General features: G+C 58.1%; 48 protein-coding genes (2 of these 48 only partly in view). 27 read left to right on the top strand and 21 right to left on the bottom strand.

Features of this window, described 5'->3' with window-relative positions; genetic code table 11:
* The 3 genes in view from HY868_14600 to HY868_14590 are tightly spaced (at most 24 nt apart) and all read right to left on the bottom strand, a layout consistent with a single transcriptional unit that may run on beyond the window.
* A protein-coding gene (locus HY868_14600) for an ABC transporter ATP-binding protein (protein ID MBI5303362.1) crosses the window boundary here: on the bottom strand, positions 1 to 307 show its beginning. Its footprint begins 1,640 nt before the window's first position; 307 of the gene's 1,947 nt are visible here — the first part of the coding sequence; it begins with the start codon at positions 305 to 307; the stop codon falls past the left edge of the window.
* A 2-nt stretch (positions 308 to 309) separates the two neighbouring features.
* On the bottom strand, positions 310 to 2,235 hold the full coding sequence (locus tag HY868_14595) for an ABC transporter ATP-binding protein (protein MBI5303361.1): 1,926 nt from the start codon (positions 2,233 to 2,235) through the stop codon (positions 310 to 312).
* A 24-nt stretch (positions 2,236 to 2,259) separates the two neighbouring features.
* A complete protein-coding gene (locus HY868_14590) occupies positions 2,260 to 2,790 on the bottom strand; it encodes a MarR family transcriptional regulator (protein MBI5303360.1) in 531 nt (176 codons plus the stop codon).
* A gap of 280 nt (positions 2,791 to 3,070) precedes the next feature.
* Between HY868_14590 and HY868_14585 the strand changes: the two genes are divergently transcribed.
* Positions 3,071 to 3,373, top strand: a complete 303-nt coding sequence (locus tag HY868_14585) for a hypothetical protein (GenBank protein ID MBI5303359.1) — start codon at positions 3,071 to 3,073, stop codon at positions 3,371 to 3,373.
* A 38-nt stretch (positions 3,374 to 3,411) separates the two neighbouring features.
* Here HY868_14585 and HY868_14580 read toward each other — a convergent pair whose 3' ends face one another.
* From HY868_14580 to HY868_14555, 6 genes are all read right to left on the bottom strand, one after another.
* The gene (locus tag HY868_14580; GenBank protein MBI5303358.1) at positions 3,412 to 4,443 is read right to left on the bottom strand and encodes a protoheme IX farnesyltransferase; all 1,032 of its coding nucleotides are present in this window, start codon (positions 4,441 to 4,443) and stop codon (positions 3,412 to 3,414) included.
* Between the two features lie 207 nt (positions 4,444 to 4,650).
* Positions 4,651 to 5,277, bottom strand: coding sequence for a DUF47 family protein (locus tag HY868_14575; protein MBI5303357.1), 627 nt, complete (start codon positions 5,275 to 5,277; stop codon positions 4,651 to 4,653).
* 236 nt (positions 5,278 to 5,513) lie between these two features.
* On the bottom strand, positions 5,514 to 7,499 hold the full coding sequence (locus HY868_14570) for a GAF domain-containing protein (protein ID MBI5303356.1): 1,986 nt from the start codon (positions 7,497 to 7,499) through the stop codon (positions 5,514 to 5,516).
* Positions 7,500 to 7,571: 72 nt separating this feature from the next.
* Entirely contained in the window at positions 7,572 to 11,924 is a 4,353-nt protein-coding gene (locus HY868_14565; protein ID MBI5303355.1) for a GAF domain-containing protein, read from the bottom strand.
* A 76-nt stretch (positions 11,925 to 12,000) separates the two neighbouring features.
* Entirely contained in the window at positions 12,001 to 14,040 is a 2,040-nt protein-coding gene (locus HY868_14560; GenBank protein MBI5303354.1) for a PAS domain S-box protein, read from the bottom strand.
* Position 14,041: 1 nt separating this feature from the next.
* On the bottom strand, positions 14,042 to 15,145 hold the full coding sequence (locus HY868_14555) for a PAS domain S-box protein (GenBank protein ID MBI5303353.1): 1,104 nt from the start codon (positions 15,143 to 15,145) through the stop codon (positions 14,042 to 14,044).
* A 309-nt stretch (positions 15,146 to 15,454) separates the two neighbouring features.
* Here HY868_14555 and HY868_14550 point away from each other — a divergent pair, with 309 nt between their 5' ends.
* The 5 genes from HY868_14550 (at position 15,455) to HY868_14530 (ending at position 19,393) form a co-directional block, all read left to right on the top strand.
* Positions 15,455 to 16,606 (top strand): acetyl-CoA acetyltransferase, encoded by a 1,152-nt coding sequence (locus HY868_14550; GenBank protein MBI5303352.1) that lies wholly within the window; start codon positions 15,455 to 15,457, stop codon positions 16,604 to 16,606.
* 33 nt (positions 16,607 to 16,639) lie between these two features.
* Positions 16,640 to 17,032, top strand: coding sequence for a GxxExxY protein (locus HY868_14545; GenBank protein MBI5303351.1), 393 nt, complete (start codon positions 16,640 to 16,642; stop codon positions 17,030 to 17,032).
* A gap of 52 nt (positions 17,033 to 17,084) precedes the next feature.
* Positions 17,085 to 18,251 (top strand): thiolase domain-containing protein, encoded by a 1,167-nt coding sequence (locus tag HY868_14540; protein MBI5303350.1) that lies wholly within the window; start codon positions 17,085 to 17,087, stop codon positions 18,249 to 18,251.
* Positions 18,252 to 18,311: 60 nt separating this feature from the next.
* Complete coding sequence (locus HY868_14535) at positions 18,312 to 18,818, top strand: Zn-ribbon domain-containing OB-fold protein (protein ID MBI5303349.1); 507 nt, start codon at positions 18,312 to 18,314, stop codon at positions 18,816 to 18,818.
* 95 nt (positions 18,819 to 18,913) lie between these two features.
* Entirely contained in the window at positions 18,914 to 19,393 is a 480-nt protein-coding gene (locus HY868_14530) for a Zn-ribbon domain-containing OB-fold protein (protein MBI5303348.1), read from the top strand.
* A 263-nt stretch (positions 19,394 to 19,656) separates the two neighbouring features.
* Here HY868_14530 and HY868_14525 read toward each other — a convergent pair whose 3' ends face one another.
* Positions 19,657 to 20,160 (bottom strand): GNAT family N-acetyltransferase, encoded by a 504-nt coding sequence (locus HY868_14525; protein MBI5303347.1) that lies wholly within the window; start codon positions 20,158 to 20,160, stop codon positions 19,657 to 19,659.
* A 156-nt stretch (positions 20,161 to 20,316) separates the two neighbouring features.
* Between HY868_14525 and rbsK the strand changes: the two genes are divergently transcribed.
* The 4 genes from rbsK to HY868_14505 all read left to right on the top strand — a co-directional run bounded on the left by rbsK (position 20,317) and on the right by HY868_14505 (position 25,521).
* A complete protein-coding gene (rbsK, locus tag HY868_14520) occupies positions 20,317 to 21,228 on the top strand; it encodes a ribokinase (protein MBI5303346.1) in 912 nt (303 codons plus the stop codon).
* A complete protein-coding gene (locus tag HY868_14515; GenBank protein ID MBI5303345.1) occupies positions 21,225 to 22,484 on the top strand; it encodes an MFS transporter in 1,260 nt (419 codons plus the stop codon). The genes rbsK and HY868_14515 overlap by 4 nt, the downstream gene beginning before the upstream one ends.
* 79 nt (positions 22,485 to 22,563) lie before the next feature.
* Positions 22,564 to 25,146 carry a DEAD/DEAH box helicase gene (locus HY868_14510; protein MBI5303344.1) on the top strand — a complete coding sequence of 861 codons (2,583 nt, stop codon included), beginning with the start codon at positions 22,564 to 22,566 and terminating at the stop codon, positions 25,144 to 25,146.
* Between the two features lie 120 nt (positions 25,147 to 25,266).
* Positions 25,267 to 25,521, top strand: a complete 255-nt coding sequence (locus HY868_14505) for a DUF433 domain-containing protein (GenBank protein MBI5303343.1) — start codon at positions 25,267 to 25,269, stop codon at positions 25,519 to 25,521.
* Between the two features lie 269 nt (positions 25,522 to 25,790).
* On the opposite strand, the gene HY868_14500 is transcribed toward HY868_14505, so the two are convergent.
* The 6 genes from HY868_14500 to HY868_14475 all read right to left on the bottom strand — a co-directional run bounded on the left by HY868_14500 (position 25,791) and on the right by HY868_14475 (position 35,034).
* Positions 25,791 to 26,969 carry an acetyl-CoA C-acyltransferase gene (locus tag HY868_14500; protein ID MBI5303342.1) on the bottom strand — a complete coding sequence of 393 codons (1,179 nt, stop codon included), beginning with the start codon at positions 26,967 to 26,969 and terminating at the stop codon, positions 25,791 to 25,793.
* Between the two features lie 79 nt (positions 26,970 to 27,048).
* On the bottom strand, positions 27,049 to 27,471 hold the full coding sequence (locus HY868_14495; protein MBI5303341.1) for a four helix bundle protein: 423 nt from the start codon (positions 27,469 to 27,471) through the stop codon (positions 27,049 to 27,051).
* A gap of 60 nt (positions 27,472 to 27,531) precedes the next feature.
* The gene (locus HY868_14490) at positions 27,532 to 29,916 is read right to left on the bottom strand and encodes a 3-hydroxyacyl-CoA dehydrogenase/enoyl-CoA hydratase family protein (GenBank protein ID MBI5303340.1); all 2,385 of its coding nucleotides are present in this window, start codon (positions 29,914 to 29,916) and stop codon (positions 27,532 to 27,534) included.
* Between the two features lie 185 nt (positions 29,917 to 30,101).
* Positions 30,102 to 31,097, bottom strand: a complete 996-nt coding sequence (locus tag HY868_14485) for a LysM peptidoglycan-binding domain-containing protein (protein ID MBI5303339.1) — start codon at positions 31,095 to 31,097, stop codon at positions 30,102 to 30,104.
* A gap of 146 nt (positions 31,098 to 31,243) precedes the next feature.
* Complete coding sequence (locus tag HY868_14480) at positions 31,244 to 32,920, bottom strand: right-handed parallel beta-helix repeat-containing protein (GenBank protein ID MBI5303338.1); 1,677 nt, start codon at positions 32,918 to 32,920, stop codon at positions 31,244 to 31,246.
* A 137-nt stretch (positions 32,921 to 33,057) separates the two neighbouring features.
* Complete coding sequence (locus HY868_14475) at positions 33,058 to 35,034, bottom strand: diguanylate cyclase (protein MBI5303337.1); 1,977 nt, start codon at positions 35,032 to 35,034, stop codon at positions 33,058 to 33,060.
* A gap of 186 nt (positions 35,035 to 35,220) precedes the next feature.
* Between HY868_14475 and HY868_14470 the strand changes: the two genes are divergently transcribed.
* Both HY868_14470 and HY868_14465 read left to right on the top strand, forming a co-directional pair.
* Positions 35,221 to 35,799, top strand: coding sequence for a hypothetical protein (locus HY868_14470; GenBank protein ID MBI5303336.1), 579 nt, complete (start codon positions 35,221 to 35,223; stop codon positions 35,797 to 35,799).
* Positions 35,800 to 35,894: 95 nt separating this feature from the next.
* On the top strand, positions 35,895 to 36,332 hold the full coding sequence (locus tag HY868_14465) for a chromate resistance protein (protein ID MBI5303335.1): 438 nt from the start codon (positions 35,895 to 35,897) through the stop codon (positions 36,330 to 36,332).
* Positions 36,333 to 36,402: 70 nt separating this feature from the next.
* Here the strand turns inward: HY868_14465 and HY868_14460 are convergent, their stop codons facing one another.
* A complete protein-coding gene (locus HY868_14460; protein ID MBI5303334.1) occupies positions 36,403 to 38,130 on the bottom strand; it encodes a CapA family protein in 1,728 nt (575 codons plus the stop codon).
* A gap of 64 nt (positions 38,131 to 38,194) precedes the next feature.
* On the opposite strand from HY868_14460, the gene HY868_14455 reads away from it, so the two are divergent.
* The 13 genes from HY868_14455 to HY868_14395 all read left to right on the top strand — a co-directional run bounded on the left by HY868_14455 (position 38,195) and on the right by HY868_14395 (position 50,932).
* The gene (locus HY868_14455; protein ID MBI5303333.1) at positions 38,195 to 39,430 is read left to right on the top strand and encodes an MFS transporter; all 1,236 of its coding nucleotides are present in this window, start codon (positions 38,195 to 38,197) and stop codon (positions 39,428 to 39,430) included.
* A gap of 22 nt (positions 39,431 to 39,452) precedes the next feature.
* Complete coding sequence (locus tag HY868_14450; GenBank protein ID MBI5303332.1) at positions 39,453 to 40,751, top strand: alkaline phosphatase family protein; 1,299 nt, start codon at positions 39,453 to 39,455, stop codon at positions 40,749 to 40,751.
* A 138-nt stretch (positions 40,752 to 40,889) separates the two neighbouring features.
* A complete protein-coding gene (locus tag HY868_14445; GenBank protein ID MBI5303331.1) occupies positions 40,890 to 41,903 on the top strand; it encodes a hypothetical protein in 1,014 nt (337 codons plus the stop codon).
* Between the two features lie 10 nt (positions 41,904 to 41,913).
* Positions 41,914 to 42,714 carry a 5-oxoprolinase subunit PxpA gene (locus HY868_14440; GenBank protein MBI5303330.1) on the top strand — a complete coding sequence of 267 codons (801 nt, stop codon included), beginning with the start codon at positions 41,914 to 41,916 and terminating at the stop codon, positions 42,712 to 42,714.
* Entirely contained in the window at positions 42,711 to 43,370 is a 660-nt protein-coding gene (pxpB, locus tag HY868_14435; protein ID MBI5303329.1) for a 5-oxoprolinase subunit PxpB, read from the top strand. The genes HY868_14440 and pxpB overlap by 4 nt, the downstream gene beginning before the upstream one ends.
* Entirely contained in the window at positions 43,370 to 44,224 is an 855-nt protein-coding gene (locus HY868_14430; protein ID MBI5303328.1) for a hypothetical protein, read from the top strand. Before pxpB ends, HY868_14430 begins: the two co-directional genes overlap by 1 nt.
* Positions 44,225 to 44,435: 211 nt before the next feature.
* Positions 44,436 to 45,347, top strand: coding sequence for a biotin-dependent carboxyltransferase family protein (locus tag HY868_14425; GenBank protein MBI5303327.1), 912 nt, complete (start codon positions 44,436 to 44,438; stop codon positions 45,345 to 45,347).
* Positions 45,348 to 45,492: 145 nt separating this feature from the next.
* The gene (locus tag HY868_14420) at positions 45,493 to 46,044 is read left to right on the top strand and encodes an NUDIX hydrolase (GenBank protein MBI5303326.1); all 552 of its coding nucleotides are present in this window, start codon (positions 45,493 to 45,495) and stop codon (positions 46,042 to 46,044) included.
* A complete protein-coding gene (locus tag HY868_14415; protein ID MBI5303325.1) occupies positions 46,041 to 46,373 on the top strand; it encodes a hypothetical protein in 333 nt (110 codons plus the stop codon). The genes HY868_14420 and HY868_14415 overlap by 4 nt, the downstream gene beginning before the upstream one ends.
* Positions 46,366 to 47,472, top strand: coding sequence for a hypothetical protein (locus HY868_14410; GenBank protein MBI5303324.1), 1,107 nt, complete (start codon positions 46,366 to 46,368; stop codon positions 47,470 to 47,472). The genes HY868_14415 and HY868_14410 overlap by 8 nt, the downstream gene beginning before the upstream one ends.
* Positions 47,469 to 48,560 (top strand): NAD-dependent epimerase/dehydratase family protein, encoded by a 1,092-nt coding sequence (locus HY868_14405; protein ID MBI5303323.1) that lies wholly within the window; start codon positions 47,469 to 47,471, stop codon positions 48,558 to 48,560. Before HY868_14410 ends, HY868_14405 begins: the two co-directional genes overlap by 4 nt.
* A complete protein-coding gene (locus HY868_14400; GenBank protein MBI5303322.1) occupies positions 48,557 to 49,570 on the top strand; it encodes a metallophosphoesterase in 1,014 nt (337 codons plus the stop codon). Before HY868_14405 ends, HY868_14400 begins: the two co-directional genes overlap by 4 nt.
* Before the next feature lie 102 nt (positions 49,571 to 49,672).
* On the top strand, positions 49,673 to 50,932 hold the full coding sequence (locus HY868_14395; protein ID MBI5303321.1) for a molybdopterin molybdotransferase MoeA: 1,260 nt from the start codon (positions 49,673 to 49,675) through the stop codon (positions 50,930 to 50,932).
* A 105-nt stretch (positions 50,933 to 51,037) separates the two neighbouring features.
* Here the strand turns inward: HY868_14395 and HY868_14390 are convergent, their stop codons facing one another.
* From HY868_14390 to HY868_14375, 4 genes are all read right to left on the bottom strand, one after another.
* Complete coding sequence (locus tag HY868_14390; GenBank protein MBI5303320.1) at positions 51,038 to 51,679, bottom strand: hypothetical protein; 642 nt, start codon at positions 51,677 to 51,679, stop codon at positions 51,038 to 51,040.
* A 191-nt stretch (positions 51,680 to 51,870) separates the two neighbouring features.
* Positions 51,871 to 53,010: a hypothetical protein gene (locus HY868_14385; GenBank protein ID MBI5303319.1), complete on the bottom strand. Its 1,140-nt coding sequence runs from the start codon at positions 53,008 to 53,010 to the stop codon at positions 51,871 to 51,873.
* A gap of 184 nt (positions 53,011 to 53,194) precedes the next feature.
* Entirely contained in the window at positions 53,195 to 53,956 is a 762-nt protein-coding gene (locus HY868_14380; GenBank protein MBI5303318.1) for a hypothetical protein, read from the bottom strand.
* Between the two features lie 128 nt (positions 53,957 to 54,084).
* Positions 54,085 to 55,266 carry a tyrosine--tRNA ligase gene (locus HY868_14375; protein ID MBI5303317.1) on the bottom strand — a complete coding sequence of 394 codons (1,182 nt, stop codon included), beginning with the start codon at positions 55,264 to 55,266 and terminating at the stop codon, positions 54,085 to 54,087.
* A 372-nt stretch (positions 55,267 to 55,638) separates the two neighbouring features.
* Between HY868_14375 and HY868_14370 the strand changes: the two genes are divergently transcribed.
* Entirely contained in the window at positions 55,639 to 56,403 is a 765-nt protein-coding gene (locus HY868_14370; GenBank protein MBI5303316.1) for a 4Fe-4S dicluster domain-containing protein, read from the top strand.
* Positions 56,404 to 56,447: 44 nt separating this feature from the next.
* Positions 56,448 to 57,671 carry the 5' portion of an aldehyde ferredoxin oxidoreductase gene (locus HY868_14365; protein MBI5303315.1) on the top strand. The gene runs 867 nt beyond the window's last position, so 1,224 of the gene's 2,091 nt are visible here — the first part of the coding sequence; it begins with the start codon at positions 56,448 to 56,450; its stop codon lies beyond the right edge, outside the window.

The raw sequence follows: 57,671 nt of genomic DNA, 5'->3' as shown, positions 1-57,671 counted from the left end.
CCTCCATCGTGCGATTCGGGTTGACCGTGGTGTACCAGCAATTCGTCGGACGCGCGGCGGTTTGCCCCACGCCGGGAATTTGTTGAAAATTGTTCGCGCTGGCTGGCGTGAGAAAACAATCCACGACTTGCCCGATCAGGTCGGGCGCGATGACCTGGGTCCATGCGCCGACGATCATCAAGATCGCGACTGCGATCAACACGAGCCAGTAAGGTTTGAAATAATCGCTAAAACGCGCGAGGGTTGCAAACGGATTTTTCGGTTTGCACGTCTCGCGCTCTAAAATCATACGAGGATTGTGGAACATGGTTAACCGACCTCCGCCGCAACCTTCGCGAGAGGATTGTCCATCGCGATGTCGCCGACGAGTTGCGAGTTGTAAATCTCGGCGTAGATTTCGCTGTTCTCCATCAATTCTTCATGCTTGCCGCGCGCGACGATTTCGCCTTGATCGAGCACGAGAATCTGATCCGCGTTCAAGACCGTGCTGATGCGTTGCGCGATGACGAAACTCGTGCGACCTTTCATCAATTGATCGAGCGCCTTTTGAATGCGATATTCGGTCGCGAGGTCTACGCTACTCGTCGAATCGTCGAGAATGAGAATGCGCGGATCGAGCAAAAGCGCGCGCGCAATCGCGACGCGTTGCTTTTGTCCGCCGCTCAACGTCGCGCCGCGTTCGCCGACCATCGTGTCATAGCCATCGGGAAACTCGACGATGAAATCATGCGCCGCCGCGGCTTGCGCCGCCGCAATGACTTGGTCCATCGTCGCGTCGGGACGACCGAACGCGATGTTATCGCGAACCGTGCCGCTAAAGAGCGTGGTGTCTTGCAATACGATGCCGATCTGCGAACGGAGCGAATCAATTTTGACGTCGCGCACATCGTCGCCGTCAATCAACACGCGCCCTTCGCTCACGTCGTAAAAGCGCGGCAACAAGTTGATGATCGTCGTTTTGCCGCTGCCGGTCGCGCCGAGCAATGCGACCGTTTCGCCTGGCGCGGCTTCGAGATTGACCTTGGATAAAACGGGGTCGCTGTTGCCGAAATAACGAAAGGTCACGTTTTCGAATTTCACATTGCCTCGAATCGGCGGCAGCGCGCGCGCGTTTGGTTTGTCGGTCACGTCGTTCTGCGTGTCGAGAATTTCAAAAATGCGCGTGGCGGACGCGGACGCTTGCGACATTTGCGAGATGATGAAACCGAGTTGACCGAGCGGGAAAAATACGAAAATCAGGTAGAGCGAAAACTTTTGCCACTCGCCCAGCGTGAGCGTGCCGGCGAGCATTTGCTGACTGCCAAAGTACAGCACCGCGGCTTGTCCCAGGTTCGCGATGAGAAAGATGAACGGAAACAGGAATGAAAAGACGCGACCGACGACGAGCTGTTGTTGGATTAAATCGGCGGCGGCGGCGTTGAATTTCTTTTGTTCGCTCGCTTCGCGCACGAACGCTTTGACGACCTTGATGCCCGCGAGATTTTCTTGCAGGATCGTGTTCAGCCGCGACAGCCGAATCTGCACTTGAGTAAATAGCGGTTGACTGACCGCGCCGAACACCATGAACAAAATCATCGCGATGGGCAGCGTCGGCAGTACGGCGATGGTCAGTTGAACGTTCGTGAGCAAGAGAAAGACGAGTGTGCCGACCAAAAAGATGAGCGCCTGCATGCCCATCAGCAGACCTTGCCCGATGAACATGCGGACTTTGTCCACATCGTCGGTCGCGCGAATCATCAATTGTCCGGTTTGTGTTTGATCGTGATACGAAAATGAAAGCCGCTGAATTTTCGCGAACAGTTCGTTGCGGAGATCGTACGCGATGCTTTGCGATGTGCGCTCGGCGTTGAACGCCTGCGAGAACGCGAACAGTCCGCGCATGATCGCAAAGCCGAGCACGCCGACGCCCGCGGCGATGAGCCAGGTTTCCGCGTTGACTTGATTGAGACGCATTTGATCGAGCGAGGTTCCGAGGCGTTGCGCCGCGACGGTCTGGACGGACGCCGGCAGTTTCAAAAGCGTTTTCGCGAGAACGCCGTTCGTGATGACGTCAATCGTGCTTTGCACGAGTTGGGGAACCATCAGTTGCGCGAGTGTCGAGACGAAGAGACTGGCATACGCGATCGCGGTGAGCTTACGGTAGCGCAACAAATAGCGAATCGCGCGACCGAGCGCGGCGGTATTCATTTTAGCGCCGCGTTCGCGTTGGCGACCCGGTGTGGCTTGTGCTTGCATAAGGTGTGACTCCGAAGGAATAGATTATTTGTGGCTGACGACTTGCTCTGCCAGGGTTTGGCGAAGTTTGCGTAGCAACTTGAGCAACGCGGTTTGCTCTTCGTGTGTCAGTCCCGCAACGGCATGGGTCAGACATGCGCCGTGCGCCGGCAGAGTTTTACGCAACAACTCGCGTCCCGTGCGCGAGATCCGAATATTGAACTTGCGTTTGTCGTCGGGGTTCAACGCGCGTTCGACCAGCCCCTGTTTTTCCAACGAGTCGAGCAAGGAGCTGACCGTGTTTTTGCTGATGTGTTGAAATTCGCTGAGGCGACTTGGCGAGAGACCTTCCTTGTTGCCGTGGTGATCGGCGGCATACAACCAGAGCAACAAGCGCAAACGCGGCACGGACAAGTCGTGCTCCTGTAGGTAATGGTCGGCGATGACTTCGAACATGCGGGCGGACGCGTTCAGCAAACGCATCAACTCGATGCCGCGCGAGTCCAGCACGCCCCATTCGGCGTGAAGTTGGGCGAACGCTTTTTCGTGCGCGTGAAATGCCGCGTGTGTTTTCATCGGTCGCTCCAGAAAAATAGTAACAAATCGAATTATACGAAATCGAACTAATTTGTCAAACACGCGGATGCGCCCAGCCAGGTGCGGCAAGTCGCTGGTTGGGGATGGTTGCGTAGGTCGGTATTGGCATTGTCGCATTGAATTGTGAATCCAATGTGAAGTAGGATGGGAGGAATAATGACGGTCTCGCCATTTCCGTCCTAGCCCAAGTTCTTCGGGTCTTGCAGTATCCCGCGTGGCGCGCTATAATGCGGCTGAAAATAGTCGGGGAGAAAAACGGATGGGGCGTTCCACTTTACTGATGACCTACAACATCATTCCGCTGACGCAAGAGGACTATATGCGATTCATGGTCAATGTGTTCATGCCGATGTTGCAGAATATCGGCTTAACCAATGCGGGGGTGTGGCACACGGCGTATGGCAATTATCCGATGCGCTTGCTCGTGTTCGTCGCCGATGAGGACGCGCTCAAGCGCGCGTTGGCGAGCGAGACCTGGGGCGATATGGAAAGCAAATTGAAAACGTTCGTCGAAGATTACACGCTGCGCGTGGCGCCATTCCGTCCCGGTTTCCAGTTCTAAAAAAATAGGCGGCGACCTGTCAGGTCGCCTCGATTTTTTTACCAGCGCATCATACTGGCGAGCACTGCCGCGAGGAATAAGAGCGCGAGGTAGTAATTCGAATAGCGATACAAGCGGCGCGCAGTCGCTTTGGAGCGATCGCGTTGTAATTTTACCGCGAGGTACAACAACCATCCGCCGAGGACGAGCGCGGCGAGTAAATACCCCAACCCCAAAAGTTGCAACGCGAACGGCACGAGTGTGGTGATGACGAGACCGAGCGTGTAGAACACGATTTGCCGGCGCGTCGAATCTTCGCCTTGCGCGACCGGCATCATCGGCACCCCGGCGCGTTCGTAATCCTTTGTAACCATCAGCATCAACGCCCAGGTGTGTGGCGGCGTCCAGTGAAACACAATGAGGAACAGGAACATGGCGAGCACACTGATTTCGTTCGTCACTGCCGCCCAGCCGACGAGCGGTGGAATCGCGCCGGCAGCGCCGCCGATGACGATGTTTTGCGGCGTCGTACGTTTGAGCCACAAGGTATAAATGACGACGTAATAAAACAAACCGATGGAACTGAGCGCCGCGCTCAACCAGTTGACGAACAAACCCAGGACGAGCACGCCTGCCGCGCTCAACACCAGACCGAACACGAGCGCGTGCGTGGCGGCAATCGCGCCGCTGGGAATCGGACGACGCGCGGTGCGCCCCATCAACGGATCAATATCGCGGTCGGCGTACGCGTTGATCGCGCTCGCGCCGCTCGCGGTGAGCGCGCCGCCGAGTAACGCAAAGAACATGAGCGACCACGCGGGAATGCCGCGTTGCGCGATCAGCATCGCGCCCAGGGTCGTGCAGAGCAACAGAATGGTGACGAGCGGTTTGGTCAGCCAGAGATAATTACGCAGCGTATTCCCAATGCCGGGCGTGGTAGACGCCGGCGGTATCGGCGAATGAAATGTGGCGGGTTCAGGATCGGTCCGAATGTCGTTCACGCAGATAGACTCCCCTTGACGAATAAAGAAACCCTTCTGCCGCTGAACACAGGTATCGTGCCCGGTCGAGCGCAATGGGTCTAGCGGCATTATACTCTAACCGGCGCAGTTATTCAAAATGAGTATCGTATTCCTACGGAAGAACTATCACAACCGCGAAGATGCTTGAACGCGGATTCACGCGGATTTTCACGATCAGAAAAAAATCCGCGTCCAAATAATTTTGGTTGTGCCTACCCGGCATTATGAAACGACCCGCCGAGTTCTTTCAAACCCGGCGGGTCGTGTTTTTCCGGCTCACGTCATTTTGACGACGATGTCGCCGATGATGTTGGCGGCTTCGTCGCCGCGGTCGGCGGCATTCGAGAGATGCCGATAAATCTCGCGCATCTTGAGAATCTCCATAATATCTTCCACCGTTTTCGGTCCCTCGAATAAATCCGCCACCGCGGAGCGGTACACACTTTCGGCGCGATTCTCTAACGATTTGGCGCGCGTCGCGTGATCGAGCGCGACGTTGGGATGCGCTTTGATTTGTCCGACCGCGAGATGCAATTCCTCGGCGGCTTCGCGGAGGATGGACGCCATGCGTTGCAAATACAAATTGGGTTTGACGCCGAACGTCACCAATTCGTCGAGCGTGGTGTACCCGTAATCGAGCACGTCGTCAATCGTGCGCGAGAGCGCGAACAAATCCTCGCGATCAATCGGCGTGACGAACGAGCGGTTCAGTTCGTCAATCAAAATACGCCGGACTTCATCGGCTTCTTTTTCTAGCGCCTGCACGCGTTTGGCTTGCGCTTCATCGCCGTCTTTGAGATATGCTTCGAGCGCCTCCAAGCCCTGCTGTGTTTTTTCGGCTTGACTGTCGAGCAATTGCAAAAAGTCGCCTTGGTGTGAACGAAATGGATTGGTAATTTTCATCGAGTCGCCTTCATTTTGGAATGGGCGCTATTTTACTCCACTCGACTTGGAAATGCAAACAGACCTTCCAGGTTGGGTGTGCATAAGTTTTTGGGTGGTGAAAAAAACATGCGAAGGTTGAACGGCAATCCTATTTGAGTTGTCGTCAAAACCTTCGCAAGGTTGAGTGTTCCAAAATTTGACAGACACCCTTCCAGGTTTCGCGCAAGTGCCTGGAAGGTCTGTTTGCCAAACCACTACGCAGCGTTTTCCAATCGGAGAAACTCGCGCACGACTGCCGGATCGAAGTATACGCCGGCTTGTTCGCGAATATAGTTCAATGCTTTTTCGCGGGGCCACGCGGCGCGGTACGGACGATTGGAGCACAACGCATCCCACACATCCACGATCGCAAAGATGCGCGCCGCCAACGGAATTTCTGTCTCGCGCAATCCGCGTGGATACCCAGTGCCGTCCCATTTTTCGTGGTGACAGTATGGAATGTCCAACGCGTCGCTCAAGTACTCGATGGAGGACAACAGCGCGTAGGCGTACGAGGGATGCATCCGCATCGTTTCCCATTCGCTATTCGTCAACGGACCGGGCTTGAGCAGGATCGCATCCGGAATGCCGACCTTGCCGATGTCGTGCAACAGCGCGCCGCGCCGAATGTGCGGGAGCATGGTTTCGGGCACGCCCATCGCGCGCGCCAGCGTGACCGTGTGCTCGACGACGCGCCGCGTGTGCCCTTCGGTCTCGCGGTCGCGCAGATCGAGCGCGCGCGCCCAGCCCTCGATTGTCTCGTCGTACGCGTGTTGCAAATCCGCAAAGAGGCGCGCGTTTTCAATCGCGCTCGCGGCGGGATGCGCGATCAGTTCGAGTAACTCGGTGTCTGCCGGTGTAAAACGATTCGGCGTGTCGCTGTACGCTTGAATCATGCCGATGACGCTGGCTTGGGCGAGCAAGGGCACAAGCATCACGGTGTGCGTTAACGCGGCGGCGTGATTCAGCCCCATCAAACTGCGCCACACGCTGGTTGCCGGACCGTGGATGATGACGGAACGACGCGAGCGAATGGCTTGGTCTTCGGCGGCGTGTTCCGGCGTATCGAGTAGGAGCGGCGGTAGTGTAGAAACATCCACCGCACTGCCGTCCTGGATGCCGAACGCGCACGTGAGCTGGTCGCCCGCCGGCGTGACGAGGCAAATCAACATCGTCGTCACGTCAGGGAGTACCATCAACGCGGCGGTGACGGTGCGTTGATAGATCGTAGTGAGGTCGCGCGTCTCACCCAGTGTGTGTCCCAGTTTGTTGACGATGGCAAGTTCGCTCGCGCGCTGCGTGGTCTGTTCGTACAACCGCATCCGATGGATCGCGTTGCCGGCGATTTCGGCGAGCGTGGTCAACAGTTGGGTCTGCGCGGTGTTGAATTGACGCGGCGCGTCTACCGACGCGAACATCACGCCAATCGCTTGCAAGCCCGCGCACACCGGCACGCACACGCCGTTGCGCCCGGCGATTTGGCGCGCGCGCGCGCGTTCTAATGTCAGCGGATCGGACCCAAAGTCGCGCGAAAAATACGGTTCGCCCGAATCGAACACATGACCGCCGATTCCTTCGCCCGGCATGATAAAGTAATCGGCTTGGAGATCGCCGTACACACCATGTTGGTAGAGCGCGCCACGCGCGGGATCGTACAGCCATAAACTGGATTGGGTCGAGTCGAGCGCCTCCGCGGCTTCACGCAAAAAGAGCGGCACCATTGTGTCAATCGTTTGTGCGGTGCGCAACGCCGTCGAAATGCGATTGACGGCTTCCAGTTCTGCGAGCCGGCGTTTAGTTTCTTGAAACAGGCGCGCGTTCTCCATCGCGGCGGCGAGTTGACTCGCGAACAAGGTTAATAATTTTTCGTCCGGTTCGGTGAACGCGTCCGGGCGCGTGCTCAACACGGCGAGCGTGCCGCGCGGTGCGCCTTCGTGTTCGATGGGCACCCACAGTCCGGAACGGATTTGTGGATCCACGATCACATAACGCGGATCAGCGGAAACGTCGGGTACGTTGAGTGGCGCATGGTTGCTCAGGACCCAGCCCGAAAGACTGGACGCGCTGTCGCTAGAAAAGCAAACTTGGAGAAAGCGTTCTTCGATTTCCGGCGCATAGCCGATACTCAGTTCGACCCGGTCTTCGCCGGTCGCCGGATCCCAGCGGGCGAATCGCACGCGCTCGGCGCGCAATGCTTTCATCGCACTTTCGAGGAGCGCGCGCAGTTGCGCGTTCGGATCGAGCGCATGATTGAGCGCCAGCCCGGCGTGGTACTACCAGGCGAGTTGCTCCGCGCCTTGCTGCGTTTCGGCGAGCAAGCGCGCGTTGTGAATCGCGCTCGCGGCGTGTCCCGCAAACAAGGTGAGCAGGTCGGCGTCGGTTTGCGTGAACCGGCGCGTGCTCGGCGCGAATTCATTCACGGTTAACACGCCGATGAGCGCGCCGCCGTACAGCATTGGCGTGCAGATCAACGCCGACATTCCGATTGAATCGTATTGCGGCAGACGATCCGACATCGTCGCGTAATCGTTCGCGATGATCGTTTGGCGCGACGTCGCCACGCGCCCCACCAAACCCTCGTTCATTTTGCGGCGTACGCCAACATCCGAGAGGAATCTGGTTGACAATGCCAGTTCCAAATCATCGCGCGTTGCATCGTACAGATGAACCGAGCCGCTACTCGCGCCGAGCAACGCGACGGCGCGTTCGGTGATGGATTGGATGAGTATGGAGGCGTCATGTTGCGTGGCTAGATCGCGCGTGATGTCGGACAACGCGGCGAGTTGTTGCGCGCGCTGTTGCGTTTCGGCGTGCAGACGCGCATGATGCACCGCGCTCGCGGTTTGGCTGGCAAAGAGCGAGAGCAAACGGAGGTCGTTGTCGTTGAATTTACGCGTCGAAGGTGCTAGTTCCGCGACACCCAGGATGCCGATCAGTTCGCCGCTGTAGAGGATGGGCACCTGGGCGACCGCGCGTAGCGGCGCGGCGGCATATTCCGGACGACGATGTTCCCAGTGTTCATAGTCGTCTATGATCTGCGGCTGACGCGTCCGCACGACGAAGCCGGAGACGCCGGCGCTCGAGCTCAAATGCGTGTGGAGCGGAAAAGGTAAGCCGCGCCGCGTAGCGGTGATCAATTCATCGCGCGCCGAGTCGTACAAATAGATAACGCCGTCGGGCACGTCCAACGCGCGCATCACGCGCTCGATGATCGTATCGAGCAAGGGCGCCATCTCGGTTTGCCCGGCAAGGTCGCGCGCGGTTTCGTACAGCGCGGCGAATTCGCGCGCGCGTTGTTGCGTTTGTTCGAACAGCCGCGCGTTTTCGAGCGGTACGGCAAGATGCTGGGCGAACGTTTGCGCCAGTTGAACATCCGTCGCGTGGAACGTGTTCGGCAAATGGTGATCTATCATCAAAACGCCGATCATGCGTTGACCCGCGATGATGGGCACACCGAGAAACGCGCTGACGTGCTCGGCGCCTTCCACCCAAATCCAATCCGGATGTTGATGTACGTCCGGCAGGTTGACCGGCTGTTGATCGCGCATCATTTGCGCGAGGATGCGGCTATCCTTGAGCAAGGTTTTCGCCGCGCGGTTCGTTTCGAGTTCATTAGCATAGCCCATGCCCGCGATCAATTCCGGCGCGCCGTTCGCGTCGAACAGCAACACCGAGGCGGTGTCATTGGGAATCACGCGTTTGAGTTGCTCCAATATACTTTCAAGTAGCCCCGACAAATTGAGACTGGTGCTCACCGCTTGCGCGGCTTGGCGCAATATTTCCGATTGTGCGCGCGCGGCGCGTTCGGCTTCGAACAGGCGCGCGTTTTCAATTGCGAGCGCGGCTTGGTCGCCCAGTAAACCGAGCGTCTCCACCTCGGAGGGTGCTAAATCGCGCGGCGCTTGGAACGCGAGGTTCATCACGCCGACGACCTGCGCGCCGATCTTGAGCGGCAAACCGATAATGCTGCCGCGCCAATCGCGCGGTAGATCGGCGAAAAGGGGATGCTCTTTTTGTTCCCGTACAGAAATTATCTCGCCGCTCCGCGCGACCGAATAGGTCAAACCATTTTCGCGCGGCTCGGCAAACGGCGCGTCCAAAAAATCGTCCGCCGCGCGCGCCGCGCCGAAGATGAGTTTGTCATCGCGATACAAAAAGATGTGCGCGTTATTGAGGAGCGGGATCAAAGCAAACGCGCTGTTTAGAATCGAACGCAGAACACTCGCCAGATCGAGCGATGACGTGAGCGTGATCGTCGCGCGGCGCACGGCTTCGAGTTCGGCGGCGCGCGCGCGTTCGGCTTGATACAGACGCGCGTTTTCAATCGCGAGCGCGGCTTGATCGCCAAGGAGTTGCAACGCGCGGACGAACGCGGGATCGAACTCGCGCGGTTGCCAGTACGCGACGTTCATCACGCCGACGACGCGTTCACCGATCTTGAGCGGCAAACTGACAATCGAGCCGCCCCAGTCCGCATCGGTGTTGGTGTACAACGGATGCGTGCTGGTATGCGGAATGATGAACGGCAGACCAGTTTGCGCGACCGTGTACGTGACGCCGTCCCGACGCGGCTCTGCCCAGGGCGTTGTGCGCGCGATGTCGGCGTAACGCGCCGCGCCAAAGGAGAGATGGTCGTTTGCGAACAGAAAAACGTGCGTGTCGTTGGCGTCGCTGGCAAGCCGTAGGACGCCATCCAAAATCGAGTTGAGCACGGTCTTGAGATCGAGCGACGTGGTAAGCGTGATGCTGGCTTGGCGCACGGCTTCGAGTTCCGCCGCGCGGGCGCGGGTTTCTTGGAGCAGATGGGCTTGCGCGAACGCGAGCGCGATGTGGCGCGCCGCTTGTTCGCCGCGCGCGATCTCGTCCTCCGTAAAATGATGCGGCGAGTTGAAACCGATCAGCGCCGCGCCCAGTTTCCGGTTGTTCGCAATCAAGGGCAATCCCAGCATCGAACGCGTGGGATACGCGGCGGCGATGCGCGGCGCGATGTATGGCGTGTTGAACACGTCTTCGGCGACGAGGGGATGTCCGGCGCGCAAGACCGACTCGGTCATCGTCATTTCGCCCGGTTGCACGCGCACGCGTGAATATGTGTCACGCGATTCGGCGGAGGCGCTCGCCGGAATCGTGCGTTGATGTTCCGCATCCCAGACCGTGATGAAACACTCATCCGAATTGAGCATTCTGCCGAGTTGATCGGCGAGTGTTTGCGTGAGCGTGGCGAAATCCTGGGCGGCGAGCGCGGCGCGCGTAATATCGTTGAGCGCCGTGAGATATTGTTCGCGCGCGCGCAGCGTGTCCTCGGCGCGTTTGCGTTCGGTGATGTCCAGGTTGACGCCGAGAATGCCTTGAATCTCGCCCGCTTCGCGGACGGGCGAGATGATTTCAAAGTACGTGCAGCGCGCACCGTTCTGGATGTATTCCGCTTCGTCGGTGACGATTTCGCCGGCGAGCGCGCGCGTGTTGTTGGCTCGCCATTTCTCCAAGATGCCGGCAGGCAGGTCGAGTTCTTCGGGACACTTGCCGATGACGTTGCCCCAGTGCTGAAGCGAAGTGGAATTTTGCGCGATGTAACGTCCTTCGCGATTGCAGACCCAAAAATCGAACGGTAGGTTTTCGAACGCGGTCCGCAGACGCGCTTCGCTCGCGCGCGAGGATTCTTCGGCGCGCGCGCGGTCGGTCACATCGCGACATGTTAACACGATGCCCTGCATCGTATGGTTGTCGAGCAAGTTGTTGCCGATCACTTCGAGCACACGCCACGCGCCATCGCGATGGCGCACGCGCGCGTGGAGCGCGGTGTCTGCCGCGCCGGGGTGAGCGAGGCGATGTTCGAACGCGCGCGTCGTTTCGGGCAAATCATCGGGGTGAATGAAATCGAACACGCGCTTGCCCATCGCGTGATCGGCGCTGTAACCCAGTAGTCGTTCGGTAGATGGACTCGCGTATTGAATCGCGCCGGTCGGATCGAGGAGAAAGAACAGATCGGATCCTTGCTCGATGAACGCGCGAAATCGTTCTTCGCTCGCGCGCAGCGACGTATACAGGCGCGCGTTCTCAATCGCAATCGCGATGTGATTGGCGAATGCTTGGATCGCCGGCAGATCGGCTTGGCTGAGGTCTTGCCCGCTGATGAGCAAGACGCCGCGCGCTTGATCGTTCATCAGGATGGGCGCGCAAATGCCGGGATGTGCGGCGTAGGGATTGGCAATCGGCTTGACGACCGAACGGGCGATGGGTGGAATCATCTGCAGGACGCTATCCCAACTGCGCGGCGTCCAAATCGCTTTGCTTTTTACCAAGACCTGTTGGATGATTTCGACTTGCGTCGCCGGAAAACTAAAGCCCCGCATCTGCATGCCGGTCGCGCGTTCGATCTGCGCGATGACGCGCATCGCGCGGGGGGATTGCGCTAACGCGCGCACGACGAAATTCTCGCGCGTGGCGTCGAGCATGGCGAGCATCCCGTGGAGTCCCAACTCGACGATCTGTTCGCCGATGATCTGGCACACGTCCGTTTCGCTGCGCGCGCCGCGTTGCAGTATTTCGGCGGCGCGATTGAGCGCCTGCGAAAACTGGATTTGCCGCCGCGTCAGGTTGACGGATCGGTGTTTCGAACGATTCATGCGGTCCCTCTCGGTGTGCGCGCGCGAACGATTTTATTTGTCCGGCATAAACGCAGGACTGGCGCGCGGCGTCGCGTTACGCGTCGCCGACGCGTAGTTCATCGTTGTTTTGAAGATGCCGGGTCGTTTTATCTTGATACATCGCAGTGTCCGCTTCAATGATCGTGTGCGCCAGGTTGTTATCTGGGTTGGCGGTTGCCACGCCGAGCGAAAAACTGACCGGCAAGTTGGGATGGTTGGCGTTGTGCTGGTCGAGTGCGCGCCGCACGCGCGTCACGGCGCGTTGGGTTGCCACATCGTCCGCGCCGGGTAAGAGCACGGCGAATTCGTCGCCGCCGATCCGCGCGACGATGTCGTCGGCGCGAAACGCAGATTGCAACACCTCCGCCGCGCCGCGCAAGAGTTGATCGCCCGCCGCGTGACCGAGCGTATCGTTCGTTTGTTTGAGCCGGTCTATATCCACCATCACGATGCTGACCGGAAATTGTCGCCCGTTCGCCAATCGTTCGAGTTCCCTTTCAAAGTAGGCGCGATTGAAAATGCCGGTGAGCGTGTCGTGCGTGCTGGCGAATTGCAATTGCTCTTCCACGCGTTTGCGTTCGGTAATGTCCACATACATCGCGTACAGTCCGATGGTCTTGTGCTTGTGCAAGACGGGAATGCCATAGATCTCGACCGCCACGCGCGTGCCGTCTTGGCGTTGGCGCACGCTTTCCTCATGTACGGTATCGCCGCGGAGAATGCGGCGCGAGAAACGCGCGGCTTCGACGCGGTGACTCAGGGGGACGACGAGGTCGTTGATCGGTTTGCCGGCGATCTGACTGAACGTGAATTGAAAGATGTGTTCGAATGCCGCGTTGATGCGTTTGACGCGGTCTTGCTCGTCGAGCATCACAATGCCGACCGGCGCGTTTTCGAATAATTGCTCGAACATGACTTTTTCGCGCGCGAGTTCGTCTTGCGCGAATTTACGTTCGGTCACATCGCGGCTGATGCCGACGATGCCGATAATCTCGCCGCTGCCATCGTGCAGCGGCAGTTTGCTCGTGAGATGCCAGCGCACCGATTCGGTGCGGCGATCCATCGCCGTCTCTTCGGTGTCGAGGACGGGTTTGCCGGTGTGAATGACATGCTGTTCGTTGGCGGAAAACCGCGCGGCTTGATGCTCCGGAAAAAAGTGGAACGCGGTCTTGCCGAGCGCCTCTTCTTGGCGCGTCGCGCCGAGGGATCGCAAATGCGCGGGATTGTTCAGGAGGTACCGCCCGGCAGTGTCTTTGACGTAGATGAGATCGGGCAAGTTTTGGATCACCGTGCTGAACAACGCGCGTTCGTTCGCGAGGGCTTGTTCGACGTTTTTCCGTTCGGTCACATCTTGTGCGCCGCCGTAAAGATGAACGACGCGCTGTTCGGCGTCACTCCAGATTGGTCGGACATAGTGACGCACCCAACGGACCGCGCCGTCTGGGGTAGCCACGCGATATTCGTCCACGCGCGCGGTGCCTGCGAAAACGTCGCGGTCGCGCGCTTGCATCAGCGGCTGGTCGTCGAGGTAAACGGCGGGCAGGATCGCGTCCAGCGTGTTGAGTTGGGCGGTCGAGTAGCCAAATGTTTTTTGAAACGCCTCGGTAATCCATTCGATGGTCATCGTACGGTCGGGATGGACGCGACCCGAGTATGCAAAATCGGAGACGAGTTCGGAAATGATGCGATAACGCTGTTCGCTCTCGCGTAGTTTGCGGTCGGTGGCGTGTTTGTAGAGCGCCATTTCAATCGCCGTGTAAATCTCGCGTGTTTGAAACGGCTTGACGAGATACCCAAAGGGGTCGGTGATCTTGGCGCGATGGAGCGTCTCGTCGTCGTCGTGCGCCGTGGTAAAAATGACCGGGATGTCGAGCTGTGCGCGAATTTGGTCTGCGGCTTGAATGCCATCCATCGCGCCGCGGAGGTTAATGTCCATCAACACCAGGTCGGTGCGTTCGGTTTGCGCGATGCTGACCGCGTGTTCGCCGAACCCGACACTGCCGACGACCGTGTAGCCGAGGCGGGTCAAGCGCAGTTCCAAACTCTTCGCGGCGATGACCTCGTCCTCGACAATCAAAATGCGCGCGTTTGTCATACTAATTCCTCTCGGTCAAACCGAACCCATCGCGCGGGTATTCGGGTGGCGCTGGAAACGTAATTGCCCAAGCGGTGCCCGGTTCGGCGAGAAGGCGGAGTTCGCCGCCCAGTTGTTGCGCGAACAAGCCGACGAGTTGCAAGCCCAGTGTGTGGGGATGTTGCCAATTGAAACCCGGCGGCAAGCCGACGCCGTTATCGCGTACGTGCAGGGTGATCGAATCCGTGTGATGCTTTAACGTCACAGCGATTCGCCAATTTTCGCGGGGCGGCGGCGCGGTGTCGGTAAACGCATACTTGAACGCGTTCGTCATCCATTCGTTGATGATCAAGCCGCACAACGTCGCCGTGTCGAGATTGAGGATCACCGGGTCCACCTGCACGAGCACATCCACGTCGCCGTCGGGCGTATGCGCGGTCTGCAAATAGCTGATCAGATCATGGATGTAATCGGCGATTTGGATGCGTTCTAAATTCGGTGATTGATACAACGTTTCGTGCAGCAACGCCATCGCGTGAATGCGTTTTTGACTTTCGATGAAGGCGTCTTGCGCTTGCGTGTCCGCTGCCATGTTGGCTTGCAGTTCGAGCAATCCCGCGACGACGTTCAGATTGTTCTTGACACGGTGATGAATTTCGCGGAGCAAGACTTGCTTTTCGCGCAACGCGGCGCGGACTTGGGCTTGGGCGTCTGGGCAATCGCTGTGCTCGCGTAGAATGACGAGGTGTTTGCCGGGCACCGTGTTGGCGACCGCGCGATATTCGACATCAATCACGCGTCGCGCTTTGGTCACCAATTGATAATCGCCGCGCGTCGCGCGCCGCATCGTCAAGGCATGCAACAACGCGCGCGCCGTTTCGGCGTGCGCGCTGGGGGTGAGCTCGAGCATGGACAAGCACACTAGTTCGGCGCGGGAATAACCCAGGAGCGCGCACGCCGCGCGATTAGCGTCCACGCAACGTCCGCGGTTGTTAAGCACGAGGCAGGTGTCGAAGGTGTGGTCGAAAAGCGCGCGCGCGGGGTGCGGGCGCCGGTGTGACTTGCTCGAAGTGACGCGCGTGTTCACGCTCGGAATGCGGGTCGTGCGTTTGATCGGGTGAGCCATCGAATTCCTTTGGTCGCGTGCGCGTGGCGAAGCGCGCTCGACGAGTCGTTGCCGCTACTTGACGCGGCAACATTCTAGCGAAAAGCGCGTCAAGCGTCAATAGTTCCGCTGTGTCGCTGGGCGACTTGTCAGATTCTTTTTCTCGCGCTATACTGTTCGTGTTGCCGTGATGCAATCACGAGACCACATTCGCGCGTCCAAGGAGGGAATCGCAATGAGAGCAGGTCTTGACCGGTCCGAAGGTATTTGCTTTTTGAAGCGAATGCGTTCGGACGTTTTGTTTTTTAGAGCACGTGGTAAAGGAGGCACATGAATCGCGCCGTTAACATTGTGGGAGTCGGGTGGAGCGGTTTTCGCGCGATTTCGCCGGAGGTGTCATACAAGGAGATGACGTTCGACGCGGCGACGCGCGCCTACGCAGATGCGGGGATTGATCCGCGTAACGATGTCCAAGGATTCGTCACCGCGGCGGAGGATTATCACGAGGGTACGAGCATTTTCGATGAATACACGCCGGATCAACTCGGCGCAGTGTTGCGTCCGATGCACACGATTACCGGCGACGGTTTGCACGCATTGGCGGCGGCGTACATGAACATCGCGTCCGGCTTGATGGATGTCGTCGTCGTTGAGGCGCATAGCAAAGCGTCGAACATTCTCACGCTTCCGCACATCACCGCGTTCGCGGAAGACCCGACGTTCGAACGACCGCTCGCGTTGAATCCGCTCGCGCTGGCGGGACTCGAAATGCAAATGCTGATGAGCGCGGGACGATTCACGCTGGAACAGTGTGCGGCGGTCGTCGCGAAAAACAAGAACAACGCGCTCGCGAATCCGTCGGCGGTGCATGGCGCGGCAATTGGTCGCCAAGCCGCGCTCGAATCTGAATTGCTCGCGTCGCCGGTGACGCGCTTGATGACCGCGCCGCACGCGGACGGCGCGATTGTGTTCGTGCTTGCCGACGCTGACACGTCTAAGCGACTCAAGGGTAAACCGATTTGCATTCGCGGCATCGGCTGGGCGAACGATACGCCCGCGCTCGACTCGCGCGATTGGATGGACACGCGCTACGCGCGCAATGCCGCCAAAATGGCGTACCGCGTCGCGGGCATTCGCCATCCGCGCACCGAAATTGATTTCGCCGAAGTGGACGACACGTTCGCGCACAAGGAATTGCAGCACCTCGAAGCGTTGAATCTCGCCGAGCCAGGTCGCGCCGGTTGGTGGACGGCGTCCGGCGGTACCGAGCGCGGCGGCGAATTTCCGGTGAACCCATCCGGCGGCGCGCTCGGTGAAGGTTCGCTGCTCGATGCGACGGGATTGGCGCGCGCGCTCGAAGTCGTGTTGCAATTGCGCGGCGACGCGGGCGGGCGTCAGTTACACAAGGCGAAAACTGGGTTGGCGTTTGCCTGGCGCGGCTTGCCGACGACTAGCGGCGCGCTCGCGATTCTAAGCGCGTAGTTTTTCACCACAGAGAACACGGAGACCACAGAGATGGGAGAAAAAGAAGAGATCAATCTCTTAACGCGTACGATCATCGGTGCGGCGATTGATGTGCATCGAGCGCTTGGTCCAGGGCTACTCGAATCTGCGTACGAGACATGTCTCGCTTTTGAACTAGGCGAACGTGGGTTAAAGTTGGAACAGCAAAAGCCACTCCCACTCGTCTACAAGCGGGTGAGCCTTGAATGTGGTTATCGCCTTGACCTGTTGGTTGAAGGCAAAGTGGTTGTCGAGATCAAATCAGTTGACCGTCTATTGCCGATTCATCAAGCCCAAGTGATTTCCTATCTCAAGCTAGCTCAATGCAAGGTCGGTCTGCTGATCAATTTTAACAACCAGGTTTTGAAAGATGGTGTGGTTCGAGTAATCAACGGATATTTTTGATTTCTCTGTGCCCTCTGTGACCTCAGTGGTGTAATTTCAGGAGGATTGACAAATGGGAATGCGACGAGTTGCAGTTGTTGGCGCGGGGATGACCAGGTTCGTGCGCCGGTCACTTGAAACCGGGCGCGAGCTTTGCTGGGAAGCCGCGAGCAAGGCGCTCGAATCGTGCGAGTTGACGATTGACCAAATTGATGCGGTCGTCGCGGGCACCGCGCCCGATGCATTCGACGGCGTGCATATGAAGAGTGAGTGGTTCTCAGATGGCGCGGGCGCGTGGGGCAAACCGTTTATGCGCGGGTACGTCGGCGGCGGCACGGGTGTGTTCGCGCCGGCGCAAGGGTGGTATCACGTTGCGTCCGGCTTGTTCGATACGTGCTTGGTCGTGTGCGAAGAAAAAATGTCGCCCACACAACCTCATCCCCAAGCCGCGTTCAATTCGATTTTCGATAATTTCACCGAGCGCGCCCTGGGTCCGAACTTGCTTTGGATTTTCGCACTTGAAATGAACGCGTACATGACGCGGTACGGAATCAAGAAAGAAGATATCGCCCAGGTCGCGGTGAAAAATAAACGCAACGCCGCGGATCATCCCGCGTCGTTGCTGGGTGACCGCAACATCACGGTGCAAGATATTTTGAATTCCGAAGTGATGGCATGGCCCGTCCAACGTCTCGATGTGTCGCCGATCACGGACGGCGCGGTCGCGGTCGTGCTCGCGGCGGAACCGGTCGCGCGGCGATTGACGAACAAGCCGGTGTGGGTCGAAGGCGTCGGCTGGGCGCTCGACACGTCGTACTGGACGAATCGCGATCTAGCGTACCCGACGTATGTCGAAGAAGCCGCGCGCATGGCGTACAAGATGGCAGGCATCACCGAGCCGCGCAAGCAGATCAACATTGCCGAGCCGTACGATCCGTTCGATTACAAGGAATTGCATCACCTCGAAGGATTGATGCTGTTCCCGAAAGGCGGCGCGCCGCAAGCAACCTCGGACGGGATCACGCAACGCACCGGCGATTTGCCGGTGTGTCCATCGGGTGGCTTGCTCGGCGTGGGCAATCCCATCGCGGCGGCAGGGCTGATGAAAATCGCGGAACTGTTTTGGCAGTTACGCGGCGAAGCCGGCGCGCGCCAAGTGCCAGGCGATCCGCGTCGCGGCGTCGCGCAAGCGTGGGGCGATTTGATGCAAGTGGGTACGGTTGTGGTGATGGGCAAGTGACATTTCCCTCATTTCCTTGTAAGTGGCGAGGGAATCGAGGGAAATGAGGGAACTTGGAGGATGAGGATGAAACATCTCGTATATCCAACCCAGGGTTTACACGAAGACGATTTCAAGCAAGGCAAGGTGCTGACGGAAACATGGCACGTCAAAGCGGAGTACGCGTGGGATACCGGTGTGGCGATTGGGCGTTATCTCGCCGAGTTGAAGAACGGACGACTCGTCGGACGCAAATGTCTAAAGTGTAATCGCGTCCTGGTTCCACCGCGCATGTTTTGCGAATTGTGTTTTCGTCCGACGGATGAATGGGCGCCGGTGCAAGATACCGGCACGATCAAAACATTTTCGTTGTGCTATGTGCGCTGGGATATGGTACGACTGAAAGAGCCGGAAATCCCAATCGTGCTCGATCTCGACGGCGCGTCGCGCGGGATTGGCATCATGCACAAACTCGGCGAAGCCGACCCCAAGTCGGTGCGCATCGGGATGCGCGTGCAAGCCGTGTGGAAACCGGCGGACGAGCGCGAGGGCAGCATCAACGACATTCGGTACTTCAAGCCCATCTAATTTTCAATTGACGATTTTCGATTTGCGATTGTTCATTCGAAAATTGAAAATTGAAAATTGAAAATCGAAAATCTGAAATTCGAAATGGAGTTGAGATGAGTTTATTGCATACACTCGAACATCCGACCGACGCGCGCGCGCTGCGGGGCGACTTGCCGTTGTATCATCGTTACACGGCAGGTGTCGCTGGCGAACGCTTTTTGCGCGCGTTGAAGGACGAAGGAAAAATCTACGGCGCGCGATGTCTAAAGTGTGGGTACGTCTACGTGCCCGCGCGGCTGTACTGCGAACGGGATATGGCGCATCTGGACGATGCGACCTGGGTCGAGGTTGGTCCGACCGGCGAACTGGTGTCGTTCAGCGCGGTGTACGTGAATCTCGACGGCGAACGCGTGGACAAGCCGCAATGGGTTGGCTTGGTGCGACTGACCGGCGCGTCCGGCGTGACGATGCACTATCTTGACGAAGCCCCGGCGCAAGGATGGCGCATCGGGATGAATGTGCGCGTCGTGCTCAAGCCGCCGAGCGAACGCGTTGGCTCGATTCGCGATATCGCGTATTTCAAGCCAGAGTAACCCACGCATCTTTATCAGAAACCAGGTTTCCCCGAAGGGAAGAAACCTGGTTTCTGTTTCCAACCATTTTTCAGATATTTGTCGCATGGCTACCGGTCGGGGCGATTGAAACACCTACACTGCACCAAACGCAGTGCGATGCAAGTGTCGCCTTTGGCGGGCGTTCCGCCGAGCGTCCACCTCCGTGGATGCGGATTCGCCCGCGTAGGCGGGCGACCAGCCGCTGGCTCATGCGGGGCAATTTCAATTGCCATGTCTTGTTTTCACGGCGATTCATCGCGCAAACGCGCCATTTCGTAACAGTCCACGTACTTGCCATCGCGAAACGCGTACTGGCGCAAGGTGCCTTCGATGGTGAACCCAGATTTTTTGTACAAACGAATCGCCGGTTCGTTGTCGGTGAACACGGTGAGATCGAGCCGCACGAGGTTTAGCCACTTGAACGCGAAATCAATCGCGGCATTCATCAACGCGGTACCCACGCCTTTGCCTTGCCAATCATCGCGCACCGCCATCCCAATTCCTCCCACGTGCCGCCGACGCGGCGAATTCGGAAAAGTGTGCAATCCCAATTGCCCGACGAGTTCGTTATCCACGCACGCGACGAAACTGTACATTCCTTCGGGTGGTTCGGCGAGTCGTTTGCGCCACAGCTCGAGTGAAGGGAATGGCAATTGGACTGTGCCCCAAATTACTTTTGGTCCGGCGAAGACGCGGCGGACCGCTTCGTAATCACTGGGTTCCGCACGACGAATAGTGATGTTCATGCTTGCCTCCTCGTTTGCTCGCGAGTATAGCCCGAATGTGTTCGAGCGTCAACGTGCAAGCGCCGTTTCACTTTTTCGCCACTTGGAGTAGAATGGGATTAGGAAATTTTGCGACAGTCGGTCATCTGGTATCGGCGGTTGCATCGAGGTGAAACAATGGCACATATCGTCGTCGTCGGGAGCGCGAACACCGACATGGTTTTGCGATGCGACCGTTTGCCGCGCGCAGGCGAAACCGTCCTGGGTGGTGATTTCACGATGGCGCAGGGCGGCAAGGGCGCGAACCAAGCCGTCGCCGTGGCGCGCCTGGGTATGCCGATCACATTCGTCACGCGCCTGGGTCGCGATACGATGGGTAATCGCGCGGAAGCGAGTTATCTGAACGAAGGCATTCAGTGCGACTATATTTCGCGCGATGATACTGCCGCGTCCGGCGTCGCGCTGATCATGGTGGACGCGTCCGGCGAAAATCTCATCGGCGTTGCGCCGGGCGCGAACGGCACGCTCGCGCCGGAGCACATCGCGCAAGCCGAATCCGCGATGCGCGCGGCGAATGTGTTGCTCGTCCAATTGGAGATTCCGCTCGACACGGTTCGCGCGGCGGTGCAACTCGCGTGTAAGTGGAACACGCGCGTGATTCTCAATCCCGCGCCCGCGCGCGACCTGCCCAGCGACTTGATCGCCGATGTCATTCTCACCCCGAACGAGCACGAACTCGCGCAAATCACCGGCATCGCGGAGGCGGAACTTGCGGCGAAGCATTTGATCGCGCAAGGCGCGCGCGCGGTGATCGTGACGCTGGGCGAGCGCGGCGCGTTGTTGGTGACCGCGATGCAAGCGCGGCGCATTCCCAGTTTTCCGGTCAACGTGGTGGACACGACCGCGGCGGGCGACGCGTTCAACGGCGGACTCGCGGTTGCGCTCGCGCGCGGGGATGATTTGCCGGACGCGGTGCGGTACGCGAGCGCGGTCGGCGCGCTTGCCGTCACGCAATTCGGCGCGCAACCGTCACTGCCGACCGCCGCCCAAGTCGCCAAATTACTGAGCGAGGCAAGCGCCGCGCAATGAGTGACCATGACTCGCGCACGCTCACGCGCAATTTCACGTTCAATATTCTCGACGGCGCGTTTTTCGGTTTGGGGATTGGCTTTGGTTCGTTCGTCACCGTCCTTCCGTTGTTCGTCAGTCAACTCACCGATTCGGCGTTGCTGATTGGTTTGATTCCGGCGATTCACGCGGTCGGTTGGCAATTTCCGCAACTGCTCACCGCGCAACATGTCGCGCGGCTGGGCTATTTCAAACGCATGGTCGTTCTGCGAACTCTGCATGAACGCGTGCCGTACTTGTTTCTCGCGCTGATCGCGTGGTTCTTGCCGTCGCTCGACCGCACGCTCGCGCTCGTGCTGATTTACCTGATGCTGATTTGGCAGGGCGTGGGCGGCGGCATCACCGCGACGGCGTGGCAAGCCATGCTCGCGAAAATCATCCCCGCAAACCGCTTGGGTTCGCTCTATGGCTTGCAAGCGGGCGCGGCGAATTTGCTTGCGAGTGGAGGCGCGATTGTCGCGGGACTCGTGCTCGAACGCGTCGCGCCGTCCTCCAATTTTGCGTTATGCTTCATGCTTACCCTTGCCGCGATGGCGCTCTCCTGGGTCTTCCTCGCGCTGGTGCGCGAAGAACGCCAGCCGCCGGTCCCGCCCGTCGTCGCCGAGCGCGATTACTCGCGTCACCTGGTCGAGATTTTGCGGCGCGATAAAAATTTTTCCTGGTTTCTTATCGTTCGCATGGTTTCGCAAGTTGCGTTGATGGCGTATGCGTTTTTCACCGTCTACGCTGTGCGGCGTTTTAACGCCAGCCCGGAATTCGCCGGCTGGTTGACGGCGGTCTTTACCGGCTCGCAGATTCTGGCGAACCCGATCCTGGGTTGGCTCGGCGATCACTGGACGCACCGCGGCGCGATGACCCTGGGCGCGTTCGCCGCGATCGCGAGCGCGTTGCTCGCGTTCCTTGCGCCCGACGCGACCTGGTTTTTTCCGGCGTTCATTTTCGCCGGGATTGCGAATGTCGCGTTCTGGACCGTGGCGATGCCGATGATTCTCCAATTCACGGACGAGAAAAATCGCGCGTCGTACATCGGTCTCGCGAACACGCTCATCGCGCCGAGCACCTTTCTCGCGCCGATCGTGGGTGGTTTGCTTGCCGACGCGTTCGGTTATCCCGCCGCGTTTGCAACCGCGTTGCTCGGCGGCATCGCCACGCTCGTCGTCTTGCAATTCATCTTGCGCGATCCGACGCGTGAAACGGAAAATATTGGACGCGGATAAACGCGGATAAAATCAATCTGTGTTTATCTGTGATTTGTATTGATCTGCGTTTGTCTGTGTTGGTCGTCCCAAGATAAAAATGCGCAATTCCGACATGCTCACTTTCATCAATTTGCTGCGCGCGAATCCGAATGTCGCCGCGTGGCAGACCCAGCCCGCGCGCGCCGCGCGTTTCGTCGCGTTCCCGGATGATGAACATCCCGCGCTTGTCGAGTCGCTGCGCGCGCGCGGCATCACCGCGTTGTACACGCATCAAGCGACCGCGTGGCAACGCGCGCGCGCAGGCAAGCATCTCGTCGTCGTCACCGGCACGGCGAGCGGCAAGACGCTTTGCTACAACTTGCCGGTGCTCGACGCGTTGCTGCGCGATGAAACCGCGCGCGCGTTGTATCTATTTCCGACGAAAGCGTTGGCGCAAGATCAACTCTCCAACCTCCAGCTTCTAACTTCCAACTTCCAATTTCCAATTTCCACCTACGACGGCGACACTCCGCAACACACGCGCGCGACGATTCGCAAAAACGCGCGCATCATCGTCAGCAATCCGGATATGCTTCACACCGGCATTCTGCCGCACCACACGATCTGGGCGGAATTTTTTCGCAATCTGCGTTTCGTCGTGATTGACGAGATGCACGCGTATCGCGGCGTGTTCGGCTCGCACGTCGCGAACGTGATGCGACGATTGAAACGCGTCTCTGCGTTTTACGGTTCGTCGCCGCAATTCATTCTTACGTCCGCGACGATTGCGAATCCGCAAGAACTCGCCGAGCGATTAATCGAAGAGTCGGTCGAGTTGCTTGACGACGATGGCGCGGCAAAGGGCGAAAAACATTTCGTCATCTACAATCCGCCAGTTGTGAATCGTGCGGTCGGCATTCGGCGCAGTGTTGTGCTTGAAAGTGTGACGCTGACCCAGGATTTGCTCAAGCGCGATGCGCAGACGATTGTGTTCGCGCGCGCGCGGCGCACGGTCGAGGTGATGTTGCGATACCTTGCCTCACCCTCAACCCCCCAGCCCCCTTCCCCCTCTCCCGATGAACTGAATCGGGAGAGGGGGAAGGGGGTGCCGAAGGCGGGGGATGGGGGTGAGGAAGTTCGCGGCTACCGCTCCGGCTATCTCCCCGCGCAACGCCGCGAGATCGAGCGCGGCTTGCGCGACGGTTCGGTGCGCGTGGTCGTCGCGACGAACGCGCTCGAACTGGGCATTGACATCGGTGGGATGAGCGCAGCGGTGCTCGTCGGTTATCCGGGGACGATTGCCGCGACGCGCCAACAAGCCGGGCGCGCGGGTCGTGGCGATGATGTGTCGCTCGCCGTGCTCGTCGCGTCCGCCGATCCGCTCGACCAATTTCTCGCGCATCATCCCGATTATGTATTTGCGCGTTCGCCGGAATCCGCGCTCATCAACCCGGACAATTTGTTGATTCTGCTTCAGCATCTCAAATGCGCCGCGTTCGAAATGCCGTTTCGTGACGGTGAATCGTTTGGGCGCGTGGACGCGGCAAGAGTGCGCGAGTTTCTCGAATTTCTGCGCGATGCCGGCACGTTGCATCAATCGGGTGAAAAATATTTTTGGATGGCGGACCAATATCCGTCCGATTCGATCTCACTCCGGAGCGCATCGGCGGAGACGATTGCGTTGCAAGCAACCCCTCCCGCACCCTCCCCTGAAGGGGAGGGACGGGGAGAGGTCATCGGCGAGGTGGATCGCGCGAGCGCATTGTGGATGGTGCATCCGCAAGCGATTTATTTGCACGAGGGGCAATCGTTCGTCGTCGAGCAACTCGATCTCGATCAAGGTATCGCGCGCTTACAACCGACGGATGCGGATTTTTACACCGACCCGCAAAAAGAAACCCAGGTTCAACTGCTCGATAAACTGGCGGAAGCGGAAACGCATGGCGCGACCAAAGCGCACGGCGAGATCGCGGTGACGACCCAGGTTGTCGGTTATCGCAAAATCAAATGGTTCACGCACGAAAATCTCGGCGCGGGGCAAGTGATGTTGCCGCCAACCGAACTGCACACGACTGGTTACTGGCTCGCGGTGGACGATGCGACGGTCGCGCACTTGCGCGACGAGGGGTTATGGTCGAACGCGCCGAACGATTACGGACCCGACTGGGACGCGCTGCGCGAACGCGTGCGCGCGCGAGATCGTTATCGTTGCACCGGTTGCGGCGCGCCGGAGCAAGGGCGCGTGCACGATGTGCATCATCGTATTCCGTTTCGCGCGTTCGCCTCGCGCGCGGAAGCGAATCGCCTAGAGAATTTGACGACGCTGTGCCACAACTGTCATCGCCGCGCGGAACTCGCGGTGCGAATTCGCAGTGGACTTGCTGGGGTCGCGCACGCGCTCGGTCATCTCGCGCCGCTATTCCTGATGTGCGATGCGCGCGACATTGGCGTGCATTCCGATCCGCAATCGCCGCTGGCGGAGGGCAAGCCGACGATTGTGATTTACGATCAAATCCCGGCGGGCATTGGTTTCAGCGAGCGCTTGTTTGAACTGCACGACGAGTTGATCGCGCGCGCATACGACCTGGTTTTGCAATGCGAGTGCGAGGACGGCTGTCCCTCGTGCGTCGGACCTGGAGGCGAGCAGGGGTACGGAGGCAAGAAAGAGGCGAGGGCGTTGTTGGAGGCGCTGAAGGATTGACGTGTCCTAGGAATGATGATTTTCATTTCTAGCGCTGGAAATTTTCGGCGGAAGTCGGTTGACGCATCGTAGAATCGGTGATTTGCTTTCGAGTGTCGCAGAAAAATAGAAAGGTGATGTATGCTCAACTTGCTTGACCGAATTACGATTGACCCACAGATTTGTCATGGGAAACCGGTTATCCGGGGTCAGCGTTACCCGGTCGAAACCATGCTTGAATTGATGAGTGGGGGAATGACCATAGACGAAATCCTTGCGGACTATGAAGATTTGACGCGCGAGGATTTGCTTGCCGTACTTGCATTTGTTACACGTTTGAAATTATTCAATGAAATCCTTCCACATGTTTCCCCCGATTTGCCCCTGCCCGTGTGAGCAAACGACTCGACCAAACGCGCCAGATTGCCTGTGTGTGATGGGCGCTCCACAAAAAACCCGGAGACAGTCACCTGTCTCCGGGTTTCCTTTTCTCTCCATCGCGCTAGGCGAGGTTCTCAAAAATTCGCGCCGCGCCCACGCTTGGCGCGCCGCCGATGCACATTGTCACTACCGACCTTGGGAAAAGATTTGGAATCCGAGACCTGTCAGGTTTTCAAAACCTGACAGGTCTAGTTCAAGAAGCGAATCCCAACCTCTCCATCGCGCTACGCGAGATTCTCGAAAATTCCCGCCGCGCCCATTCCACCACCGATGCACATCGTCACCATGCCGAACTGCGCGTTGCGCCGTTTCATTTCGCCGATGACCTGCACCGTCAGTTTCGCGCCGGTCGCGCCGAGAGGATGCCCCAGTGCAATCGCGCCGCCGTTGACGTTCACGCGCTCCTCGTCCATCTCGAGTTCGTGCACGACGGCGAGTCCTTGTGCCGCGAACGCCTCGTTCAACTCGATGAGGTTGATATCGTTGAGGTCGAGTCCCGCGAGTTTCAACGCTTTCGGAATGGCTGCCACCGGACCGATGCCCATTAGTTCCGGCTGTACGCCGCCGACTGCGTAGGATCGCACGCGCACGAGTGGTACGAGTCCGAGTGATTCGGCTTTTCCGCGTTCCATCACGACGACCGCCGCCGCGCCATCACTCATCTGCGACGAGTTGCCCGCCGTGATCGTGCCGCCTTGCTGAAACGCGGGCTTGAGCGCGGCAAGTGCATCGAGCGACGTGTCACGACGCGGACCTTCGTCCACGTCAAAAACAAACTCCTGGGATTGCGCCTTGCCGTTATTCACTTCGACGATTTTCACGTCGAGCGGCACGGTCTCTTCCTTAAACTTGCCCGCGCCGATTGCCGCTGTCGCGCGTTGATGGCTTCGCAGTGCGAACTGATCCTGGTCTTGGCGCGAGACGCCGTACTGGCTCGCGACATTTTCCGCGGTCAAGCCCATGCCCAGGTACGCGCCGGGATATTCTTGCGCGAGGTATGGGTTCGGCGCAAAGTGAAAGCCCGCCATCGGCACCATACTCATCGTCTCCGCGCCGCCGGCAATAATCACATCACCCCACCCCGCGATGATTTGTTGCGCGGCGAGCGCGATCGTCTGCAAGCCAGACGAGCAATAGCGATTGACCGTCATCGCGGGAATCGTGTACGGCAGTCCCGCGCGCAGAACAACCGAGCGCGCCATGTTCAATCCTTGTTCGCCTTCGGGAAACGCACAACCCAGGATTACATCATCCACATCTTCCGGTTTGAGCGCCGGTGCGCGTTGCAATGCGGCGTTGACCACTGCCGCGCCCATATCTTCAGGTCGTGTCGTCCGCAGTTTGCCGCGCGGCGCTTTGCCGACCGCGGTGCGGGCGACGGAAACGATTACTGCTTCACGCATGTTGCCTCCAATTGCAAATTGCGAATTAGGAATTGCGAATAAAAAATGTTCGCAATTTGATTATCGCAATTTGATATTCTTATTTTGTTCGTTTTGATTTTTGTTGTGCGATAGTGGTTACCAGTAACGCGATGATCTCATCGAGCAAGGCGAGACGATGGTCAAGCACTTTATCGGTCAGTAAATGCCGCGCGCGTAGATACCAGCCCTGAGTCTCGCGCGCCGAGCCAAGCGCAAATTTCAAGAATCGTGCGTAATCGGCTCCCAGTCCCCGTCCATACCCTTCCTCGATGTTCGCACTGATCGAACCAGCGCTGCGAATGATTTGCTCCTCGATGGCGCGCCCGCGTCGCTCTTTCTCCAACTTTTCGCAGTCGAACCACACGAGATCGTACATGAACAGCGCCTTGGGATACGCGACAAAATTCCAAAGCGGATTCTTGCGAATGCGTTGTGGAATTGTTGCTTGCCATGTTTCAAACGAAGTCGGTCGAGTTCCCATTTTGTTCCTCCGTGAGTGATATAGTGCAATTCCTAATTCGCAATTCGCAATTCGCAATTTCTAATTCCTCAACGGCTTGCCCGTACTCAAGAAATGCCAAATCCGCTCGCGCGTTTTCTCTTCGCCGCACAGCGAGATGAATGCCTCGCGTTCGAGATCGAGGATGTACTGTTCGTCCACCCAGGTCGGCGCGGTGAGACTGCCGCCGCACAAGACGTACGCGAGTTTCTCGCCGATCTTGGCGTCGTGTTCCGAGATGTACTTGCCCTTTACCATCGAGTAAATGCCGATGCGTAGCGCGGCGAGCATTCGTTCGCCCGCGGCGTAAATGATTTTACCGCGCATCGGCGGACGATACCCGTGCGCGACGAGTTCGAGCACCATGCGTTTCGCTTCCGCGATTTGTTGATCGCGGCTCATCACGATGCGGTCGGTCGCGCCGAGAAAGCCCATCTGCCGCGCTTCCTCCGCGCTCGTCGCGACCTTTGCCATGCCAATCGTTTCAAAGACGCGTTGCAAAAAGGGAAGCGGGTCCACGTTTGGCGTTTGCATCGCCGGCGCGACGATGCGGCGCAACAATTCCTTGCAACCGCCGCCCGCCGGAATCAAACCCATCCCGACTTCGACGAGACCGATGTACAGTTCACCGTGCGCGACTGTACGCGCGCCTTGCATCGCGACTTCAGCGCCGCCGCCAAAGGTGTAACCGAATGGTGCGGTCACCACGGGCTTGGCGCTGTACCGTGTTGCCATCAAGAATCCTTGCAGCGCGCGCGCGATGCGATCAATCTCATCCCACTTTTGGTCGTTCGCCGCAAGTCCGATCATCATCACGTTTGCGCCCGCGCAGAAATGTTCGCCCTGATTGCCGATCACCAAGCCGGCGAAATTCTGGTTCACCTCGTCGAGCGCGGCTTGCGCGATTTCGATGATGCTCTCGTCGAGCGCGTTCATCTTGGTATGGAATTCGAGACACGCGACGCCATCGCCGAGGTCAATCAACGACGCGCCGTCGTTTTGTTGAATGACGTTTTGATTCCGCAACAAAACCACTTTGGGATTCGTCGGCAGTGGGCAGTACCCTCTTGATTTCGGATCGTAGTACTGACCGTCTTTGTAAAAACTGGGATGCCCAGTTGCGAGCATCTCTTTCACCCACGCCGCGACCTGGATGCCTTCGCGTTCCATCCGCGCGACGGTGTCGGCGACGCCGAGTGCGTCCCAGGTTTCGAACGGACCGGTCTCGTGCGCGAAACCCCAGCGAATCGCATTGTCCACCGACACAATGTCGTCCGCGATTTCGGGAATGCGATTCGCCGCGTACGCGAGATAGTGCGCGGTCGTGTCCCAGATAAATTGTGCGCCGCGATCCTCTTGCGCGATGATGAAGCGCAGGCGTTCGCCGAGCGTGTCGTACATCTCCGCGTTCGTCGTCGAATCGTAAAAGATTTTTTCGGCGGGCTTGTACTCGAACGTTTTCAAATCGAGCGCGTGAAATTCCTTGCCCGCTTTGGTGCGAACTTCTTTGTAGAATCCGCCTTTCGCTTTGTTGCCAAGCCAGCCGCGCTTGACCATCTCGCCCAAAAATTCCGGCGGCTTCAAGTGCTCGCGCGATTCGTCGTCCGGCACGGCGGCGTACAGGTTGCTCGCGACGTGCAAGAGCACGTCGTTGCCGACCAGATCGGCGAGGCGAAACGACGCGGTCTTGGGATGCCCGATGATCGGTCCGGTCAAATCGTCTACTTCATTCACCGCGTAACCATGATCGAACGCGTACTGCATCGCGTACATCCCGGCGTACGCGAACAAACGATTGCCGACAAAGTTGGGGCGATCTTTGCAGACGACGACGCCTTTGCCCAGCGCGGTTTCGCCAAATTCCTTGACGAACGCGATGACCTCGGGCAGAGTTTCGGGTCCTGGGATCACTTCGAGCAATTTCAAATAGCGCGGCGGATTGAAAAAGTGTGTGCCGATGAAATGTTGCTTGAAGGATTCGGAACAGTTGGCGGAAATGTCTTTGATCGGAATGCCGGACGTGTTGGTCGAGATGATGCTGTTCAGTTTGCGGATAGCATCAATGCGCGCCATCAAATCTTGTTTGATCTTGAGATGTTCGACGACGACTTCAATAATCCAATCGGCATCGCGCAGTAAATCGAAATGGTCTTCGAGGTTACCGACCGTAATCCGGTCGGCGAGCTGGGGAGCGAACAGGGCGGCGGGGCGAGATTTCTTGACCGCATCGAGACCCGCGTTGACGATGCGGTTGCGAACGGCGGGGTGAGCGAGCGTGAGACCTTTGCTCTCTTCGTCGGATGTCAGTTTGTTCGGTACGATGTCGAGTAGAATCGCATCGTACCCGGCGTTGGCAAAATGCGCGGCAATTGCGCCGCCCATCGCGCCCGAACCGATCACCGCGACTCGGTTGATTGAATGCGTCATTGCATCTTCCTCCTTCGTCTGAATGGTGGTTTAACCGAACACGCAACACGATTATATCACATCATCGCGAAAACACAATAAAAAATGCGCCGAAAAAATCCGACGCGTTTTTCCGATTGGCGAGCAAGAAAGAAGCCAGGTTTCTCCCTTTCGGGGGAACCTGGCTTCTCGCCAAGCGGTTAATCTTATTGGACAGTCACGGACGCCGTCATCTGCGCGCCGTGAATCTCGCAAAAGTACGGATACGTTCCCGGCGTGCCAAATGTGTACGTGAACACTTGACCCGGCGAAAGGTTCGCGCGGAAGAATCCGGTCAGATTCCCAGGCGTGCCGCTCGTTACCGTGTGCGCGACGGAATCGCGATTTTCCCAACGCACGCTTGCGCCGCGCTGAATCGTAACCAGGGGTGGGAGGAAGGCAATGTTTTGCATAATCACGACGGCAGGCGCACCCGTCGTGGTTGTCGGTGTCGGCGTGAGCGTCGGTCCGCCCGGTGTGATGGTCGGGGTCGGTGTGCCTGGGGTGCCGGTCGGTGTAATCGTGGGAATCGGCGGATACTTGACGGTGCCGGTGTAAGGCACAACCAGATTTTGTCCGACGTAGATCAAATGCGGATTGTGGATGCCGTTGACGAGCGCAATCGCGTAAATCGAAGTTTCGTACTTGACCGCGATGCGGAACAAGTTGTCACCGGCGACGACGGTGTAGATGGGGAACGGCGCGGGTTGAGGCGTGCGACATGGTACGTTCAGCGTTTGTCCGACAAAGATGAGTGGACTGTACAGATAGTTCGCCTGCATCAATTGATACCACTTGACTTGATAGCGGTACGCAATCGAAAAGACCGTGTCCTTGGCGGCGACGGTGTACTTGCACGCGAAATCCGGCGGCGGCGCCGGCGGCGTGACGGGCACAGTGGGAATGATCAGGCGTTGCCCGACGTAGATGTACTCGGATAGGAGATTGTTCGCGGTCATTAACGCGGGAACGGTAGTGTTGAATCGGCGCGAGATCGAGTAGAGCGTGTCGTGCGGTTGCACGATGTAAATGTACTGCCCGCCGGAGCCGGGTTGTTGTTCGGACGGCGCGGCGGTGATGAGCGCGGGCACGAAGGCGAGCGCCAAGGCGACGAGTGCGATCAAAAAGAGCACACGACTGAGTTGGGTAGATGAAAGACTCACCGGATCCTCCTGGTTGCCGACAAACCCTGTCGGTATCTTACGCGTGGTTAGTAAACTACGGTTACACAAGGATTATACCACAACTCGCGCGCAATGAAAAGATGGGTAAAACCAGGGGCAAGGTTTGTCCCTTGCCCCTGTGTTCGTTAGCGTTTGATCGTTGGCGATGGCGTGACGCCGGCTGGCTTGGTTGCAGTTGGCGGCGCGAGCGTGTTCGTCGGCGTTAGCGTTGGCGTGGCGGTCAAGGTGGGCGCAGTCGTCGCCGAGGGAATGAGCGTCGGCGTGAACGTCGCGGTGGCGGTCGGCGTGGGCGGCGGCGTGGGCGTGATAATCACATTGCCTTCGGCGCGCCCCATGAACTGGAAATCGCGTCCATTGCGAAACAGCACGTTGCTTTCCAGGCGATTGTTGACCGAATCTTGCATGCGAATGCCGGCAACCGCATTATCGTGAAGCGTGTTATTCGCAATCAGATTGTTGCGCGAGGCGTACCGATCCGGCGACGGCGTGAGGAAAAAAAATTGTTTTGCGTCCCAGGTATCCCAGTAAAAGTAAATGCCTTCGCGACTGTTGACAATCGTGTTGTTCGCCACCGTCGTGTTGCGGCTGTTGTACGAAATGATGCCGTGATTCGTCATGTTCGTGATGATGTTGTTGCGAATCTCAGTGCCGTCCGAAAAACCAAACCATACCGCATCGTACGAGCCGGAGATTTCGTTGCCGATGACCTTGTTCCCTTTGCAGAACGAAAACTCGATCGCGTTCCATTTCGCGTTGAGAATGCGATTGCCTTCGATGACATTATTGTCGCCGCATGGGACGGCGTGCGCTTTGATGAAGATGCCGTTGCCGTTCTCACCCTCGACGAGATTGCCGCGCACGACATTGTTGCTCGAGCCGGTTTGCAGAATGATGCCACCCGCGTCGCAGCCCGGCGCGACCGTGCCCGCGCCCCAGGTGCACCACCGAATGTTATCGCGCAACGTGTTCCCGGAAATTTCGCTATTCTGCACGTTGATAAAGTTGATGCCCCATGCCGAGTTCACCGCCGCAGTGTTATTGCGTACGATGACGTTCTGGCTGTCGCGCACGTCAATGCCGATGGCTTGATTGTTCGTAATGTTCTTTTCGACGATGCCGCCGTTCACCGTGTCGAGGCGCAAACCGCCGGCGTCGGCTTGACCCAGGAACACGCCATACCGCCGTTCATCCGTATCGTCGCGATTGTTCGAGAGATCGTTGTCGTGAATGTACACGTTGTTGCCGCCGCCGACAAAAATGCCGGTGCGGAGATAACGAATCTTGCAATTCTTGATTTCGATGTTCGTGGGCGTTTCGAGAAACGGGAAATTGAATTTGCGGACAAAGAATCCGTAGAACTCGTACTTTTTATCCTTGCGCGCTTCTTTGCCCTCGATGACGTGATTGTTGCAATCAAAGATGACGTTGTGACTTTGAATTGGAAAACAATCCCGCGTGCCGGAGGTTTTAATATCCGCGACAAGTTTGTAGTAACCGGGTTGCCAAATCTCGGCGCATTGCGCGACCTCGCGCACCGGCAGTGGTGTTGGGGTGAGCGTCGCAGTTGGAATCGGCGTATTTGTCGTGGTCGGAGTTGGTTCGAGCGTTGGAGTCGCGCTGGGCGCGTTGGTCGCGGTTGGCGCGATCTCGGTTGCGGTCGCTGAGGGTCGTGCGGTTGGTGTGTTCGCCGCGACGCCGCCGGGGGCGATAGCAATCGCGGTCGGTGCGGGCGCGGTCGGAGTTGGCGCACTGCATGATGTTGCATACATCGCAAGCAGTGTTAGCAAGACAAGTTTCTTCAAGTCGTGTACCTCTCGTGCGTGAAATTTTCCACTGGGCGAGTATAGCATAGGAAAGCGGTACGTCAAAAATCGCGTAATGCAATCGGGGCGTTCCGCGGAACGCCCCGACTCGACGAACCTGGAATGTCGCGGGCGTGTTAGCGCGCCATCATCACGATATTGCGCCCCGCGGCTTTCGCGGCGTAAAGCGCGTCGTCTGCCGCGCGCAAGATGTCCTTGAGCGTCGCGCCGTGATCGGGAAACATCGCGACGCCAATCGAGAGCGTCACGCACGCGGAAGGTTCCGCGCGAATGATCGGCAGCGCCGCGATCGACGCGCGAATTTCCTCGGCGCGTTGCCGGGTATAGTCGGGCGAGGCGTTGATCAATACGCAAACCAGTTCTTCGCCGCCGTAACGACAAACGATGTCGCTCGCGCGCACCTGAGTGACGATGTTCGTCGCCAAGGTGCGGAGCGCTTCATCGCCGGCTTCGTGACCGAACGTGTCGTTGATGTCCTTGAAATGATCCACATCCATCATCAAGATGCCGAGCGAATAGCCCCCGCGCGCGGCGCGCGCCAATTCGCGCGGCAAGGTTTCGTTGAGATAAAGGCGATTGAATAACTGGGTGAGCGGATCCCGGATGGCGAGCGCGCGCAACTCGGTGTGCAAGCGGCTGATTTCTTCGATCTGTTGTTTGAGGCGTACGTTCGTTTCGACGAGCGTTTCTTCGGCGCGTTTGCGTTCGGTAATATCTTGTGCGAGCGCGATGACCACGGCTTGACCAAAATACGTTCCCGGGTAAAGCCGCACGTGTTTGGGAAAAATCTCGCCGTTGCGCCGTATGCCCCAGAATTCAAACTGTTGCGGCTCGCCCTCAAACGCGCGCTCGACCAGGCGACGAATTTCCTCCAAGTCGTTTTTCCCGGGCGCGGCGACGACCGCCGGTGTCTGACCGATGAGGAATTCGCGCGGGTACCCGTACATCGCGAGCGCGCCGTCGTTGACATCGAGAAAGTGTCCTTCGCGGTCTTGGATGTAAATCGCTTCCGCGACGCTGTTGAACAGTCCGCGATAACTGGTTTCACTTTCTTGGCGGGCTTGTTCCGCCCAATGGCGTTCCGTACTATCGCGAATCAGAACCAAATGTCCGGCAGTTTTGCTATGCTGATCGCGCAAAGAAGAAATACGCACGTCGAACCACTGGTTCGCATTTGCTTGGATTTCGGTGGGTGTTTCGAAAACGTCGCGCATGAGCGCATCGGTGAGCCACGCGGGCAACACAGCGAATACGGGGCGTCCAACCAGGTCGCTCGACGCGCATCCCAGCATTTGACAGAACATGGGGTTGGTATCCACGATGCGGTTCTGTTCATCCACGACGAGGACGCCGTCGCGCATTTTTTCGACCAAGGCATCGCGCGCGATGGGCGCGAGGTCGAGCAAGCCAAAACGAAATAGCGCATACGTGGCAAGGATGCCGGCAATTGCAAAGGCAATCGGGTTGGGGTCAAAGCCAATGAGCGTCCCTTCCATGCCGATGTAAACCGCGTTGCTGATCCAGGGTACCGCAATTGCCAGGAGGAGGACGAATGTGCGTTGCTGATAAATCTTGTGCGACCAAATCGCGGCGCGAATGAGCAAAAGCGTCGCGATCAAGGTGAGCGTGTATGGATATGCAAACACACCAAGCCAAAAAGCTGGACCGTGACCATAAACTAAAATATTCATGCCGGCGGGACTGGGAGTGAAGCTGGTCCAAATCAAATGATGCCACTCGTTCGTGAACGCGAGCGCCACCGTGATCGTGGGAATCACGAGGAGGCACGCGACATTTCGGCGCGTGACCCATGCGGACTTGCCCGAGTACTCGAGCGTAAAAATTAGGAGGAGGACGGAGATGCTGAGTGAACCGATGTATTGAAGTTTGGACCAGAACACTTGTGCGGTGACGCCGAGCGCGACGAGTTCGAACACGCGGCAGAGCGCCCACTCAGCGATCGCCAGCAACATCAAAGTCATGGGTAATCCGCCGGGAACGGTGCGACGTTGCCATGCTATTGTTGCGACGATGAGGGTACTAAACGTGGTGATGATGTATAAAAAGACGTAGGGGCTAGTTGTGAGATTCATTCGGCATCTCGTGTCATTTCCAGTATAACATAGACGCTTGTAGAATAGAATGGGGGAGAGGGATGACCCAATGCTGGGAAGGTTGGCAAAACGAGTGAGCAGAAAATGAGCACTTGTTTGTCTGGACAGCGGCGGGAAATGATGATAGGGTAGACGCACTATAAATTCGCAATCGGGAGTGCAGATATGAAATCCATGAATTCGCCCAGACATTTCGACCCGCGCAAAATTGCGTACTATGAAAAAGAGAACTGGGTGGCGTACTATCAAAAGCGGTGGTTTCGCTTGCTGGTCGTTTCGGTGAGCATGGTCAAGGAAACGTTCGGGCTGAACTGGTTCCAGGCGATGTACGCGGCATATCTGGTTGCGCGCGCTGAGATTGCCGCCGCGCCTTTTCCGAACAATGACATCCCGACCGCCGAAAAGTACATGCGGCGATTCTACGCGCTCATCAAGCAAGTTCATCACGCCGATTTTGACGTCACGGAGGTTGCGCGGCTTGAGGTCAAGTGGTGGATTTTGCATCGCCAATTGTTCGGCAAATCCGACAACCAGGCATTGGTTGACGCGCTCGCCGATTTGTACGCCGCGAGTTTCGCGGTGCCGCGCGAGCGCGTGCGCGACGCGGCGTACCATCGCGCGTATGCCATGGTCTATTCGGATCGGTGGGTGAACGATGGACGCGATTCGTCTAGTCCACTGCTCGCGCAAGAGGAAGAGGAGCTGTTCAAATCGTACAGCGCGCTGCGCGACGCGGTAGCGTGAAAAACCTTGCGAAGATTGTAAACCTTCGCAAGGTTTTGTCATTGCAATCGTACACGAATGGTGCTACACTCGCGTCAAACATGAGGAGGATCATGATGAAATGGGTTACGCGTTCGCATGTGCATGTGGATCGGGTCGCGTGTCCGTGGCTGATCACGCGATTCATTGACAACCAAGCCGAATTCTTGTTCGTGCCGAAAAACCGCGTGGATCAAACCGCGTCGCAGACCGGCGCAATTCCATTCGATGCGCCCGGCGTCGAGTTGGGACACCGCGACGGTCTCTGCTCGTTCGAGACGATCATGCTCAAGTACGATTTGCGCGATCCCGCGCTCGCGCGCATGGCGCAAATCGTTCACGCCGCCGACGTGGAAGCGGACATTGACAAAGACCCGCTCGCGCGCGGACTCGAAGCGATTGCGACCGGGTATGGTTTGCGTTTTCCGAACGACGAAGAAAACCTGGCGCATCAATTCGAGGTGTACGACGCGTTGTACGCGTGGTGCCGGTTGCAAGTCGCGAAGGAAAAATAACGTGGCGGCGAGAAGACCCCCACCCCTGTCGGCGTTCTTTGCCGACGGGGGAGAGTTAGGGTGGGGGTTGCTACTTGAACCCGCTCGCGCTAAACACGAGCCGGAAAATTTCTGCGCGTTCAGCGGATGTCGCCCAGCGCGGTTGCACGTAATCCTCAAGCACCGTTGGCAGTAGTTCTGTTTGAATCAACTTGTGGCGATAGATCGTGTGCCGCGCGACGAGACCTTGCCGCACATTGTCCGCGTACATCTGATCGAAAAAGAAATTTCCCAAGCCATACAGAATAATGCGTGAACCATCGGGATTGAACTCGATGGCTTGCGGCTGATGCGCTTGCATCCCCGTCACCACATCCGCGCCGGTATCGAGCGCCGTGCGAAACAAAGTGCGATTGCCAAAGTACGGTGCGTAATCGTAATTTTCCTCTGCCTGATATTCGATCAACACCACATCCGCGCGCTGACGCGCTTCGGTGAGATCGCGCTTGAGTTCGTCTACGAGGTACCGCCGCGCGCCCGGTTTCGTTTCGGTTGCCCACACGGTTGGCGGACCGAAACTGTTGACGCCAAGAAACGCAAGCCGATTACCGTGATCCTCGACGTACAGAATCTTGCGCGCATCGCTCGCGTTACGCCCACCGCCGTAATATCGAATCTTGTTCGTGTCGTACAGATCGAGCGTTTTGAGAAACGCGGGCTGTCCATAATCGAGCAGATGATTCCCGGTCAAGCCAACTAAATCCACGCCCGCAAGTTGATATGCCGCGAGATATTCGGGTTTGCTGCACAGCGTTACGACGCGCAGAATCGGTTTGCAATCGGCGGTGAACGGTACTTCATTGCTGACGTGCGTGAGGTCTGCCGCCGCGAGCACCGGCGCGACGAGCCGCGCCGCGAGGGCTGGGTCGCCACGCTCGTCCGTTTTCTGCGCGCTCGTGCGCGCGATTGCGGACGAGCCGGTCATCACGAGCGTGGTCATTTGCGTCACATCGCGATTCGTCGCGACGACGCGTTGGCGCAACGCATTGACGATCCCAGGATCGCCGTTGACGTACGCGCGCCACACGAGCGGATACAGGTCGAGGGGCGCATCGCGTTGCAGAATGTTGTACTCGTCGAGTGCGAGCGCGCGTAGTTTCGGCGAGAACGCGTCGAACGGTACGATGGCGAGCGCGTTGTGATTCGCCCACAACTGCGCGACGAGTTCATTCGCCGCGACGCGTTTGACGTTTGCGCCGGGCGTGTCCCATAGCCAGGCAATGTCCGCGATGGTCTCGTCGCTTGCGAGAATCGTCGTAATACCGTCGGGCATGGCTTGCCCGCGCCACAACGCGCGTACATCACTCGATGCGAGATTGGTGCGGGTCGTCGCAAACCAATCCGCGACGACGTAGACGCGTTCGGTCAACACCTGTGCGTTCTCCGATATTTGCGCGTGCACCGCGACATCGGGGCGCGCGTTGCGTTCGGCGATGTTCCAGCCCAAGCCGCGAATCGCGTGCGTGATCGAGACGCGGACGGTCGCGGTGATTTCGTCGCCGAGCGCGACGAGTTTGGGCGGGAGTGGTGTCAGCGTCGGCGTGGGAATTCGCGTGACGGTTGGCGCGGGCGTGAAGGGGAACGCAGTGGCAGTTGGCGCGTCGGCGATCTCGACGCGCGGTTCGGCGCGCGGCGCGGCGGCAAATGCGCTGAACGCGACCCAGAGGACGATCACCGCGAGGATGATCGCGAAGATGGTCAGGATGAAATGGCGATCTTGATCACGCCGTTCCCGGCGTCGTGCGGTTTTGCGATCCATCACCCCCAGTATATTTTACTTTCACGGTTTGCGCAATCGGCGCTGCTCGGTTAAAATGCCGACCATGACCTCGGAACTCACTTTCACGCGTTTCCTCACGGCGGATGGCTGGTTGCTGTTCAGTACGCGCATCGTGCGATTATTCGCGTACGGATTTCTTTCAGTCGTCCTGGTTTTGTACCTGACCCAGGTTGGGTTGAATGAATCCGAAACCGGGTTGCTCCTGACGTTGACGCTCTTTGGCGACGCGGCGATCTCGTTGTGGCTTACCACATCGGCGGATCGCTTGGGCAGACGCAAGACCTTGCTCGTCGGCGCGGCGTTGATGATTTTCGCCGGCGTTGTCTTTGCGCTCACGCGCAATTTCGTGTTGTTGATCGCCGCCGCGATTATCGGCGTCATCAGTCCGAGCGGCGGCGAGATCGGTCCGTTTCTTTCGATTGAGCAAGCCGCGCTGACGCACCTCCTTCCGAACGAACAACGCACGCGCGTATTCGCGTGGTACAACCTTGTCGGTTCGTTCGCGACCGCGACGGGCGCGCTATGCGGCGGCGCACTCACGCAGATTCTGCAAACGCAAGGCGTGGTTCCGCTCGACAGTTATCGCGCGATTGTGCTGGGGTACGCGCTGTTCGGCGTTGTGCTTGCGTGGATGTTTAGTCGCTTGTCGCCACATGTAGAGACGCGAGCGACCACAAGGATCGCCCCGACGCGGATTGGTTTGCATCGTTCGCGCAACATCGTGCTCAAACTCAGCGCGTTGTTCGCGATGGATGCGTTCGCCGGTGGTTTCGTCGTGCAAAGTTTGCTCGCGTACTGGTTTCGCGTTCGCTTCAATGTCGAACCTGCCGCGCTCGGCGGCATCTTTTTTGGCGCGAACATTCTCGCCGGCATCAGCGCACTTTCCGCCGCGCGCATCGCTGCACGCATCGGTTTGATTAACACGATGGTGATCACGCACATCCCGTCGAACATTCTGCTGATGCTCGTGCCGTTGATGCCGAACTTGCCGCTCGCGATCGTCGTCTTGCTCGCGCGTTTCAGCATTTCACAGATGGACGTACCGACGCGGCAATCGTACACGATGGCAGTCGTCGAACCGGACGAACGATCCGCCGCGTCCGGTGTGACGACGATTGCGCGATCTGTCGGCGCGGCGTTATCGCCGTCGCTTACGGGAATCTTGATGAGCGCATCCCTCCTCAGCGTTCCGTTCTTCTTGAGCGGCGGCTTGAAGATTATCTACGACCTGACCTTGTGGCGGAGTTTTCGGACGATGAAACCTCCTGAAGAAAAGTGAATACTGAACACTGGACACTGCAATGTCACTCGCCGATACCATCCTCAAAAAAATTCGCGCGGAACGAAACGCGCGTTTCAAAAAACTGGGACTGCCGACCGATTTTATCGCGCCGAATTATGGTGGACGTTCTATTGTCAACGTTGCCGCGAGCGTGATCAAATTGCTCGGCGGTGACATTGGCACGCCGGCACTCGACGCGGAGATTCTCGGCGATCTGACCCAGGATGTTCGGCGCATCGTGTTCGTCGTTGTGGACGCGCTTGGCTATCAACGATTGCTCGACGCGCTGGAGACGAAACCGCGCAATGGTTTTCACGCGTTGCTCCAAACGGGCGCGCGCATCGCGCCGCTCACCAGCGTGTTTCCTTCGACGACAACAGCCGCGCTGACTGCGTTGTGGACGGGTTACACGCCGGCGGAACACGGCTTTATGGGCTATCAAATGTTTCTGCGCGATTACGGCGTGCGCGCGGATATGATTACTTTCAGCCCGGTCGCGACGCGCAAACTCGGTTTTCAGCAATTGCTCGACGCGGGGCTCAAGCCGGAAAATTTTCTCGCCGTGCCATCGCTCCCGCAAACGCTTGCGCACGCGGGCGTGCCGGTCTATCACTTTATCGAAAAACCGTTTGTCGAGAGCGCGTTATCGCAAGTGCAAATTCGCGGCGCGCACGAACTGCATGGATTCATTACATCTTCGGATATGTGGGTCGCGCTGCGGAATTGCGTCGAGGAACAGCGCGGCGCGCGCGCAATGTTTGCGGCGTATTGGAGCGCGGTGGACAGCATCGCGCACCTGGATGGACCTTCGGCGGAAAGCATCGTCGCCGAAATCAACAATTTCGCATTTTCATTCGAACGTGAATTTCTCGCGCGTCTTTCGCCGGCGGCGCGCAAGGACACGCTCTTTTTGCTCACTGCCGATCATGGTCAAGTAGATTCGCCGATTCATCGCGCGGTCTATTTGAACGCGCATCCCGATGTGCGGTCGCGCTTGCTGATGGATGGCGCGGGCGATGCGCGCGCGGCGTACCTCTACTGTCGCAACGGCGAGGTGGACGCGGTGCGCGATTATTTTGCGACGCGGCTCGCGGACCAATTTTTCATTCTCGATGCGCGCGCCGCGCTTGATGCCGGCTTGTTCGGTACCGGCATTCGCGCGCCGGAAGCCGAGCATCGCATTGGCGATTTGATCGTGTTGCCGCGCGACGATGCGTACTTGTTGGATAAACGCGATGAACACCCGATGCTCGGACGGCACGGCGGACTCGCGGAGGACGAAATGCTCGTGCCGCTCATCGCGGCGCGGTTGGACTAGACGAATTCCATTTCGATTTACTGGACGCGTGGTATCCAAGACCTGTCAGGTTTCTAAAAACCTGATAGGTCTCGAACGCGTCGGAAATTTGCTCTAGTACTCTTGTCTCGACACCAATCGCGTCCATTCAAATCTATAATGCGAGGTATGAAAACAAATCATTTTCGTTTGATCCTCGCCGGTTCCTTTGTCGCGCTGTCTCTTGCGTTCGCGATGTTGCTTGTCCCCGGCGCGTCCGCCGCGCTCGCCGGTTGTCCGATGTTTCCGGCGGACAATGTATGGAACGCGCGGATTGACGCGTTGCCATTGGATGCGCGCTCGACGACGTTTATCAACGCGATTGGCGCGAACACAATTGTTCATCCGGATTTTGGAACCGTGTGGAACGGCGGACCAATCGGCATTCCGTACACGACGGTGTTGAGCACGCAGCCGCTCGTCCCGATTTCGTTTTACTATCCGGGCGAGAGCGACCCAGGTCCGTACCCGATTCCGCCGAACGCGCCGATCGAGTACGGGAGCGATCACCACATCTTAATCGTGGATCGCGACAATTGCCGACTGTACGAAGTCTACGATGCGTCCACGGCGAATGGAGGCGCATCCTGGAATGCTGGGTCGGGCGCGACCTGGAATTTGAATTCGAACGCATTGCGCCCCGACACCTGGACATCCGCGGACGCGGCGGGTTTGCCGATTCTGCCCGGCTTGATGCGATACGATGAGGTCGCATCCGGCGTCATCACGCACGCGTTGCGTTTTACGATTCACGGCACGGATGGCGCGCACATTTGGCCCGCGCGGCATCGCACGCCGGGCGCGGGAGGCAACAGTCCGAATCTGCCGCCGATGGGACAACGCTTTCGATTGAAAGCGTCATTCATCACGTCAACTTTTTCACCGCAGGTGCAAGTGATTCTCACCGCGCTAAAAAATTACGGCATGTTTGTCGCGGACAATGGAAGCGATTGGTATCTCAGCGGCGCGCCCGATGCGCGCTGGAATGACGACATGCTTGTGAGCGAACTTCGCCGCGTGCACGGTTATGATTTCGAAGCCGTGAATGAATCGAGTTTGATGGTGAACGCGAATTCGGGTCAAGTCCGGCGCACGTTGGCAATGTGGTTGCACCTGCCGTTGGTGTCGAAATGAGAGAACAGTTATGGAACCGTCCAATTCGCCATTCGCCATTCGCCATTTGCAAATTGACCTCAACTGCGACATGGGCGAAAGTTTCGGCGCGTACTCGATGGGCAACGATGCCGCGCTGATGCCGCTCATCACCTCCGCAAATATCGCCTGCGGATTTCACGCGGGCGATCCGCGCGTGATGGTGCAGACTGTTCGCCTCGCGTTGCAGAACAAGGTCGCGCTGGGCGCGCATCCCGGCTTCAACGACCTGGTCGGTTTTGGCAGGCGCAATCTCGACGCGACGCCGGACGAAATCGAGAGCGATGTGCTGTACCAAATCGGCGCGCTCGATGCGTTCGCGCGCGTGGAGAACGCTCGCCTTGTGCACGTCAAGCCGCACGGCGCGCTCTACAACGTTGCCGCGACGAATCCGCGCGTCGCGCGTGCGATTGCGCGTGCGGTTGCGCGTTTCGATGCGCATCTTGTGCTCGTCGGTTTGGCGACCTCGATCACAATGGCAGACGCCGCGCGTGAATTCGGTTTGCGCTTCGCGCGTGAAGGTTTTTGCGACCGCGCCTATAATCGCGATGGCGCACTTCGTTCGCGCCGCGAACCGGGCGCGCTGATTCACGATCCGCAACGCGCCGCGACCCAGGCATTGCAAATGGTACGCGATCAAACGGTAACGACACCGGAAGGTGAAACGGTTCCCCTCGTGGTGGATACGCTGTGCGTTCATGGCGACACACCGGAAGCGGTCGCGATTTTGCGCGCGGTGCGCGAGGTGCTGTCGAAAAACGATATTGAGATTCTGACAATCCGGACACGATGATTCACTCGCTTCCTCGCCTCCGCGCCGCCGGCGATTCCGCGATCCTCATCGAGTGGGCGGACGAAATCAACGACGACGTTAACGACCGCGTCCATACGTTTGTGCGATTCCTCGCCGCGCAGAACCATTCCGCAATTCACGATCTCATCCCCGCGTATTCCTCGCTCCTCGTGTGCTACGACCCTGCACGCGCGTTGTTCGACGTGATGCGCGCGTGGCTTGCGGACGCGCTCATGACCGCGCCGATTCAGCGCGATGTCGAATCGCGCGTCGTCGAAATTCCCACGCGCTATGGCGGCGAGTACGGACCCGACCTGGAATTCGTCGCGCACTTCGCGCGGGTTACACAAGAGCAAGTGGTGCGGCTGCACGCGAGTGTGTTGTATCGCGTGTACCTCGTCGGCTTTGCGCCAGGATTCGCATACCTGGGTTCGGTGCCCGAGCAAATCGCCGCGCCGCGTCTTGCGACGCCGCGCACGCGCGTGCCGGCTGGGTCGGTCGGCATCGCGGGAAAGCAAACTGGCATTTATCCGAGCACGACACCAGGTGGCTGGCAATTGATCGGTCGCACCGATCTGGCGATGTTCGACCCGCGCCGCGATTCACCGACCTTGCTACGTCCGGGTGATCGTGTGCGATTTGTGGCGGTATCTTGATGCACTCGCGCCCTGATTCGCTTCCACGCGCGCTCGTCCTTTTTGCGATTGTCGTCGCGCTGATGCTGGTGGGCGCGATGATTTGTAGCGTCGCGCTGTGGGGCGCGTCGCGCATCCCGCTCAAACCGATTATCGTACCACCCGTCGAGACCGGGACACCCACGCCGCCGTCGTTCACCGCGCTCGATCTGTGGAACGCCGCGCTCGTCGCGACGTACGAAGCCGGCGTGTTTCCCGAACCGGATAAATCGCGTGCGTACCGCGCGGTGATTTGGACGATGCGAAATCGCGTGATGAACGGACAAGGTGTTGTCAACGGCTACTCGGACGAACAGAATTTGTTGAGTCGCTACGCGTCGTATCAACAACATCGCAACGATGCGCCTGATCCGCGCGCGTTGGAGATCGCGTTCGAAGTATTGAGCGCGGCGACGAATGCCGATGATCCGATTCACGGCGCGCGAAATTTTGTGGACAACTCGTACTGGACGGGTGTGCGCGAGCAAACCGGCGCGCGACCCAGGATCGCGGGCAAGTACATGGACGCGGATCTGCAAAAGATGGTGGAGGAGGATCGGTTTATGCTCGCGGTGGAATGGCGCGCGCCGCCCGGACATCCCAAGGGCGCGTTGTTTTACGGACTATATTTTTTCGATCAATGGCCCCCGCCAATGCCGACGTATCCGCCGCCGACGGTCTTACCCACGCGCACATTCACGCCGCGTCCGACTGCGACCTTGACGCGCACGCCGACCCCGACGATCACGCTGACGCCAACTCCAACCGCAACACCTACGATGACCGCGACGCTGCCGATCACAACGCGCACGCCTACGCGCGCGCCGTACCCGTAACGCAAATTTCCAATTTGCGATTATCTGTCGCGCGGGCGGCTCACCCGCGAAAAAATGTTGAATATCATTCCAATATCTTCGCCAAGCGCGAATTAGAGCGGGCAATTTGGAAAATTGCCCCACGATTTCACACTCTTTTTTGATTGGCGAGCATTTTACCATTCAATCAGGAATTTCAAATTCGTGGCGCAAATTTCCAATTTGCGAAAAAATGTTGACGATCAGCGAACCTGGAATTTCCAACACGATTCAAGATGCCGGACGCTGGGGTTATCAATCGCTCGGCGTGCCGGTGTCCGGCGCGATGGATGCGTTTGCATTTCGTATCGCGAACGCGCTCGTTCGCAACACGCGCAACGATGCCGCGCTTGAAATTCATTCGCCGATCACACTGCAAACCGACCGCGCGCATCTCGTCGCGGTCACCGGCGACGCGCGTTTCACGGTCAACGAACGCGCGATGCCAACGTGGATGAGTGTGTTCGCGCGCGGTGGTTCGACAATTGAAATCGCGCCGCGACGCGGTTGGGCGTACCTCGCGATTCATGGCGGCGTGGCTGTGCCGCGCGTGATGAGCAGCTGCGCGACGTACGCGCGCGGCGGATTCGGCGGACTCGACGGACGCGCGCTCGCGGTCGGTGATGAAATCGCGATTGGCGAGCCATCGGTGAGCGATTTCATCGCAATGGCTGGTCGCGCGGCGAGTGATCGCGCGCGCGCGTTCGCGAATCGTGATCGCGCGATTCGCGTGACGCTGGGATCTCACGACGATTGGTTCGCGCCGGAAGCGTTTGACATATTGACGCGCGAAGAATTTGTCGTGGACGAATCGGCAGACCGCATGGGTTATCGCTTGCGCGGCGCAATACTCGCGCGACGCGCGGGCGAACTTGTGTCGTGCGGTGTGCCGCTTGGCGCGCTCCAGGTGCCCGCCGACGGTCAACCGATTGCGTTGATGGCGGATCATCAAACGACCGGCGGTTATCCGATTATCGCGACCGTGATCGGCGCGGACGTTGCACTCCTCGCGCAGAAAATGCCGGGCGAACGCGTTCGTTTTCAAATCATCGCCATCGCCGAGGCGCAGCGCGCGTGGAACGAAATGGAATCACTGACCATTTGACCGCGCGTGGTTTTCTCCGTACACTGGCGGTGATGGCAAATGGCGAATGGCGGATGGCGGATGGCAGATAGCAGATAGCAGATGGCAATTTGCAATTTGCCATTCGCTATTTGCTATCTGCCATCCGCAATTCAGCGAGGTTTGTGTGACTGACACAACGACACCCTGGCGCGTGCTCGCGCGACGAACCGTGTACGATTCGGATTGGATCGGAATGCAACAGGTGGATATCGAGATGCCGGACGGATCGGTGTGGCGCGATATTCATCTTGTAGATTACAAGCATCAAGCCGCGTCCGTTATTCCGATTGGCGACGATGGCAGGATTCTTTTGATTGACCACTATCGTTTTCAAACGAACACACGTGGCTGGGAATGCCCCGCCGGAAAAGTTGATGATGGCGAAGTGGTTGAACAAGCCGCTGCGCGTGAGTTGATGGAAGAGACTGGGCATCGCGCCGCGTCGTTCAAATCGCTCGGTCAGTATCATCCGTCGAATGGATCGAGTAACCAGATGTTCCACGTTTTTGTCGCGCGTGGCGTGACGCGTGTGGACGAAATCCAGGACACGAACGAAGTGATGGGCTTGCGCTGGTTTACGCCGCAGGAGGTGCGCGAACTCATCGCGCGCAACGCCATTCTCGATGGCTTGTCGCTTACCGGCTTGTGCTGGGCAATTGCGTGCGGGGAACTGTGACGAAAACACTCTGGCTCAAAGACGCATACTTGCAGATGATTCTCGCGGGTTGTAAGACGATAAAAGTGCGTGTGGCGTACAGCAACATCGCGCGCTTGCAGGTGGGCGATCAATTGCGCTTGAACGGTCAGCACACATTCGTCATTACGCGCATCGCGCGTTACGCGAGTTTCGACGAATTGCGCGCGCGCGAAGATGTGGATGCGATTGCGCCTGGTTTTTCGCACGAAGAACTCGGTGCGACTCTGCGCGCACTCTACCCGCGCGAAAAAGAATCGTTGGGCGTTGTCGCGCTCGAAATCATACCGGACACGGCGCCACATGGTTGATTCGATTCTTGCGGTTGCCGGATTTGTTATGGGCGCGGGCATCGTGATCGCTACACTGCTTTCCGCGATTCGCACGTTCGTCGTGCCGCGCGCCGAGCAAACCCTGCTCACACGTCTGGTCTTTCTCACGACGCGCGTGTTGTTTCGCGTGTTGCTCTGGCGACGCGAAACGTACGAAGCGAAAGATCGCTTGATGGCGTACTATGCGCCGGTCAGTTTGATCACACTTTTGCCCGTATGGTTGTCTATCGTCGCGCTTGGTTTTACGCTGATGTATTGGGCGGTCGGCGTGCCGACGCTGTACGACGCGTTCGTCGAAAGTGGTTCGTCCTTGCTGACGCTGGGTTACGTGCCGCCGCAAGGACTCGCGCAAACGATTCTCGCATACCTCGAAGCCATGACCGGCTTGATCTTGCTCTCGGTGTTGATCGCGTACTTGCCGACGATGTACGCCGCGTTTTCCAAACGTGAAGCCGCGGTAACGTTGCTCGAAGTGCGCGCGGGCGTGCCGCCTTCCGCGATTGAAATGATCGAGCGCTATCAGCGCATTCACGGGTTGCATCGTCTCGCCGAAATGTGGCGAACCTGGGAAGTGTGGTTCGCCGAAGTTGAAGAGAGCCACACGTCGTTGCCCGCGCTCAACATGTTTCGCTCGCCCGTGCCGAATCGTTCCTGGGTCACGGCGGCGGGCGCGGTGCTCGACGCGGCATCGTTCACCGCGTCCACGCTCGATGTGCCGCGCGATCCGCAGGCGGACTTGTGCATTCGCGCCGGTTTTCTCGCATTGCGCCGCATCGCGGACTTTTACAATTTTGCGTACGATCCCAGCCCCAAGCCGACCGATCCGATCAGCATCACGCGCGCGGAATTCGACGCGGCGTGCGAACGACTCGCGCGGCAAGGCGTCGCGCTCAAAACGGACCGCGAGCAAGCGTGGCGCGATTTCGCCGGGTGGCGCGTGAACTACGATACTGCACTCCTCGCGTTGTGCGATCTGACGATGGCGCCGCCCGCGCCCTGGTCGTCCGACCGATCCCAGGGTCGTGCGCGCATGGGTCTCATCGAAAAACAACAACGCAAAGCGGCGACTGCAAAATGAATTTACAGGACGCGAAAATTCTCATCACCGGCGCGAACGGATTTATCGGCGGACGACTCGCCGAACGATTGATCGCGGAAGAAGGCGCGCGGGTACGCGGGTTGGTGCGTGATGTAGGGGCGAGCCATTTGTCGAGTCCAGTCCAGTCCAGGATTCGCGATTATTATTCACAGACCGGGTATTCGCCGGAACGCGATTCTACAAATGCCTCGCCCCTACAATTCGTGACCGGCGATGTGACCGATGAAGACGCGGTGCGTCGCGCGATGGAAGGATGCGATGCGGTGTTGCATTGCGCGGCGATGCAGAGCGGACGCGCGCACCTGGACGAATATCGGCGCGTGAATGTGGGCGGTACGTTGAATCTCTTGCGCGCCGCGCGTGCGGCGAACGTCGCGCGCTTTATTCATCTCAGCACGATCAACGCGCACGGCATTCCGCCGCCGCGCGACGCGAACGCCGATTCGCCGCTCGCGTATCGCGGCGATTTCTACTCGGTGAGCAAGGCGGAGGGCGAACACGCCGCGCGCGCATTTGCAAATGCGAATGGCGTACCGCTCGTCGTGATTCGTCCCGCGTGCACGTACGGTCCGCGTTCCGGCGCGTGGACGTTGACGCCGCTCGCGCGTGTGCGGCGCGGCGCGCGTGTGTTGGTCGGCGATGGCAATGGAATGTGCAACGCGGTGTACATTGACAATCTCGTTGACTTGATTTTGCTCGCGCTGAAAAATGACGCGGCGATTAGGCACGCGTTCATTGGCGCGGAGGGACGCGGCGTGACCTGGCGCGAGTTTTACGGCGCGTACGCGTACATGCTGGGTGGAAAAAAACTCAAGCGTGTGCCGCGCCTGCCCGCGCTCGCCATCGCGACGGCATTCGAGTTGCTCGCGCGCGTACGCGGTTATCCGCCGCGCATCGCGTTATCGAGCGTGCGGTTTTATTCGCATCGCGTCGTGTTCGACATTTCGCACGCTACGCGGATACTGGGATACACGCCGCGCGTTTCGTTCGTGGAGGGAATGCGCCGCACGGCGGAATGGCTCGCGGCAAATGGTTATCTTGATTCACGCGGGAAAGCGATGAAATGAAAAACAATAAAATTTTCCTAATCCTGGGTTGTTATTTGACGCTGTTGATGTTAGTCGCATGCAGCGCTCCAACATCCGCGCCGACAGCCACGCTGCCTCCGCCTACTATTGCGCCGCCAACAAGCGCGGCGCAAGCCAACGCGTGGAAGTTTGTCGTGTTCGGCGATACGCGCGGTGATCGCACGGGACCGTCGAACGCAACGTGTGTGGGCGAAGCGGTAAATGCGCTCGCGCGCGGCGTCGCGTTGGAAAAACCGGACCTGATTATTTTTGTTGGCGATTTGGTGAACGGCACGTACTATTGTTCGCATCTAACGTACGAGCAGCAGTACGCGAATTGGAAACGCGCGATGCAACCAGTGTACGACGCGCACATTCCGATTTATCCGGTGCGTGGCAATCACGACGACGATAGCAACCCTTCGTCCACCGCGGTGCGCCAAGCATACTTGAACGCCATCGCGGATTTGCCGATTCCGACGAATGGTCCGCCAGACGAAACGCGCTTGACGTACAGTTTTACGTATCAGAACGCATTTTTCGTTGGACTCGATGAGTACGGCGCGCAAGACAATCTCGTCAATCAGAAATGGCTCGACGAACAACTTGAGCGCAACGACAAGAAATTGATTTTTGTCTACGGTCACGCGCCGGCATTTTGGGGCTCATCGGATAATTTGTCGGCGCGTCCGAAAGAGCGCGACGCATTTTGGAGCAGTCTGGGACGCGCGGGCGCGATGTATCTGACCGGGCACGTGCATCTCTACAATCGCTCGGTCATCGCCGATAAAGCTGGGCGTGCGGTGACGCAACTCGTCGTCGGTGGCGGCGGCGCTCCCTTGACCGCGTTCAAGCCAGAGTATCAAATGCAAGTTCAGGCAACGGATTCGATGCACTATGGCTTTGGAGTATTCACAATGCGCGGCAATTCGGTCGCTTTCGAGTACAAGCAGATGCTGCCAGATCGGACGTTTCGCGTGGATGACCAATTTGAATTCAAAGTGGAGTAAAACAATGTAGGGCAAGTTTCTAACTTGCCTCATTGATTTGATGTGCTAACCAAGTGGGGCAAGTTTCCAACTTGCCTCACAATTTCAGAACGGAAGGGGAATATGATTTCAGTTGAAGAAGCGCTCGCATACATTCTCAAACATTTTCAGCCGCTCGAACCGGAACGCGTTGCCTTGCTCGACGCGCTCGATCGCGTATTGGCAGAAGATGTGATCGCGGAAATGAATGTGCCGCCGTTCAACAATTCGGCGATGGATGGCTACGCCATGCGCGCCGAGGATATCGCGCGCGCGTCGCGCGAGCAACCGGCAGTCTTGCGCGTGATCGGCGATGTCGCGGCGGGGTACCTCGCCGAGCGCGCGGTCGAACCTGGGACGGCGATGCGGATCATGACCGGCGCGCCGTTGCCGCCCGGCGCGGATACCGTCGTGCGATTCGAGGACACGTCCGAAGGCGTGCAAGGTCGCGCGGCAACCAAGGGACGCGCGACCGTCGAGATTCTCAAGCGCGCGGAGCGCGGCGACAATGTGCGCCAAGCCGGTGAAGATATTCGCGCGGGTGAGGTCGTTATGCCGCGCGGCGCGATTGTGCGCCCGGCGGAAATCGGCGTGCTTGCGTCCATCGGCAAAAGTCAGGTCGCGGTGCATCGGCGTCCGCGCGTCGCGATTCTTGCGACCGGCGATGAACTCGTCGCGATCAACGAGCCGGTCGCGCCCGGCAAAATTCGCAACTCGAACGAGTACTCGAACGCGGCGGCGGTTTTGCGCGCGGGCGGCATTCCGATTCAACTCGGCATCGCGCGCGATAACATCGCCGACCTCACCGCGAAAATTCGCGCGGGGTTGGATGCGGACGCGGATTTGTTTCTCACGAGCGCGGGCGTGTCGGTCGGCGATTACGACATCGTGAAGGATGTGTTGAACGCGGAAGGCGAGATGCACTTTTGGCAAGTCAAGATGAAACCCGGCAAACCGCTCGCATTCGGTGTTCTGCGCGGCAAGAAGAGTGTGCCTTTGCTGGGATTGCCCGGCAATCCGGTCAGCGCGCTCATTTCGTTCGAAACGTTTGCGCGTCCCGCGATTCTGACGATGCTCGGCAAAACAAAATTCGCGCGACCAACAGTGCGCGCGATTTTGCAAGAAGATGTGGAGAATGCGTCCGACCGCCGCAATCACATTCGCGTGCAGGTCGAAAAACGTGGCGAGGGTTTCATCGCGCGAACGACCGGCGAGCAAGGATCGGGTGTGCTCACGTCGGTGTCGAAAGCGAACGGATTGTTGGTGATTCCGGAAAATGTCGCGCGGGTGCGCGCCGGCGAGACAGTCGAGATTCAAATGCTCGATTGGGGTGAGGTGCAGTAGGACGTGGTAGGGGCGAAGCATTCGCCGGATGTTGATGCTTTGATAATCGTGCATCGAATGCGATGTGACTGACAGCTGAATCTCCGTTTGGTGAATGCTTCGCCCCTACTGTCCGCATCCAATCTGCATAGACACATCGTCAATGAAAAAGTTTGTAGGGTTGGAACTATCGGTTTTCGCAAAGAACGCTAGTTGAATCGTTTGCCCAGCATAGTTGCCGGTCGGCGTAATGACGCGTTGCGCCCAACTCGTTCCCCAGTCGCCGTCCCATAAATCGTAAAGTGTTTCGAGTGGAACACCGGCGCTGTTGCGAATTTGTATGCTGACATGGTCGTTCGTGAGCGGATTCGTTTCCTGGGTGTTGACCACGAACCAGAAACTCATTCGCATTGTCGTCGTCCACGCGGGAACGGTGGCAGTTTGCCATACGCTTTCGGTGAGCGAATCACTTCCACCCAACCATACCTTCCATGCGCCGTAGTGAGTTGGATTAGGCGATGGAATCGAGGAGCTGTCGAGGATGTTGCTCGCCGCTGTACTAGTGGTTACCCAAGACGTATTTGGCAGACCGGCTTCGAAACTCCAGTCGCTCATCATTTCGCGCGAGCATCCCGCGACAATCATTGGCATAAAGATGCGCGAGGGCGTGGGGTTTTGCGCGCGTGCGGGCGCGGGAAGAACGAGCAGCGCGATGCCGATGCCGAGTGCGATTAACAGCCCAGCCCAAACAGGTTTGCGACGAAGCATTCCGAATCCTCCAAGTCGAGTTGTTCGCCAATTAAAAAACGAAGTGTGAACTTGTGGGGCAATTTTCCAAATTGCCACCCAGATTCGCGTTAGGCAAATTGGAAATTTGCCCTACGAATTAGAAAAACGCGAGCGCGGACACTTGCATGGGGCAAGTGTCCGCGTTCTTTATTTTGTTCCAGAGTGCCTGATTACTTGGAGACTGCGCTTGCAGACCCAAACGTGTTGGTCGTCGTAATCGGGCGTTTCGTTTCGATGCGCAGCGCGTTCACCGTGCCATCGTTTTGCAAAATGCCTTTGACCTCGACGGGCTTGCCGACTGCCGGCGCGCCGTTCGATTGTTGAACCTGGGTTTGCGCGGTGACGTGAATCGTCAAACCATTCACTTTCCAATCGCCGATCCAGCCAGTCGTATTCGGCAGTTCTTGCACGATCCCATAAAACCGGATGTAACGCACCGGCGGCGTGATGGTGGGCGGGACATCCGAACGAACTTCGATCTCACGGGCGTTCACCGTGCCATCGGTGAGTGCGGTCCCTTTGACGTGCACGAACGCGCCGACCTTGGCTTTTTCGGGATGCTCGATCTTCGTCTGCGCTGAAACATGCACCGTGCGCCCGCTCACCGTCCAATCGCCGATCAACCCGGACGCCGGTAATTGCTCGATGCGCCCGAAGAATTCGACGGGCAAACCAGGCGGTGGCGGCGGTGTCTTGACTTCGATCTCGCGCGCGATCACGGTGCGATCGGGCAACACCCAGCCCTCAACCTTGACGAACGCGCCAACCTTGGCTTGTCCTTCTTCTTGAATGATGTTCGTTGCCGATGTAACGTGAACCGTAACCAAGCGATGTCCATTCGAGGTACGCGTCGGCGTAATCGGCTCGTTCAAGCCGATGCGGATCGTCCAATCGCCGATCAAGCCGGACGCCGGCAACGTGTCCACAATGCCAAAGAACTTGACCGGGATGCCGTTGCTCAGGTCGGGCAAGACGCGAATCAGAAACGCGTTAATCGAACCGTCTGCCTGCGCGATTCCTTCCACTTCGACGAGCGCGCCCACTTTGACCGCGCCCATCGTTTGATCAATTCGGGTTGTCGTTGTGATATGCGTGGTGACCGTTTGGGAAATGACTTGCTGTGACAGGTACCGTCCTTCAATCGTCCAATCACCGATCAAACCGGACACAGGCAAGCTCTTGATCAGTCCCACGAAACGTACCGGGTGCGCGTTATCGGCGAGTGTCACCTCGCTGATCGAGAAGAACAACGCGAGCGCGAGCAACAGCAAAGCACCGAGCACAAGCCAACGCATTGGAATTTTTCGCATACCGTTTACCTCCCTGTTGAATCTGCCAACTGCGGGATATTGTACACGCGTATCTCGGTTTGAGGGATACGACCGCGGTACTATCCGCGCCGATGGCATTTGGTTGTTGCGACTACACTGATTGAGACGCCCAAACGCGTCGGTAGATACGGGTGGCGTAAAACGCAACGAAAATGGATTGGCGCTATTTGACGGTAAAGGTTACTACGCGTTCCAGGGTTCCATTCACAGAGATTTCCACGCGATACGCGCCGACTGGGTTGTTGCCACCCAACGTGAAATCAATGTTGCGCGTTCCCTCGATTTCGGATAGTTCGGCTTGGTCAATAAACGTATTGCACGCGACCGCGCTCACATCGCTCGCATACCACGCGGCTTTGATTTTGGTATACGCCGGCGCGTTCTGGGTTGCGACGACCGCGTGAATGGTCGCGGCGCGCGCGAATTCGGTTGTCGGATTCACTGGGTCGTACGTGTCCGCATTGACACTCCGCGCGAGCGTCACGCTTTTGACCCAGCCCGATGTTTTCGTCTGCGGTGTGATTGCCGGACAGCGACTCGTTGGGGTTGCCGTTGCGCTCGGCGCGAGTGTGGTGGATGCTCGCGTCGTCGGTGTCGCGCTAGCCATCGCGACTGATGTGGGTGCGAGTGCTCCGGGTGGGCGCGTGGTCGGGGATGCGCTCGCGCGTGTCGGCGACGCGGCGCTCGCACGATTTGCGGTTGCGCTGGGCGCGGAGGTCGGCGCGGCGAGTGGCGCGGCGACAGTCGGTGACGCCAACGCGGTCGTCGCCGTCAACGCGGTCGTCGCCGAGGGTTCAACCTGGGCAAGGATGATTGGCGCTTCGGTTGCGGGCGGCGCGGCGCTAAACAAATTGACGGACTGACACGCCAATGTCAAAGCCGTTATGAGTACGAACACAAACGCGCGTAGATGAGTTGGATTCATTCGTGGATCACTTTATTTGACGCTGGATCGCGCAAAACGGTACGGGGGTTGGACTCGTAACGCGATACCGCCGACAACGGAAGGACGCGTTGCCGGCGGCATAAATTTGATGAAAAGCGCACGAGGTCTCACGCGGTCAGTCGCACAAACTTGCGACGTCCCACGCGCAACACAGCTGGCTGCGCAGGGATCTGCTCATCACTCTTTTCGATGACCACATCGTCGAGACGCACGCCGCGTTGTTCGACAAGCCGGCGCGCTTCACTGCGCGACTCGACCGTTTTTGCGGCGACCAGCAAATCAATGATCGGCATCGCGCCAGGCATGGCGAAGGTCGGCATATCGCTTGGTAGTTCGCGTTGCTGGAACACTTTGACGAATTCCGCTTCGGCATCGCGCGCGGTGTTCGCATCGTACAATTGCGCGATGATTTCGCGCGCCAAACGCATTTTCAAATCGCGCGGGTTGACGCTGGCGCTTGCCATCGCGTCTGCCATCTCGGCAATCTCAGTGTCCGGCACGTCGGTGACGAGTTTAAAATACTCGACGAGCACATTGTCCACGAGCGACATGACTTTGCCGTACATATCGCTCGGCGCGGCGCGCACGTCAATCGTGTTGCCAAACGATTTCGACATCTTGCGTCCATCGGTGCCGACGAGCAAGGGAACGAGAAAAACTTCTTGCGGCGTTTTGCCCAGCATCGCTTGCAGTTTGCGTCCCTGCAAAATGTTGAACTTTTGATCCATCCCGCCGAACTCGACATCCGCATCAACCGCGATCGAATCGTACGCTTGGAGCAACGGGTACATCAATTCCATCAACGAGAGCGGTTTGCCGTCTTTGACGCGCTTGTCGAACGTTTCGTGTTCCATCATATCCGCGAACGTAAAGCGCGAGGTGAGATTGAACACATCGGCGAGCGAGAACTTGCCGAACCATTCGCTCTGCCAACGAATTTCGGTTTTGCTCTGGTCCACAATGACGAAGAATTGATCCATGTACGTTTGCGCGTTGACCTGTACTTGATCGTGCGTCAACATCGTGCGCGATTCATCGCGCCCGGAAGGATCGCCAATTTGCGCGGTCCAATCGCCGACGATGAGCACGACGGTATGCCCCAAGTCTTGAAGTTGGCGCAGTTTTCGCATGCCGACCGCGTGACCGACATGCAAATCCGGCTTGGATGGATCGAAGCCCATTTTCATACGCAATGGTTTGCCGGCGGCGAGACGTTTACGCAAACCTTCCTCGCTGATGATTTCGGCGATGCCGCGTTTCAAAATATGATCGAGTGAGAGCGTGGACATGATGGATCTCCTGATTCCGATTTGCGCGCATTATACCACAGCATCGCAGTCTGGTGAAAAACGGTTCAGCGTGAATGCAAAATTGTCTCAATCTCCGCGATTGTGAAAAAATTGACAGTATGCCGCGTGTTTGTTATAATAATTACAAAGTACGGGTAACAATCTGTCTCGTCTGATTTCCTGATTAAGGGTGTACTTTCGGCGGGCAGTGGGCTTTGCAGATTGATTTACTCTAGCGGAGAACGCTTTTGTGTGCTTGAACGCAAAGGCGTTTTTATTTTTGCAAGGAAGCGTACTCAGTCAGAGAGGAGGCGGTGCTGGGAAAGGAACTGGAACGACCAAGCAAGACATTATTGATCGGGGGAGAAGAAAATGGAAAATCAAAGAGAAGCAAACACCAGCGATGTGACCCTGGGTGATGCTAGCCCATTGTCCGTCGCGATTCAGATGCCGATTTCACGCCGCGATTTTCTCCGCGTGGCTGGGATCGGCTCACTCGGCATTGCTTTGCCGTATTTTCTCCCGGCAGAAGTCGTGGCGGCTTCGCCGGCAGAACAAGGATATGGTCCGAATTCCAAAGGCATGGTGATCGGCGATCCCTCGCGCTGCACGGGGTGTCGTCGTTGCGAGATTGCCTGCACCAGTTTTAACGATGGTCGCAATGAGCCGACGCTTGCGCGTGTCAAGGTTGGGCGTAATTTGAACTTTGGTCCAGGCGGCGCACAGTTGGGTTATCGGCGCGGCGAAGGGCATTTCGGAAACTTTTTGCTGGTTCAAGATACGTGTCGCCAGTGTCCACACCCGGTGCCGTGCATGAGCGCGTGCCCGAATGGCGCGATTGAAATCGTCGCGCCGACTAACGCGCGTGTGATCAACGTGGACAAGTGCACCGGTTGTCGCTTGTGCCAAGCCGCGTGCCCCTGGGCAATGCTGGCGTTCGACGAACAAGCGAAAAAATCAACCAAGTGTCACTTGTGCAATGGCGATCCTGAATGCGTCAAGGCGTGCCCAAACAGCGCGCTCCGCTATGTGCCGTGGCAAGATCGTACCAAGGACATTCCACCGCGCTGGACGATACCGGGCTATGTGGCGTCGCCGCAGAGTGTGTCGAGCACATGCGGTTCGTGCCACAAGTAACAGCGCACATTGAGCAGTCAGATTGAATTAGAAGGAGAAAACAAATGGCAGCAATAGGTGGATATCGCGGCAAGATTCTACGGATTGATCTTTCCACCGGCAAGATCAGTTCGGAAGATACCGCGAAATACAAGGACTTTCTCGGCGGCACCGGGCTGGGTTACAAAATTTTGTGGGATGAAGTCAAGCCCGGCACCAAGGCGTGGGATCCGGAAAACCGGATCATTTTTGGCGTGGGTCCGTTGACCGGTTCCGGCTCACCGCTCTCGGGTCGTGTTTCGATTACGACGTTGTTTCCCGTCAACATCAATGAATTGCCCGGCACGGGACACATGGGTGGACACTGGGGCGCTGAGTTGAAATTTGCCGGTTGGGACTCGGTGATCGTGCAAGGCAAAGCGCCCAAGCCCGTGTGGATTTACATCAATGATGACAAGGTTGAGATTCGCGACGCCAAGAATCTCTGGGGCAACGGCATCTTCCGCGCGACGGAAGAAATCAGCAATGAAGTTGGTTCCGATGTCCAGGTCGCGGCGATTGGTCAAGCGGGCGAAAATCTCGTGCGCGTCTCGTGCGTGCTGTGCAATCGTTCGCACTCTGCAGGCGGCGTGGGCAGCGTCCTGGGTTCCAAGAATCTCAAGGCAATTGGGGTCAAAGGCACCGGGTCGGTTGCCATAGCGGCGGACAAAAAAGTATGGAAAGAATTCGTCAACGAATACCTTTCGTTGCTTGGCGCGAACAACCAAGGCGTCGTGCCGACGACGCCGCAACCCTGGGCGGAGTACTATGGCGCGACGCGCTGGAACGCGCAGAAGGGGCAATACTGGGGCGCCGCAAATCCGCCAGTCGAAACCGGCGAATGCAGCGCGGATGATTTGAATCGCATCGGCTATCGCACGCACAAGGGAGTTTTGGATCACGGCGATGGTCCTGGTCAGCGACACCATGTTCGTTCCGGCGGTTGCTACTCGTGCCCGATTCGTTGCCACGTGTACACCGATATCCCGGCGCTCGAAACCAAGTACGGTGTGTCGCGTTTCAACGGCAACACCTGTGTGGGCAACTCGTTCGGGCGCGGGTTCTTTGACAATATCACGAGCGGCACGGAAACCGCGATCGAAGCGTCGCAGTTGGGCAGTGCGCTCGCGGATGATTACGGTTTGTGGAACGACTATGGACAGTTCCCGCGCGATCTGCTCTACGCGTACCGCAAGGGCATTCTGAAAGCCAAGTTGGACCCGAAAGAGTACGACAGCATTCCGTGGAAA

The sequence above is a fragment of the Chloroflexota bacterium genome (genome assembly GCA_016219275.1).
GTDB lineage: Bacteria > Chloroflexota > Anaerolineae > UBA4142 > UBA4142 > JACRBM01.
Note: the sequence above shows the minus strand (reverse complement) of the source record. Positions and strands in the feature narration are given on the sequence as shown.

Bases quoted from the DNA above. Each gene is read 5' to 3' on its own strand.
- HY868_14595 (MBI5303361.1), bottom strand. From the start codon at position 2,235: ATGCAAGCACAAGCCACACCGGGTCGCCAACGCGAACGCGGCGCTAAA.
- HY868_14590 (MBI5303360.1), bottom strand. From the start codon at position 2,790: ATGAAAACACACGCGGCATTTCACGCGCACGAAAAAGCGTTCGCCCAA.
- HY868_14585 (MBI5303359.1), top strand. From the start codon at position 3,071: ATGGGGCGTTCCACTTTACTGATGACCTACAACATCATTCCGCTGACG.
- HY868_14580 (MBI5303358.1), bottom strand. From the start codon at position 4,443: ATGCCGCTAGACCCATTGCGCTCGACCGGGCACGATACCTGTGTTCAG.
- HY868_14575 (MBI5303357.1), bottom strand. From the start codon at position 5,277: ATGAAAATTACCAATCCATTTCGTTCACACCAAGGCGACTTTTTGCAA.
- HY868_14570 (MBI5303356.1), bottom strand. From the start codon at position 7,499: ATGAAAGCATTGCGCGCCGAGCGCGTGCGATTCGCCCGCTGGGATCCG.
- HY868_14565 (MBI5303355.1), bottom strand. From the start codon at position 11,924: ATGAATCGTTCGAAACACCGATCCGTCAACCTGACGCGGCGGCAAATC.
- HY868_14560 (MBI5303354.1), bottom strand. From the start codon at position 14,040: ATGACAAACGCGCGCATTTTGATTGTCGAGGACGAGGTCATCGCCGCG.
- HY868_14555 (MBI5303353.1), bottom strand. From the start codon at position 15,145: ATGGCTCACCCGATCAAACGCACGACCCGCATTCCGAGCGTGAACACG.
- HY868_14550 (MBI5303352.1), top strand. From the start codon at position 15,455: ATGAATCGCGCCGTTAACATTGTGGGAGTCGGGTGGAGCGGTTTTCGC.
- HY868_14545 (MBI5303351.1), top strand. From the start codon at position 16,640: ATGGGAGAAAAAGAAGAGATCAATCTCTTAACGCGTACGATCATCGGT.
- HY868_14540 (MBI5303350.1), top strand. From the start codon at position 17,085: ATGGGAATGCGACGAGTTGCAGTTGTTGGCGCGGGGATGACCAGGTTC.
- HY868_14535 (MBI5303349.1), top strand. From the start codon at position 18,312: ATGAGGATGAAACATCTCGTATATCCAACCCAGGGTTTACACGAAGAC.
- HY868_14530 (MBI5303348.1), top strand. From the start codon at position 18,914: ATGAGTTTATTGCATACACTCGAACATCCGACCGACGCGCGCGCGCTG.
- HY868_14525 (MBI5303347.1), bottom strand. From the start codon at position 20,160: ATGAACATCACTATTCGTCGTGCGGAACCCAGTGATTACGAAGCGGTC.
- rbsK (MBI5303346.1), top strand. From the start codon at position 20,317: ATGGCACATATCGTCGTCGTCGGGAGCGCGAACACCGACATGGTTTTG.
- HY868_14515 (MBI5303345.1), top strand. From the start codon at position 21,225: ATGAGTGACCATGACTCGCGCACGCTCACGCGCAATTTCACGTTCAAT.
- HY868_14510 (MBI5303344.1), top strand. From the start codon at position 22,564: ATGCGCAATTCCGACATGCTCACTTTCATCAATTTGCTGCGCGCGAAT.
- HY868_14505 (MBI5303343.1), top strand. From the start codon at position 25,267: ATGCTCAACTTGCTTGACCGAATTACGATTGACCCACAGATTTGTCAT.
- HY868_14500 (MBI5303342.1), bottom strand. From the start codon at position 26,969: ATGCGTGAAGCAGTAATCGTTTCCGTCGCCCGCACCGCGGTCGGCAAA.
- HY868_14495 (MBI5303341.1), bottom strand. From the start codon at position 27,471: ATGGGAACTCGACCGACTTCGTTTGAAACATGGCAAGCAACAATTCCA.
- HY868_14490 (MBI5303340.1), bottom strand. From the start codon at position 29,916: ATGACGCATTCAATCAACCGAGTCGCGGTGATCGGTTCGGGCGCGATG.
- HY868_14475 (MBI5303337.1), bottom strand. From the start codon at position 35,034: ATGAATCTCACAACTAGCCCCTACGTCTTTTTATACATCATCACCACG.
- HY868_14470 (MBI5303336.1), top strand. From the start codon at position 35,221: ATGAAATCCATGAATTCGCCCAGACATTTCGACCCGCGCAAAATTGCG.
- HY868_14465 (MBI5303335.1), top strand. From the start codon at position 35,895: ATGAAATGGGTTACGCGTTCGCATGTGCATGTGGATCGGGTCGCGTGT.
- HY868_14460 (MBI5303334.1), bottom strand. From the start codon at position 38,130: ATGGATCGCAAAACCGCACGACGCCGGGAACGGCGTGATCAAGATCGC.
- HY868_14455 (MBI5303333.1), top strand. From the start codon at position 38,195: ATGACCTCGGAACTCACTTTCACGCGTTTCCTCACGGCGGATGGCTGG.
- HY868_14450 (MBI5303332.1), top strand. From the start codon at position 39,453: ATGTCACTCGCCGATACCATCCTCAAAAAAATTCGCGCGGAACGAAAC.
- HY868_14445 (MBI5303331.1), top strand. From the start codon at position 40,890: ATGCGAGGTATGAAAACAAATCATTTTCGTTTGATCCTCGCCGGTTCC.
- HY868_14440 (MBI5303330.1), top strand. From the start codon at position 41,914: ATGGAACCGTCCAATTCGCCATTCGCCATTCGCCATTTGCAAATTGAC.
- pxpB (MBI5303329.1), top strand. From the start codon at position 42,711: ATGATTCACTCGCTTCCTCGCCTCCGCGCCGCCGGCGATTCCGCGATC.
- HY868_14430 (MBI5303328.1), top strand. From the start codon at position 43,370: ATGCACTCGCGCCCTGATTCGCTTCCACGCGCGCTCGTCCTTTTTGCG.
- HY868_14425 (MBI5303327.1), top strand. From the start codon at position 44,436: ATGTTGACGATCAGCGAACCTGGAATTTCCAACACGATTCAAGATGCC.
- HY868_14410 (MBI5303324.1), top strand. From the start codon at position 46,366: ATGGTTGATTCGATTCTTGCGGTTGCCGGATTTGTTATGGGCGCGGGC.
- HY868_14405 (MBI5303323.1), top strand. From the start codon at position 47,469: ATGAATTTACAGGACGCGAAAATTCTCATCACCGGCGCGAACGGATTT.
- HY868_14400 (MBI5303322.1), top strand. From the start codon at position 48,557: ATGAAAAACAATAAAATTTTCCTAATCCTGGGTTGTTATTTGACGCTG.
- HY868_14395 (MBI5303321.1), top strand. From the start codon at position 49,673: ATGATTTCAGTTGAAGAAGCGCTCGCATACATTCTCAAACATTTTCAG.
- HY868_14390 (MBI5303320.1), bottom strand. From the start codon at position 51,679: ATGCTTCGTCGCAAACCTGTTTGGGCTGGGCTGTTAATCGCACTCGGC.
- HY868_14385 (MBI5303319.1), bottom strand. From the start codon at position 53,010: ATGCGAAAAATTCCAATGCGTTGGCTTGTGCTCGGTGCTTTGCTGTTG.
- HY868_14380 (MBI5303318.1), bottom strand. From the start codon at position 53,956: ATGAATCCAACTCATCTACGCGCGTTTGTGTTCGTACTCATAACGGCT.
- HY868_14375 (MBI5303317.1), bottom strand. From the start codon at position 55,266: ATGTCCACGCTCTCACTCGATCATATTTTGAAACGCGGCATCGCCGAA.
- HY868_14370 (MBI5303316.1), top strand. From the start codon at position 55,639: ATGGAAAATCAAAGAGAAGCAAACACCAGCGATGTGACCCTGGGTGAT.